The organism is Mesorhizobium sp. LNJC394B00, from assembly GCF_000502555.1.
Classification (GTDB): Bacteria; Pseudomonadota; Alphaproteobacteria; order Rhizobiales; family Rhizobiaceae; genus Mesorhizobium.
Genome location: NZ_AYWH01000001.1, coordinates 565,890 through 619,334, shown reverse-complemented (window position 1 = coordinate 619,334; position 53,445 = coordinate 565,890). Strand labels below are relative to the sequence as shown.

Here is a 53,445-nt window from a genome sequence, read left to right as displayed (position 1 = left end):
TGGCGGCCCAGAGATCGGCAAGTTGCCAAAGCGAGAGGGCCAAATACCCGAAACTTTACCGGTAGATGGCTAACAAGTACGACCTTCAGGCGCCGCGACGCCTCACCTAAGGTATTGAAATTGTTGGGAGGATTCGAACCTGTGACCATCGGCTTAGAAGGCCGGTGCTCTATCCGGCGGAGCTACGGGACCGCTGCCGTCAGCGAACGCGCCCTACCTTCAGGCAGCATGCAGGGTCGGGATGGCGCTAACGTCAACTTCGCGCTCCGCATGCCAGGCATCATACGCGGCCTGCATCCTGAGCCAGATCGCGGCACGATCGCCGAACATCTTGCCAAGGCGGGCGGCCACGGCAGGCGATACCGGCTTCTTCTCACGGATGATATCGTAGAGCTGCTGGGCGCGAGATTCCGAGCAGATTGGCGATTTCCACCTTGGTCTTGCCGGTGGCGGGAACGATGTCGTCGAGCAACGCGCCAGGATGGGAAGGGCAGCGCTCGGTCGTTCTGTTTCGTTCGTACACCTTCAGAGTGCTACCCATATGCCAGGTACAAACCGTAACCTATGTGTCCGGAATGGACCCGGCAAAATTGGCGATCCCGACAGGATTCGAACCTGTGACCATCGGCTTAGAAGGCCGGTGCTCTATCCAGCTGAGCTACGGGACCGCTGGCCGGCATTTGATATCTTGGCCGGCTGATGTCTATGTGCCAGGCGCTGACCGCCGGTCAATGCGTCCAGGGTATCCTGCGGTCATAGCGGAAATTTTCCGCATAGGAAATCTGCCGGCGCTTGGTCTCTTTCGGCTCCTCGACACGGAAGGCCAGCCCCTGCTTTTCGGCATAGGCCACCGCTTCTTCCCTGGTGTCGAAGGTCAGCCTGATCTGGCTCAGCATGTCGCCCGATGTGGTGTAGCCCATCAGCGGGTCGATCTTCTTGCGTTGCGCGGGATCGAATTCCAGCACCCAATGGCCGGTCTTGGCCTTTCCGGACTGCATCGCGGTTTTGGCTGGGCTGAAAATACGCGCGGACATAGGCACCTCGTAGCTGCGTTGGCGGTAGCGCCGCCTTATTTCAGTCAATACTGTGCAACACTGCCGACGGCAAGGCCGAAGCGGCCTGCAACCAGGTCGCTTCGGCAGCGGCATAGGCTGGATACACTGGCGTAGCATCAAAAGTCATGGTCATGATGGCGACACAAAGAGGCATGGACGCAGGGATTTTGCACGCCGAGGCCGGCAGCCAAGCGATTTTCGACGGCGCGATCGTGATCGGCGCCGGGGCAGCCGGCTTGACCGCAGCCCATGCGCTGCTCAAGACCGGCGTGCCTGTGATGGTGTTGGAAAAGGAAGCCCGGCTGGCCGAGCCATGGCACGGGCGGCACGAGCGACTGCATCTCAACACGCACCGCGACCTTTCGGCGCTGCCGGGCGTTTCCTTTCCCGCCGGCACCCCTGCCTTTCCGCACCGAAACACCATCATCGGCCATCTGAACGAATTCCGCGCCATGCACCGGCTGCCGGTCGAGTTCGGCATCGCGGTCGAGGAGATAGGCTTCGAGGGCGACCACTGGCTTGTGCGGACCAGTGCCGGGCCGCGGCTGGCGCGCCATGTCGTCATCGCCACCGGGCGCGACCGGCAGCCCTTCGTTCCGGCCTGGAAAGGCATGAAGGCCTTTGCCGGACGCATCATCCATTCGGCCGCATTCGGCGACGCCAAGGCCTATGCGGGCAAGAAAGTGCTGGTCGTCGGCGCCGGCAATTCCGGCTTCGACGTTCTCAATCACTTGGCGGCAGCCGGCACGGGACAGATCTGGCTGTCGGCGCGCAACGGTCCGGCACTGCTACCCAAGCGCCTCGGCCAGATCGCCGTCCACCGATTTTCGCCGATCCTGGCGCGGCTGCCGTTCAAGCTCGCCGATGCGGTGATGGCGGCGACGCAGCGATGGGCCTTCGGCGACCTCACGGCCTACGGCCTGCCGCCGACGCCTTCGGGCGGCGCAAGCCGGCTGGCGTCGGATTATACCGCCATCGCCACCGATGACGGCGCCGTCGATGCCATCAAGGACGGCAGGATCATCGTGCTGCCAACCGTGCGGGAATTTACCGGCGACACGGTCGTTTTCGACGATGGCGCGACGATCCAGCCCGATATCGTCATCGCCGCGACCGGCTACCGCACCGGGCTCGAGGCCATGCTGGGCAAGCTCGGCGTGCTCGACCAAAAGGGCGTGCCGCTGTTCAACGGCGCCGACAGCGACCCGAAACTGCCGGGCCTGTGGTTCACCGGCATGCGGCCAAGCATCCGCGGCTGCTTCGCCAATGCTCGCATCCAGGCCAAGGCGATCGCAGCCAGGATTGCGCGGGAGCGCAGACCGCCAAGCCCCGTTTGATGTTTTAGGGGTTGCGCGACAGGGTCCGGAACCGTATACGCCGCAGGGCCTCGGAGTGTAGCGCAGCCTGGTAGCGCATCTGGTTTGGGACCAGAGGGTCGGGAGTTCGAATCTCTCCACTCCGACCATTTTTTCCCACAAAGCCAGTCCTTGCCCAAGGTCACTCCCAAGGTCGCCAATGGCTGCCTCGCCGGTAGCGCATGGCGGCACGCATTGCCCAAGCAGCAGCCGCTCGCCGATCGGACCCTACATTGGAACACCAGTTCGCTCCGAGAGTTGTGTATGTTCAACCCAAGGAGCAAACAATGAAAACCCTTCTCATCGCCTCGATGATCGCGTTCGCCGGAACGGCGGCTTTGATCGCACCGGCGAAAGCCGCCAGTCTGACTATCCAGTCCGATGACGACGATCAATATTCGTCCGACGATGGCGATATACAGATTCTTCGCCATCACCAGCGCCACAAAGACTATAGCGACGACTATGGCGACGACTACAGCGACAACCAGGATGGCCAATGGAGGCGCCACCACCGCCATCACCGCTGCCATATCGAACTGGTCAGGCACTGGCGCCATCACCACAGGGTCGTCGAAGAGGTCAGGGTCTGCGGCTGATCCGATCGCTTTAGACCTGCTACGGCCGAGTTGGCGACCGGAGCACCAATCTGACCTAAAGCGCGTCTCATTTGAACGGACTCACGCGACGCGCTTGAGGTCTTGTTTGATGCATGCGGTTCTCTCAAAACCGGGGCCACTTGAGCTACATGCATCAGGCGCCCGTGTCATCGAACAGCATCCCTTCGGCGGGTTTGGCTGAAAATCGACGCAGGGATAATCCCCTCGCTTCCACCTCTATCGCCGGTCTAAAAGCGCGTCGCGCTGAAACGTATCCAGGCGACGCGCTTTGATTTTTGTTTTGATGCATGTCGTTCCCTCAAAACCGGGACCACTTTTGAGCGACATGCATTAGACTCCGGGCAAGGGGAGATTCTGGATGCTTGGTCTCGAGGCATGGCTTTCGCTGATTGGCCCTGCCTACTTCGCTTACATCGGCATCACGGTTCCGTTCGTCGTCGTCTGGGCCATTATCTGTGCGGCCCTGTGGATCTGGAACAACCGGCCGAGCAAGAGGCAAGGCCCTCCCCGCTCGTGGCCCGCCAGCGTGCTGTTCTTTGTCGTCGTTGCCGCGTGCTACGTGGCAGCGCATACGGTGGTCTATCTGCTGGTCCGGTATCTGGCGGCGTTGTGGGCATAAACGTAGCTCTATAGAGCGCTCTCGATATCGGTCTTCGAAAAATCGTCGCCAACATAGAGCAAGCGGCAGGCTCGATCCTTTGCCACTTCATAGGCAAAGCAATCGCCGAAATTGAGCCCGGCCGGATGAATACCCTTGCCCCATTTCCCATACGCCTCGGCTATGCGCCGGCCAGAGGCTGGTGTCACCGCCGTGACCTCGAAGCCGAGCCCGTCGATCAGGCCGGCCATTTCCTCACCGACATTGCGCCTATCCGCCACGATCAGCGCCTCGGCCACTGTGCCAGCCGAGATCAGAATATCGTCTTCGGCTTCCAGCGCCGCAATGCAGGCACTGGATTGAGGTTCGGCAAGAACGATCGCCATCAGGGCCGAGGTATCGACCACGATCATTCGGGCAGGCCATCAGCGCCATAGAGGAAATCCTGACTGCGCGCTGCATCCGGCCCGGCCTTCGCCTTGGCAGAGCCGGATGCTCGCATTGCCTCCAGCAATGCCCGGCGGCCTTTCCTGTCAGGGGCAGCCTTCACGGGAACAAGGCGCACGGCTGCATGACCATGGCGGGTCAGGATAATTTCATCCCCAGCCTCGGCACGACGCACCAGTTCGGTGAGCTGCCCCTTGGCGTCTGTAACGGATACCTGCATTGACCACTCCTTTATGGACCATGCTCTGGTCCATATTCAAAAAGTAGACCATCTAATGGTCCATTTCAATGCAGGACGATGAGATCTTGCGGCTTGGTGAAGTCTGAATGACAGCTGGCGCGCAATCGTAGGCCTTGCGGCGATTCTATCTGAAGGTAAGCTCGCCGGGCGAGAACCCCAATCATCACTCCCGGCGAGCCTACAACCCGATCAGGAACGCGATCAGGACCGGGGTCAGCCGGCAAACGCAGTGTTGCAAGATGGATGCCAGAGGTTTCTTCTCGAAATGGGACAGGAGCGGAGTCTTCTCCTTCCACTGCCTACACGTCGAACTCGCCCTGCCCTTCGTCCATTGCGCTGACGGTTTCGGCGGCGAGCGCCCTGGTGATCGGCGTCTTGCGCTCGAGCGCGGTGCGGTCGAGGCGCTCGACCACGCGCATGGCGGTGGCCAGCGAGCGCTCGATGCGGCGCACCAGATATTGCACGACATGCGGCTCGACCTCGACCTGGCGGTCGGCGAAGAGTTTGGTGATGACACCGGCCAGAAGCAAATCGTCCGGCTCATGGATCTCGACGGTTGCCGCCGCCTTCAGCCGCGAGGCAAGATCGGGCAACCTCACCCTCCAGGCGGCGGGGAAGCGCCGCGCCGTCAACAGCAAGGTGGCCCCGGCGCCGCGCACTTCATTGATGAGATGGAACAGGCCCGCCTCCTCGATGGCTGTCTTGTCGACATCGTCGATCAGCGCGGGCCTGCCGCCAAGCCCGGTGATGGCATTGCCGATGCGCTGGGCATCGACCGCCACAGCGTTGGCCCGCGCCTGCCAGATCGAGCCCAGATGTGTCTTGCCGGAACCAGCCGGGCCGGCGAGCACGATCACCGGCGATGGCCAGTCCGGCCAGCGATCGACAAGGGCTGCCGCCTCGCGGTTGGTGGCCGACACCACCAGTTCGTCGCGCGAGTAGCCGGTGCCGTGGCCAAGGTCGAGCGGCAGCTGGCGCGGCGGTTCGGTCTTATGATCCGTCACGTTCAGCCGCGCGGCGACCGGTGGCCCCCGCCGCGAGCGGCGGGCAGCGGCGGGACGGGCTCGGTGGAGTGTCCCTTGTAGAGAGGCGATTCGAGATAGCGGGCAATGGCAAACCGCACCAGCACGGCAACCGCCGCCGAAGCAGGAACGGCGATCAAAAGGCCGACGAAGCCGAACAGGGCGCCGAAAGCGAACAGCGCAAACATCAGCCAGACCGGGTGTAGGCCGACGCTTTTTCCGACCAGCCTCGGCTGGAGGATGTTGCCCTCGATGAACTGGCCGATGAAGAAGACCACCGCGACAGCAACGATCATGGTCCAGTCCGGCCAGAACTGGACGAAGGCGACGCCGACGGCCAGGACCAGTCCGGTCAGCGAGCCGACATAAGGGATGAACGAGATCAGCCCGGCGAAGAGGCCGATGAGGATGGCGAAATTCAGCCCGGTCAGCGTCAGGCCGGTGGCATACATGCCGCCGAGCACCAGGCACAGCGTGCCCTGGCCGCGCACGAAGCCGGCGGTCGCGGTGTTGATGTCCCTGGAGATCGCCCTGACCGTCCCGACATAATCGCGCGGCACCCAGCTGTCGACGACCGCCACCATGCGATCCCAGTCGAGCAGCATGTAGAAAGCGACAACCGGAGTGACCACGAACAGGCTGACCACCGACACCAGAGCAACGCCGGAACTCCAGATCGAGGTGAAGACGGTGCTCAGCAAGCCGAAACCGGAAGTGAGCAGCGAATTCAGCCCGTCGCGCAGGCCATTGGCATTGACGCCGAATTTCTGCTCCAGCCATTTCGGATCGAAGCTGGTGATCAGCGACTGCAGCCGGGTCAGATATTCCGGCAGCTTGCTGGCGAAATCGGCCATCTGCGTGGCCAGTACCGGAACCAGGATGACGAAGGCCAGCACCAAAAGAACGATGAAGGCAATCAGGATGACCACCGTCGCCATCAGCCGGGAGAGGCCGAGGCGTTGCAGCCGGTCGGCGACCGGGTCGAGAAAATAGGCCAGCACCATGCCGGCAACGAACGGCAACAGGATGCTGGAAAAAATGTAGAGGAACAGCGCCAGGAAGATTGCCGTGCCCAGCCAGAAGAAAATCTGGCGGCGAAACGCCAGGGACGCAGCCGCGTCTGCTAACGCGGCAGTCGCGGCATTCTTGTCAACTACCCGGGGTGGAGCCTTCGCCATAGCCGCTCATATGCCTCAGCCAAGCCACGAGATAGGCCGCGGCCGAAGCCACGGTCAAGACCCCGGACAGCAATATGAGCGCAGGCCTGAGCGGGTCGAGGTGGAGGCCAAGGGCAAGTTCGCCCAGCACCACGGCGCCAGCACGATCTGGGCGGCGGTGTTGGCCTTCGACACATAGAGCGGCTTCATCTCGACCGGATGCGCCATGACCGTGGACAAAAGCACGGCGCAGATGATCAGCGCATCGCGTGACACCATGGTCACCACCAGCCACAGCGGCAATTGCCCGATGAAGCCCATGACCACGAACACCGAGACCAGAAGCACCTTGTCGGCCATCGGATCGAGATAGGCGCCGAGTTTCGAATGCTGGTTGAAGCGGCGGGCGATGAAGCCGTCGACGCCATCGGAAATTCCGGCAACGAGAAATCCGGCAAAGGCCCAGTCCCAGCGCATGTTCAGCATCGCCAGCACCAGCACGAAGCGCAGGATGGTGACGAGGTTGGGAATGGTCAAAGGCATGTCCCGCCATGCTTGTTCTGCAGATAGATGATGGAGATGGATTGTGGCTGCAAGGACCAGCGGTGAAGGGGCGACTGTCCACGTATTTATCTTGGGCAAAAGCCCGGTATCCTGTCGTCATCCTTGCCCCCCGAAACCATTCATGCGAAGAGCCGCCGAGGGAAACAGGGATGCGCCGACGATGAGCAAGGGCGACCGGGCCAAGCGCAAGAACGGGCTCACCTATGCCGAGGCGGGCGTCGACATCGATGCCGGCAACCTCATGGTCGAGAAGATCAAGCCGCTGGTGCGCGCGACGCGCCGGCCGGGCGCCGATGGCGAGATCGGCGGTTTTGGCGGCCTGTTCGACCTCAAGGCGGCGGGTTTCACGGATCCGGTGCTGGTTGCCGCCAATGACGGCGTCGGCACCAAGCTGAAGATCGCCATCGATGCCGGCAAGCACGACACGATCGGCATCGACCTCGTCGCCATGTGCGTCAACGACATCGTCGTGCAGGGCGCCGAGCCACTGTTCTTCCTCGACTATTTCGCCACCGGCAAGCTCGACCCCGACCAGGGGACGGCAATCGTCGGCGGCATAGCAATCGGCTGCCGACAGGCCGGCTGCGCGCTGATCGGCGGCGAGACCGCTGAAATGCCCGGCATGTATAACGACAAGGATTACGACCTTGCCGGCTTCGCCGTCGGTGCGGCCGAACGCGGCCAGTTGCTGCCGACCGACGATATTGTCGAAGGCGACGTGCTGCTTGGGCTGGCTTCCTCGGGCCTGCATTCGAATGGCTTTTCGCTGGTGCGCCGCATCGTTGGCGTCAGCGGGCTTGCCTGGAGCGATCCGGCGCCGTTCAACGATGAGGCGACGCTGGCCGAAGCGCTGCTCGAGCCGACCCGCATCTATGTGAAGTCGATCTTGAAGGCGATCCGCAACACGCATGGCATCAAGGCGCTGGCCCATATCACCGGCGGCGGCTTTCCCGAAAACATTCCGCGCGTCCTGCCGAAGGACTTTTCCGCAGAACTCGATCTCAATGCCATCGATGTGCCGCCGGTGTTTTCCTGGCTGGCGAAGACTGGCGGCGTGGCGCCGGAGGAGATGATGCGCACCTTCAACTGCGGCATCGGCATGATCCTCGTCGTCGCCTCCGGCCAGGCGGCACAGGTCGCAGCCGTGCTGCAGGAGGCCGGCGAGACTGTGACGCCGATCGGCCGCATCGTTCCGCGCCGCGACGCCGGCGTCATCTATCGGGGCTCGATCGGCCTATGAGCAGGAAACGCACGGTTGTTCTGATCTCGGGACGCGGCTCGAACATGACGGCGCTGATCGCGGCGGCGAGCGACCCGGCCTATCCCGCCGAGATCGTTGGCGTCATTTCCGACCGGGCCAACGCCGCCGGCCTCGGCATCGCGGCCGCGCGCGGTATCCCGACCAAGGTCATCGTGCGCGCCGACCATGCCAGCAAGGAAGCCCATGATGCGGCGATCGACGCCGCGCTGATTGCGTTCAATGCCGAGATCGTGGCGCTGGCCGGCTATCTGCGCATTCTCTCCCGCGGCCTGGTCGAGAAGTGGCAAGGGCGCATGCTCAACATCCACCCTGCCCTGCTGCCGGCCTTCAAAGGGCTCGATACGCATGCGCGCGCCCTGCGCGCCGGCATTCGCATTCATGGCTGCACGGTGCATTTCGTCACATCAGAGATGGATGACGGCCCGATCATCGCGCAGGCAGCGGTGCCGGTGATGGTCGGCGACAATGAAGACACACTGGCCGCCAGAGTGCTGAAGGCCGAGCACCGGCTTTATGCGCTGGCGCTCGGGCTGGTCGCTGACGGCAAGGCGCACATGGAAGGCGGTCGCACTGTGCTGGCACATTTCGCCGACGATGCCGAAAACGGAACTTCCGTGGTGATGGCGCCCGACCCGCTGCGCGAAGAACGCGATCTCGAACATCTGGCGCGGATCACGCCGTAGGCCGACATTGGCGACACCGAGACAATTGCTCCTGCTGCGCCACGCCAAGTCGAGCTGGGACGACCCGGCGCTTGCTGATTTCGACCGGCCGCTCGGGCCGCGCGGGCTGAAGACGGCGCCGCTGATGGGGCGCGAACTGGCCCGGCGCAGTTGGCTGCCTGACCTGGCGCTGGTGTCGCCGGCGCTGCGCACGCGCGAGACATGGCGGCTGGTCTCGGCGGAACTTTCGGCGAGCGTAACGGTGGAGTTCGCCGAGGCGCTTTTCGAAGCCACGGCTGGCGACATTCTGGCCGAGGTGCAGCAGGCAGTCGCATCGGCTAGCTGTCTCCTGGTGCTCGGCCATAATCCCGGCCTGGAGGACTTTGCCCGCCGGCTCGCCGGTCCGCGATCGGGTGTGGCTGCTCTAAGGAAACTTGAAGAGAAACTCCCGACCGGCGCCCTTGCCCGCTTTGTCATCGACGGCGATTGGGCGGATCTCGGCTTCGGCGCGGCCCGGTTGACGCATTGCATCAAGCCGAAGGATATAAGCTAGACCAAGCTGCCTAACGGGCTAGCCGCAGGTGACAGCCGCAAACCGTGTTTTGAAAAGACCACGCAATCAAGGACATAAGACCAACTGCTGGCGGATTGATTCAAGATCTTTGCGGCCCAGAGTCAATTTGCATAAAACTAAGAGCGGTGGGCCAAGCCCCCCGCTCTTTGTGGTCGTCGATTTCTCAGAAAATCAACGACCCCAGATGCCCTGGCCGGATTGCGGCTGGTTCGAGTCGCCCTTGATCGTGAAATCGCCGAGGCTGGCCGGCTTGCGGATTGAGGCGGTATAACTGTGATCGATGTTGCCGGCGGGCGCTGTCACAGCAGGCTGGTTGACGCCGTCGGAGCCGTAGTGGTCGCTGCCTGCGAAAGCGGTGCCGGTGGCAAGGAGGATGGCAGCAGCGGTAAGTGCGATCTTGGTCATTTCAGGTAATCCAGATTTTTCAGTTCTGTCCGTCAAGTGGCGTGCCTTGGGAGGAATTCGCGTCGCTCGGACCACCCCGAAATGGGTGTGCGTTGCTGCCATTGCCAATCACAAAAATGTGCGAACCGAACCGTTCGGTTCGGTCTTGGAAGGCGCCGAATGGCGTAGTTGTTGCTATATTCTATTCTCTAGGCGGCTCCGACCTCGCAACGCCCCTCGTTGCGTTACCCTTGTATCTCAAAAGGTCGTGAAGCCCAGTACGTCGCGCATGTCGTATTCGCGGGGAGGCCGGACGGCGACCCAGCGCGCTGCCGCAATGGCGCCGCGCGCGAACATCGAGCGGTCGCCGGCTGAATGCGAGAGCGTAAGCGTTTCGCCCTCACCGAGGAAGCTCACGCTGTGCTCGCCGACAATGCTGCCGCCGCGCAGCACGGCAAAGCCGATCTCGCCGGCAGGGCGTGGACCTGTAACGCCGTCGCGGATGCGTTTCGCCACATCGTCCAGCCTGACGCCATGTCCGCGAGCGGCCGCCTCGCCCAGCATCAGCGCCGTGCCCGACGGTGCGTCGACCTTCATGCTGTGATGCGCTTCCAGGATCTCGATGTCGGCGGCGGGACCAAGTGCTCGCGCCGCCTGTTCGACCAGCCCAGCCAGCATGTTGAGCCCCAGCGAGTAGCTGCCTGAGCGAACGATGGCGACGGACTTCGAAGCAGCAGCGATGGCGGCGAGATCGGCCGGCTCGAAGCCGGTCGAGCCGATGACCAGCGCAGGGCCGCCGCGGGCCGCGCAAGTCTTCGCCAATTCGATGGAGGCCGCAGGCGTGGTGAAATCGATGACGACATCCGCAAGCGCCAGTGCTTCGTCGCGCTCGACCAGCCCCTCGCCGGCGCTGCCCGGCCTGTGAAAGCGGGCGACGAGCGCCAGCCTGGGATCGGTCTCGACGGCCAGCGCCATCTCCCTGCCCATGCGGCCGAGCGCACCGGCTATGGCTATTTTCAATGGATGCGGCATGGCGGCTTTCACTGGAAATGCGAGTCGCAACAATGATCTACCATGCCGCCCTGCCAGATTGATTCAGCCGGCGCCATGCGTCTTGAGCATCATGCCGGCGATCTCCTTGACCAGCTTGGCGGCAACCAGCGCGGTGAGATTGGAGACGTCCTGGCTTGCATTGTATTCGACGACATCGGCGCCGACGATGGGCTGGTCGATCCGCTGGATCAGGTTGATCACTTGCCGGGTTGTAAGACCACCGGGTTCGCGGTGCGACACGCCGGGCGCACAAGCCGGGTCGAGGCCGTCGAGATCGACCGAGAGATAGACCGGCGTCTTGAGATCGAGCTGCAGGTCCTCGCTGAAATGCCGCGCCTCGATCACCTCGACGCCGAAGCGCTTGAGCTGGTCACGAAGTTCATAATTGAGGGTGCGCAAGCCGATCTGGATCAGCCGGTCAGCCAGCCCCTCCTCCAGGATGCGCGCGAAGGACGAGGTGTGGGACCGCCTGTTGCCCTGATAGGCATCGTAGATGTCGGGATGGGCGTCGATCTGGACGATCGTTAGCCTGGCATGGCGGCGGCGCACGGCACGCAGCACCGGCCAGGCGATGGCATGATCGCCGCCGAGGCTGATCAACGGGTGGCCGGCATCCAGCGCGCGGCCGACCTCGGCCTCGATTCGCTCCCACGGATCGCCGGCGCCTGAAAAGTCGATGTCGCTGTGGTCGACGAAACTGTCCGCCACATCGAAGCCGGTTTCGCTCCACGAGCTGTGCGCGTCGCTTTTGAGTTCGCGCCGGATCAGGGCCGGCGCTGCAGCCGCGCCCTTGAGATAGGACGAGTTCTCGTCATGTGGTATTCCCAGAAGCGAAACCCTGGTCATCGGCGTGCGATCTCCGGCAACAGGCAATCTCCCTAAACCCGGCATCTGGCTGGCGATAGCAGTGCCGCTTGGGCCAGTTGCGAAGGCGATCAGGCGTCACTTCCCGATCGCGCCGCCCAGTCTTTGCCTGACGATCGCGATATGGAAATCCGTGCCGTGCAACAGCCCGTCATCGTTGAAGTCGTAGCTGGAATTGTGCAGCGGCGGCGAGGTCTCGCCATTGCCGAGAAAGACGAAGCAGCCCGGTACGTGATCGAGGAAGCGGGCGAAATCCTCCGAGGCGGTCATCGGCTCCGCCGCGATGCTGGCGGCGCCATAGGCCAGCACGCGCCTTGCGGCGACAAAGGCCGCGTCCACCAGGTCGGCATCGTTCTGCAGCGGCACGAATTCCCTGCTATAGGTCACGTCGGCGGTGACATTGTAGGCGGCGGCGGTACCCGCTGTGATGACCCGCATCTGGCGCTCGATCTCGGCGCTGACCTCGGGACGAAAACTGCGGGCGTCACCGAGGATGCGGGCGAGGCCGGGCAATGCGTTGCGGGTGCCGTCGGTGATCAGTTCGGTCACCGAAACCACCGAAATGTCGGCCGGGCTCAGCCGGCGCGAGACGATGGTCTGCAGATTGGTGACCAGCGCGCAGGCGGCGACCAGCGTCTCGTTCCCGGAATGTGGCCGCGCCGCATGGCCGCCGATCCCCTTGAGCACGATCTCGAAATTGTCCTCCGCCGACATGAACGGGCCGGCACGGGTCTCGAAATGTCCAATGGGCAGGCCCGGCATGTTGTGCAGGCCAAAGATCTCGTCGAAGGGGAAGCGCTGCAGCAGCCCGTCATCGAGCATTGCCAGCGCGCCCTTGCCCCACTCCTCGGCCGGCTGGAAAACGAAACGCACGGTGCCGTCGAAACCGCCCTCGGCGGCGAGCAGCTTTGCCGCGCCGAGCAGCATGGTGGTGTGGCCGTCATGGCCGCAGGCATGCATGATGCCGGGGTTCTGCGAGCCATAGGCTGTCGCGGACTGCTCGGTGATCCGCAGCGCATCCATGTCGGCCCTGAGCGCAATCGCCCGGTTGCCGCTGCCGCGCTTCAACGTGCCGACGATGCCGGTGCCGCCGACCCCCTCTGCAACGTCGTCCAGCCCGAATTCGCGCAGCTTCGCGGCGACAAAGCCAGCGGTGCGCTTTTCCTCGAAACCGAACTCGGGGTGCGCGTGCAAATCGCGCCGCCAGCCCGTCATCTCCCGCTTCAGCGCATCACGATCGAGTTCAGCCATTTTTCTCCCCGACCTCTTTTGCAAGCTCACTGGCGACATCAAGCAGGATGTTGGCGCCGGCGACAAGCTCGGCATCTTCAGTGTGTTCGCGCGAATTGTGGCTGATGCCACCGGCGCTCGGCACGAAGATCATTGCCGCCGGCGCGAGGCGGGCCATCATCTGCGCGTCATGGCCGGCGCCCGATGTCATGCGCCTGACGCCGAGACCGCGGTTCTTCGCGGCCGCCTCGATCAGTTCGACGATGCCGATGTCGAACAGCACCGGTTCGAAGCGGGCGAGCCGCTCGACCGAGATCGATACGTTCTCCGAAACCTCAAGCTCCTCGAGATAGGCAGCAAGGGCCGCCTCATGCGCCTGCAGGCGCTGTTCGTCGGGATCGCGCAGGTCGATGGTGAAGACGGCGCGCGCGGGAATGACGTTGATGGCGTTGGGTTCGAAGCGCATCGTGCCGACCGTGGCCACGGTTGGCCCATTTGAAGCCCTGGCCCGATCGTGCAGGAAGGTGATGATGCGGGCGGCGGCGTGGCCGGCGTCGCTGCGCATCGACATCGGCGTGGTGCCGGCATGGTTGGCGGCGCCGTCGATGGTGATGCGCTGCCAGGAAATGCCTTGCAAATTCTCGACCGCGCCGATCGGCACGCCTTCACGCTCCAGCACCGGCCCTTGCTCGATATGAAGTTCGAGATAGGCATGCGGCTTGAGGAAGCCGGGTTCGCGGTCGCCGGCATAGCCGATGCGGGCGAGCTCCTGGCCGAGCACGCTGCCATCCGTGCCGATGGCGGCCAGCACGGCCTCGGCGCTGACGCCACCGGCATGGCATAGCGAGCCCATCATGTCAGGCGTGTAGCGCACGCCTTCCTCATTGGTGAAAGCGGCGACCGCGACCGGGCGCGACGGCGAAAAGCCCGAAGCCTGCAGCGTCTCGATCACCTCCAGCCCGGCCAGCACGCCGTAGCAGCCATCATAGATGCCGGCATCGATAACGGTGTCGATATGCGAACCGATGAGCAGCGGCGCCTGCCCGGCATTGTCGGGGCTTTGCCAGATGCCGAAGATATTACCGACCCGGTCGATGGCGACTTCCAGCCCGGCCTGCCTGAGCCAGCCGACAAAGAGGTCACGGCCCTGTCTGTCTGTGTCGGAGGCGGCGAGCCGGATCAGCCTATCCTCACTGTCGCGGCCAACGGCGCCGAGTTCCCGGATGCGGCCAAGCAGACGCTGTGCATCGATCCCGATCATGGCTATGCCTCGGCCTTCAGCTTGCCGGCCAGCACATCGGCGGGGCTCTGCCCGACCAGCTCGGTATAGCGATGCGGGTCTGTGGCGCCTTCGGTGTTGATCAGCAGCACGCGGGATTTGTCGTCGAGCCCGAGCGCGGCCTTGTGGTCGGCCACCGCCCGGATCAGCCCGGCCAGACCGACGCCGCCGCTTTCGCCGGCGACGATCACTGGATCATTGCCAGCCGGCCGTGCCAGCCGCCGCATCACCGCGACCGCCTCCTCCTCATCCACTGTCATGAAGGCATCGGCAACCCGCGCCAGAACGCGCCAGGCAACTTGCGAGGCCTCGTAGCATTCGAGCATCGCCATCACCGTCGGCTGATCGTGTGCGACCTTGACCACGTGGCCCGCCCGGGCGGCTGCGACAACGCAGGCGGCGCGGGCCGGCTCGACGACGATGAAGGTCGGCCTGGCGTCACCGAGCACGATGGCGAGATGGCCGGCCAGGGCGGCGGCAATACCGCCGACACCGGCCTGCACGAAGACATGGGTCGGCGGCTGCGGCAACTGGCCCAACGCTTCGCGCACGATCGCCGTATAGCCCTGCATGACCAGACCGGGGATGCGCTCGTAGCCCGGCCAGGAGGTGTCGGACACCACGGTCCAGCCTTGCTCCGCTGAAACCTCGGCGGCCTGCCTGACCGCGTCGTCATAATTGCCGTCGACGCGGATCATCTCGGCGCCATAGCGGGCTATTGCTGCAATGCGCGCCTCGCTGACGCCGGCGTGAACGAAGATTGCCGCTTTCGCGCCAACCAACTGTGCACCTTGCGCGACCGAGCGGCCATGATTGCCGTCGGTGGCGCAGGCAACCGTCATGCCGGCAGCGACCGCCCGGACGTCGAACCGGTTGAGATCGGCCACGTCAACGGGCCGATGAAGCGATCGGCTCGCCTCCTCCAGCACCAGTCGAAAAACGGCATAGGCGCCGCCGAGCGCCTTGAAACTGCCGAGACCGAGGCGAAAGCCTTCATCCTTGATGTGGACGGCGCCGAGGCCGAGTTCGCCGGCCAGCGTCGGCAATGCATGCAACGGAGTTGCCAGGTGATTGTCGCGATGGGCCAGAAAGCGCTCGACCGTATCGGCGCCGGCATTCCCCAGCGTTTCGGCCTCGACCGGATCGAGCGGCCGACGGTGCAAGGCATTGCTGTTGAGCAGGAACACGGGTGGCCTCCTTTGGGTGTGACGAAATCATATTGCAGCCGAGGCGCAAATAGCGCTGTTATTGGCGCTTCGAAATGCAAGTTTGTTTCGCCAGGATAGCGCTTTGCCTCGATCGCCTTCGCTCGACAGTTTCGACCTCGCCATCCTTGCCATCCTGCAGCGGGACAACACGACGCCGCAGCGGCTGATCGGCGAAGCCGTCAACCTGTCGGCGCCGGCGGTGCAGCGGCGCATCAAGCGCATGGAACAGTCCGGCGTCATTGCGGGCAATGTCGCCGTGGTCGACCCGGCGGCGGTCGGCCATCCCATCACCATATTCGTCGAAGTGGAACTGGAGAGCGAACGCTCGGACCTGATCGACGCGGCCAAGCGGCAATTCTCGGCAGAGCCCGAAGTGCAGCAATGCTACTACGTCACCGGCGAGGCCGACTTCATCCTAGTCATCACCGCGGCCGACATGGGGGCCTATGAGGCGCTGACGCGCAGACTGTTCTTCGACAGCAAGAATGTCCGAAAATTCCGCACCTTCGTTGCCATGGACCGTGTCAAGGTGGGGCTGACGGTGCCTCTGCCGGGATAGCCAGTCACTTTTACGCAATTCCGGACGGAAAACCGCTCACACTTTTCCTGGAATTGCTTCAGCCAGCCGGCCGCAGCCAGACCTTGTTGTCGTGGAAGGCCGCACCGCCATAGGGCGCTGGTGCGTCGGCGCCGGTGAGCACATTGATGCCTTCGCCACGCTCATGGGCGCTGTTTGGCCAGATGCCCTCGGCGATCACCACGCCGCGCTTGAGGCCTTCGAACAGCTTTGCGTGCAGCACCACCTCGCCGCGCCGGTTGCCGACCTCGATACGGTCGCCGTCGCCCAAGCCAAGCGCGGCAGCGTCGTCCGGATGCAACAACAATTCCGGCCGGCCTTCCTTGGCCTTCGACACCGGTGTCTCGGCGAATGTCGAATTGAGAAAATTGCGCGCCGGCGATGTGGCGAGCCGGAACGGATGCTCGGCGTCCGCCACCTCGATCAGGTCGACATGGTCGGGGAATTCGGGGAGTTCCGCCACCGGCCCGAACAGGCCCATGCTTTTCGGCGGCCGGTTGGGCGCCGCCTGCCCGCTCCAGTTGGCGCGGAAGTGAAATTTCTTGTCGGCATGGCCGAAACCATCGATAAAATGCGCCGCCTCGAAATCCGGCTGCAGGTCGACCCATTTGTCTTCCTTGAGGCTGGCGAAGGAGCCCAGCCCGCGCTTGCCGAGGATGATGTCGATATGCTGCTGCTCGGTCAGGCCAAAGCCCGGCCGGTCGGCGACGCCGAGACGCTGCGCCAATTGCTCGATGACGAAATGGTTGGTGCGCGGCCCTTCCGGCGGTTCGATCAGCTTGGGACCGAGCGTGATGTGCTGGTTGCCACCGCCCTTGTAGACGTCGTCATGCTCGAGAAACATCGTTGCCGGCAAAACGACATCGGCGAGCTTTGCCGTGTCGGTCATGAACTGCTCGTGCACGCAGGTGAACAAGTCGTCACGCAGGAAACCCTGCTTCACCAGCCGCTGCTCGGGCGCGACATTCACCGGGTTGGTGTTCTGGATCAGCATCGCCGTCACCGGCGGGCCGCCATAGAGCGCGTCCGCTGCACCGGTCAGCACCGGGCCGATGCGCGACTGGTCGAGATGGCGAATATTGGGATCGCGCATCGCGGCGCCTTCCAGCACATCCTGGTTGAGCTTGAAGATGCCGGAATTGGAATGGAAGGCACCGCCACCCTCATATTGCCAGGCGCCCGTGACGGCGGCGATGCAGGATGCCGCGTGCATGTTGACCGCGCCGTTGCGCTGGCGGGCAAAGCCATAGCCGAGGCGGAAATAGGTTTTCCTCGTCGTGCCGACGAGGCGTGCGAAAGCCTCGATCTCGGTGACGGCAAGACCGGTGATGGCGGAAGCCCATTCCGGCGTGCGCGTCTCCAGATGCGCTTCCAGCCCCTTCGGATCGTCGGTGTATCTTTCGAGATAGGCGCGGTCGGCCATGCCTTCCCTGAACAGCACATGCATGACCGCGCAGGCCAGCGCGCCATCGGTGCCGGGCTTCAGCACAAGGCCTATATCGGCCTGCTTCATCGTCGCGTTCTCGTAGACATCGATGACGACGATCCTGGCGCCACGCTCCTTCCGCGCCTTGATGGCGTGGGTCATGACATTGACCTGCGTGACCACGGCATTGGTGCCCCAGATCACCACGCAGTCGGACTTCGCCATCTCGCGCGGATCGGGACCGCGCAAGGCGCCCGCTCCCATCATCCAGCCGGTCCAGGCCAGATTGGTGCAGATCGAGCCGAAGAAGCCGGAGTATTTTTTCGCATGGCGCAGCCGGTCGATGCCGTCGCGCTGCACCAGCCCCATCGTGCCGGCATAGAAATAAGGCCAGACGGTCTCGGAGCCGTATTTTTCCTCGGCCGCGATGAAGTTCTCGGCGACGACGTCGAGTGCCGCTTCCCAGCTGGATTCCTTCCAGACGCCGTCGCCCTTGGCGCCGGCGCGCATCAGCGGCTTCAGCAGTCGGTCCGGATGATGGACACGATCGGCATAGCGCGCGACCTTGGCGCAGACCACACCAGCCGTATACGTATTGGACTTGGCGCCATGGACACGGCCGATGCGGTTGCCATCGAGCAGTTCGACCTCGAGCGCGCAGGTCGAAGGGCAATCATGCGGACAGGCGGAGTGGCCGATTCTGAGCTTGGCGTGCTGGTTCATGCGGCGTTTTTAGCGGGTTTCGCGGGCGGCGTGTAGGGCCAGATCTTACCCTCCCCTTGATGGGGAGGGTCGGCGCGCAGCGACGGGGTGGGGTGCGGCGCGGACCCCCCCCCCCCCCCNCCCCCACCCCGCTCCGCTTCGCGGATCGACCCTCCCCACAACGGGGGAGGGTAATCACTCCACCGTGCCTTCCTCATACTCGGCCGACATGGTTAGCCATTTCTCCTCGTGACCGGCAAGCTGCTGTGCCAGCTGCGAGCGCTCCTTGGCGAGCCGGGTCGCGGTCGACGGATCCTTTTCGTACACCGCCGGATTGGCGAGTTCGTCCTCGATCAGGTCGATGCGCTTGCGGATGCGGTCCATCAGCGCTTCGGTGGCGCGTATTTCCTTGGCCAGCGGCTCAAAGGCGGCGCGGCGCGCGGCTGCATCGCGGCGGCGATCGGCCTTTGATGCCTTCTCGGCCTCGCGCTTGCCGCGTCGGTCGCCGGACACGCCGGTGACCAGCGTCTTGTAGTCCTCAAGGTCGCCGTCATACGGGTTGACCGCCCCGTCCTTGACCAGCCACAGCCGGTCGGCGGTCGCTTCCAGCAGATGGCGGTCATGCGAGATCAGGATGACGGCGCCGGGAAACTCGTTCAATGCACGGATCAGCGATTCGCGACTGTCGATGTCGAGATGGTTGGTCGGCTCGTCGAGGATGAACAGGTTCGGGCCTTCGAAGGCCGACAGGCCCATCAGCAGGCGCGCCTTCTCGCCGCCGGACAGGTCCTTGGCGGCGGTGTTCATCTTCTCGGTGGTGAGACCGAACTGGGCGACGCGGCCACGTACCTTGGATTCCGGCGCCTCCGGCATCAGCCGGCGGACATGCTCATAGGCGTTTTCATCAGGCCTGAGATCGTCGAGCTGATGCTGCGCGAAGATAGCCACTTTCAGGCCCGGCGCCACCGTCATGGTGCCGCTCTCCTGCTTCAACCGGCCCGACAGAAGCTTGGCGAAGGTCGACTTGCCGTTGCCGTTGGCGCCGAGCAGCGCGATGCGGTCGTCGGCATCGATGCGCAGCGTCATCTTCTTCAGGATCGGCTGGCCCTCGGTGTAGCCGACATTGACGTTGTTCAAGGCAATGATCGGCGACGCCACCGTTTTCACCGGCTCCGGGAAAGAGAACGGCCTCACCGTGTCGTTCACGATCGCCGCGATCGGCTTCATCTTCTCCAGCGCCTTGATGCGCGACTGCGCCTGTCTCGCCTTCGAAGCCTTGGCGCGGAAGCGTTCGACGAAGGACTCCATGTGTTTGCGCGCGGCTTCCTGCTTGACACGGCCCTTCTCCTGCAACTCCTTCTGCTCGGTGTACTGGCGCTCGAACTGGTCGTAGCCGCCGCGCCAGAAGGTCAGCTTCTTCTGGTCGAGATGAACGATGGAATTGACGGCGCGGTTGAGCAGGTCGCGATCGTGCGAAATCAGAAGCACCGTGTGCGGGTATTTCGAAACATAGTTTTCCAGCCACAGCGTGCCTTCGAGATCGAGATAGTTGGTCGGCTCGTCAAGCAGCAGAAGGTCGGGCTCGGCAAACAGCACGGCGGCAAGCGCGACGCGCATGCGCCAGCCGCCGGAGAAGGACGAGGCCGGGCGGCGCTGCGCGGCGTCGTCGAAGCCAAGGCCGGCGAGGATGGTGGCCGCGCGGGATTCCGCCGAATGCGCATCGATATCCGCCAGCCGCATATGGATGTCGGCAATGCGGTGCGCGTCGGTGGCGGTCTTTTCCTCCTCGAGCAATGCGGTGCGCTCGAGGTCGGCCTTGAGCACGATTTCGATCAGCGGCTCCTCGGTGCCGGGCGCTTCCTGCGCCACCTGGCCGATGCGGGTGTTCTTGGGCAGGCTTATCGAGCCGGTCTCGGAGGGAAAGTCGCCGGTGATGGCCTTGAACAGCGTCGTCTTGCCGGTGCCGTTGCGGCCGACGAGGCCGGCCTTGGTGCCGGCCGGCAAGGTCAGCGAGGCATGATCGAGAAGCAAGCGTCCGGCCATGCGGAGCGAAAGATCGTTGATGATAAGCATGCCGGGGCTTTTGCACGGGAGGGCGGCGCTTCGCAAGGGCCTGGGCGCTGGCGGGGGCATAAGGCATGAAGACGGCGCGCCTTAAGCGCGCCGTCCATTGCAAACAGCAGACTGACTTTTCAGAGGCTGCCTGGTTCAGGCTTTGGGTTTGCGCTTCGTCACCTTGGCCGCGGCGGCCGGAACGGCCGGCTTGCGGCCGAGGCCCGAGGACTTGGCCAGTGCCGAACGGGTCGCGGAGTAGTTCGGCGCCACCATCGGATAGTCCGACGGCAAGCCCCATTTGCCACGATATTCCTCCGGGCTCAGACCATGGTCGGTCATCAGGTGGCGCTTCAGCGACTTGAATTTCTTGCCGTCCTCAAGACAGACGATGTGATCGGGAAACACCGACCGCTTCGGATTGACAGCGGGGTTCAGCGCGGGGCTTTCCACGGCGGCAATGCTGCCCAGCTTGCGCACCGATGCGCTGACGCTGGCGATCAGATCCGGCAGGCCAGACGCAGGGAGAGGATTGTTGCCGACATAGGCCGAGACGATGTCAGCAGTCAGTTCAATAGCGGTCTTGCTGTCGATGGTGTGCAATTCTGTTTCTCCCGCCGGTCATGAAGTTGCCGGCTTTTTTTAAGACTTCTCTTGATGTATCGACCTAGCTGCACCCCCCAACGGGTCGCTAAAGTCTCAATAAATGATCAAGAATCGGAACAGGAGGATGTTTCCACAACAGGTTGCAACGTTGCAAATTAGAAAATCTAATACTTGGAAACGGCCGACTTCGCGCCAGCAGATTTCAACTGCACGGACGCCGCAGGTTTAGAGTCGGCCAGTATGTCCAGAATGCGCTTCCAGCGGGCGCACCGGCCGAAATCTTTTTGCTCTATCGCCTTTTCGGCCTTCATGGCGGCGTAGAGCGGCGCCTCGGCGCCGAACTCCTTGAGCAGCCAGAATGCTTCCTGTCTGGCGAGGCGTTCATCGTCGTCAAGCATGTTCAGCCTCCGAGCGTTCTATGCCCACCGCAATACAGCTGCCGATGACGAGGACCGCACCGGCTATCGCGGTCAGCGTCAGCCTTTCGCCCGAAAGTGTCAGCAGCAGCGTCGATGCGATCGGCGTCAGATAGGCGATGACCGCAACCTTGCCGCCGCCTTCAAGCTTCAAGGCGCGCGACCAGAAATAATATCCCAGCCCCATCGGGCCGGCACCGAGATAGAGGCCAAGCAGGAGGTGCTCGCTGGATGGCCAGGCAGCGCCGTCGTGAATACACCACAGCAAGGTCAGGCCGACGCCGACCAACGCCGAAGGCAAAAGCAAACGCTCCGACGGTGTGGCCAGGCGGGCGACCGCAATCGAATAGAAGGCCATGCACAGCGCCGAGCCGAAGGCAGCGAGATAGCCGACGATGCTGCCTTGGAGAAAAGGCTGGCCGCGACCACCCGAGATCACCAGCGCCACGCCGACAAAGCCGAGCACGGCAGTCAACCCCAGCAGCACGGGGCGTTGCCGCTTGCCCAGCACGATGACCGCCGCCGCGACCATCAGCGGCCAGGTGTAGGCGACGAGATTGGCCTCGATCACCGGCATGGAGGCAAAGGCGATGTATTGCAGCACCATGGTGCCGACCAGGCCAATAAAGCCGACCGCGACCGGCGCCAGGGTGCCGTCAGCACCCTTGGAAAAGGCTGCGTCTTGCAGGCCCCTCTTCCGGCTCGCCAGATGGATGACGGCGAACACCAGAGCCGCTCCACAAAATTGCAGCAACTGCACGAGCGACACTGGATGGCTGGCCAGCAGGGATTTGCCGACCAGCGCGTTGGTCGACCACAGGGCGACCGCGCCGGCGGCGAAGACCAGGGCCGATGGCGAGCCGGATTCATCCCGGAATCGGCGCGACGGTGCCTTGTCCTTATCGCCGACCATGATGTTACCGACGACCAAACCGGCGTCCACTTCTATGCTCTGGCTACCATGAATCCCTTGACCCGCCCGGGACCGGTGCATCGGCCGCCGCCGCAACCGGACGTTCTTCCTCGAAGCGGCGATAGGCCGGCAGCTGGTTCGTCCAGACGTCTTCGGCCAGTTCGTTGACCCATTCGCGATCGTGATCATTGTCGGCTGCGAGATAGAACATGCGATTGTCGTCGACGTAGGGCTTGGCCACAGAGCGCTGGTTGAGGACCAGCGTGACGCGCGAGCCGAGCTGGATCGGCGCGGTGCGGTGCAGCACACCGAGAAACTGGCCGAGCGTGGCGTAGTTCATCTTGTGGTCGATGCGCATGACCTGGTTGCGCGGAATCTCGCGGCCGGATTCAAGGATGGCGCGGCCGGTCTCGGAATCGTCGCAGTAGATTTCGAGATGGCCGCCGACCAGCGGATTGCTGATCGACAGCGGAATGAGTTCGGTGACCGGGACACCGTCGCAATGCCAATCGACGGCGCCGTCCTTGGGATTCATGAAAGTGACGGTCGAGCCGACGATCGACAGCGGATAGGGCTCGAGCTTGGTGCCCATCATGTCGGACAGACGTTCCAGGCGCAGCTTGTCATGCAGCAGTTCCTTGATCTCCGGGATAAAACGGTCGGCGCCGGTGATGAAGGTAAGGTCGAGGTGCTTGTGCACGGCGTGGCTGGCCTTGAGCTTCAACGCCGCCTCTTCGATCGCCGCCAGCAGCGCCGGGTCGTAGCCATGCAGATACTGCGCAACGCCGAAACCCGACACTTTCCAGGCCGTCTCATGGCCGATAATGGCTTCTCGGCTCATCGCGTAGCGCAGTTCAGGTATGGTATGGGCGTTCATTCTACTTCTCCAGGATGGGGGCATCACTTGGTAAACTGTCGATTAATTTCCCCACCCCTGTAAAATTAGGAATGCTGGTGCTAGTGTAAGCCCAGCTTAAGGTCGAAACGCGTGCGTCTGCTCAGTCAGGTCAACCTCAATTCGCTGAAGATTGTCGAAAGTGCCGCCCGGCACCGTAACTTCACGCGCGCGGGCGAAGAGCAGTTTATTACTGCTTCCGCCGTCAGCCAGCGCGTCAAAAGCCTCGAGGACCAGCTGCGCTTCAAGATCTTCCAGCGCGGCGGCAATGCGGTGTCGCTGACACCCGAAGGCGAGACCTATGTGTCGCGCGTTCGCGAGGCGCTGGAGCGCATCGTGGCGGCCAGCATGGAGGCGACCGGACAGTCGCAGGCGCATGTGCTGAAGATTTCGGTACTGCCGACGTTCGCAGCGCGCTGGCTGTTTGCCCGCCTGCCGCTGTTCCAGCGGCAATATCCCGAAATCGAAATGCGGGTCTCGACCTCCTACGCCACCAATGAGTTCGCCACCTCCGAGTTCGACCTCGAGATCCGCTATGGCGACGGCAGCTTTCCCGACCTCAAAGCGGACCTGCTGTTCAAGGAGGATTTGACGCCGGTGTGCAGCAGGAAGCTGTTCCACGAGGTTCTCGGCGACACGCCGCCGTCACAGGTGACGCCCGACGACCTCAGGCATTTCACGCTGCTGCATTCCGACACCTGCACGCAGAACTGGCAGTCGTGGCTGGGTTTTGCCGGCGCGAGTTCCGTGCTCGGCGAGACCAAGAGCATCTATTTCGATTCCTGCATGATGTCCTATGAGGCGGCCAATGCCGGCATGGGCTTTGCAGTCGCCAACCGCGCCTATATGGCGAGCGAGATCCGCGCAGAGAGACTGGTGGCGCCGTTTGCCGTGCATCACCCCAACACCGCCGGCTGGTATTTCGTCTGCCCGGTCACCGCGCCCTACACGCGCAAGGTGGAACTGTTCAAGCAGTGGATCATGGCCGAGGCGGCGCTGACGCAGTGCCAGCTGGACGCCGGGATTGCCGGCGGCCCGGTGCTGCGCAAGGCCATTGCCTGAGGTCCTCCCGTCGAGTTTCGTTCCGCACGCCATCTGACATCGAAGTTGTTTTGTGCAGAAGCGCCGTCATGAAGCAGGTCGATGCGGCCCACCTCATGACGCAGGCGAGAGACTCAGCTATCTTCGGTTGTTGCGGCGGACCTGATATCCGCCTGGCCGGCGCTATCAGCTCACCTCCCAAGCGGCGCCGGCCTTCTTCTCCCGAAGGCTACCTTCAGCCTTGTCGTCCCGCTAAAACGATCATTGCGCGGGCTGATCGCCGCCGGCCGCCGGCTTTGGCGCCGAATCCGACTGCGGGGCATGGTCGAGCAAGGGTGCTTTGGTCGGCTGGATATTGTTGTCGCAGGCGGCGAGCGCCAAGCCGACGGCCAACAGAACAGGGAGCTTCTTCATGGCAACCTCCTTCGTTTGCCCTCCCCTCGTGAAGGCAACGAGAGGATTCAGCTTTGGTTGCACGCTCGCAAACGACACCGCGTCGGCTGGAACCAAACGGCGGCTCTGAGGTTGGTTGCCTAAAGGAGATCGCGCCATGATCCGTCTGCTCATAACCGGCCTTTTCGCTTACGCGACCTATCGCATCGCCAAGGAGATCATCAAGGACGTGCCCGACAATTTCGATCCGTTGCCGGTGCCTGGCGACGAACGCGCCGCCTTGCGGCGCCAGTCGGCGGCAACGGGTGTCGCGCCACGGCGGTAAGGGCGACTTCCGCCCGTTGCGAACAAAGCGGAAACGATGCTTGATAGGCGATGACCATCGCCATCAATGATTCGTCCTTGCGGCCCGCCTATCTGGCGAAGCTCAACGCCGAGCAGCGGCTCGCTGTCGAACATGGCGACGGCCAGATCGCCGGGCCGCTGCTGGTGATCGCCGGCGCCGGCTCCGGCAAGACCAACACGCTCGCCCACCGGGTTGCGCATCTGATCGTCAAGGGCGCTGATCCCAGACGCATTCTGCTTATGACATTCTCGCGCCGCGCCGCCACCGAAATGGCCAGGCGGGTCGAACGCATCGCCGGCGAGGTGCTGGGCCGAGACGCGTCCGTCATCGCCGACGCGCTGAGCTGGGCCGGTACGTTTCACGGCATCGGCGCCAGGCTGCTGCGTGACTATGCGCTGACGATCGGCCTCGACCCCGCCTTTACCATCCATGACCGCGAGGATTCCGCCGACCTGATGAATCTTGCCCGGCATGAGCTTGGATTCTCGAAGACCGAAAGCCGGTTTCCGACCAAGGGCACCTGCCTGGCGATCTATTCGCGCGCCGTCAACGCGCAGGCGCCGCTTGGCGAGGTGCTGGGTTCGGCCTTTCCCTGGTGCTCGGGGTGGGCAGAACAGCTGAAAGAGCTGTTCGCCGGATATGTCGAGGCCAAGCAGGCGCAGAACGTGCTCGATTACGACGACCTCCTGCTCTACTGGGCGCAGATGGCCGCCGAGCCGGAGATCGCGGCGCATCTGGGCTCGCGCTTCGACCATGTGCTGGTCGACGAATACCAGGACACCAACCGGCTGCAGGCCTCGATCCTTTCGGCGCTGAAGCCGAACGGCGCCGGACTGACAGTGGTGGGCGACGACGCGCAGTCGATCTATTCGTTTCGCGCCGCGGAAGTGCGCAACATCCTCGATTTCCCGCAACAATTCGCGCGAGCCGCCAATGTCATCATGCTGGAGCGCAACTACCGCTCGACCGTGACTATTTTGGCGGCAGCCAACGCGGTCATCTCGGAGGCGTCGGAGCGCTTCACCAAGAACCTCTGGTCGGAGCGCAAATCCTCGCAAAGGCCGAAACTGGTCAGCGTGCGCGACGAGGCCGAGCAGGCGAACTATGTCTGCCAGGCCATCCTGGCCGAGCGCGAGGCCGGCACGGTGCTGAAATCGCAGGCGGTGCTGTTTCGCGCCTCGCACCACAGCGGCCCGCTGGAGATCGAACTGACGCGCCGCAACATCCCCTTCGTCAAGTTCGGCGGGCTCAAATTCCTCGACGCCGCCCATGTCAAGGACGTGCTTTCGGTGCTGCGTTTTGCCGAGAACCCGCGCGACCGCATCGCCGGCTTCCGCGTGCTGCAGCTGCTGCCCGGCATCGGCCCTTCGGCGGCGAGCACCATCGTCGAGACCATGGCGACATCGCTCGACGAGGAAATGGGGCTGGCCCGCTACCGGCCGCCGCAACGCGCGGCTGAGGACTGGCCAGCCTTCGTTGCGCTTTATTCCGGCCTGCGCGCCCGGTCGGGGAAATGGCCGGCCGATCTCGAACAGGTCAGGCTGTGGTACGAGCCGCATCTCGAGCGCATGCACGAGGATGCGACGACGCGGCGAGCCGACCTCATGCAGCTCGAGCAGATCGGTTCCGGCTATGCTTCGCGCGAGCGCTTCCTGACCGAGCTGACGCTGGATCCACCGGATGCGACCAGCGACCAGGCCGGGCCGCCGCACCGCGACGAGGACTATCTGATCCTGTCGACCATTCATTCGGCCAAGGGCCAGGAATGGAAGAACGTCTTCGTGCTCAACACCGTCGATGGCTGCATCCCGGCCGATCTCGGCGTCGGCACCAAGGAAGACATCGAGGAGGAGCGCCGGCTGCTTTACGTCGCCATGACGCGGGCCAAGGACGGCCTGCATCTGGTGACGCCGCAGCGCTTCTTCACTCACGGCCAGGCAGCGCGCGGCGACCGCCACGTCTATGCCTCGCGAACCCGTTTCATCCCGGCCTCGATCCTCGGCGCCTTCGAGCAGACCTCTTGGGCGAGCGTCCACGCAAAGGACGATCCGCGCCACAGACCTGAAGTCCGCGTCGACCTCGGCGCCCGCATGCGCGGCATGTGGAAATAGAAGCCGCCAACCGCGGATGCCGCCGGGGAGCGACCTCAAGAAGCAAATCGGCCTGTCATGGCATCTCTCAGGGAACCTCGGGCCGCCGGCCGCGTTTTCTGGCGTCCAACCCGCGATCGGAGAGCGGCGACCGCCGCCTTCCGCCCATCCAGAGAGGCCAGAATGCACGACGCGATGTTCTTCACCCCGGTTGCCGTTAGCGTTGGCGCCGGCCACAAACGCATGCTCGCCTCGCTGTTCGAGATGCATGATTTCCTGACCGAATTTCCGCCGTCACGCCGGCGCCTGAGCTATGGCGCGGCCGTGAGGGCTTGCGAGGCGGCGCGCGCCGGAGAAATCTCGACCGAGGCCGCACGCGATGCCCTGATCACCTTTGCGGTCACGGCAGGCATCCTCTGGCCCGCGGTCCAGCCGGCCGTCTCGGTCAAGCCGGTCGCACACGGTTATGGCGGCTACGCCGTCTGAGACGGCCGGGACCAGGCCTGCCCAGCAAAAAGATCACTCGGACTTGCCGGCAGACGTCGAACGACAAACACGTCTTGGTGATCCCACCAAGCGTCCACTTCATCTTGGAGTAACTCGGCATTGGAAGCGTCTTGAGATAGTTTGATCACGAACCCAAGATCCATGGCCATCATGCCGTATTCCTCAACCGCGATGTCGGCCTGTTCACTGTTCAATGCAAACAGGCCGCACAAAGCTGAACAGACGAACCAGCCATCGCGACCAGTTGTTATCGGCATGTGGAAAAGAATGAAAGCGCAAAGACTGCATCATAGAGCCGGCCAAAAACTGCCTCCTCCGGTATCGATCGCGACTGAATGGCTTTAACCTTGAATTCGTTCGCCAGGAAAGAAATCGCTTGTGGATGATCGGAACTGACGAGATCGATGTCTTCATCCTTTACATGGTGCCACGTCACGCATCCATACCCTGAGGCGAACTCGAGGAGTAAAAGGCCCCGGCCTAGATGCCGAGTTAAAATTCCTTTGAGTTTTATTGCAGATGCTTGCCCCATCTCTGAAATATTAACTGCCCCTTGAGACGTCAGAATCCATTATGGTCAATCAGGAAGTTGAATATATCGTCATCTTGATGAATGGATGGAACAATGGAAAATCCGGCGCCACTCTACGGATTATTTCTTCTCTAAGTAATAACAAGTTTAGGCCGACTTCTGGATCCACTGACTCATCCGATCTATGAGCATTGGATAACGGTACAAGCCGCCGAGGCGGGTACCACGCGCGATAGCGAGCGACGCTGCAGCCACCGTTTCGCCATCGCGTTGATCCACACCTCGAAGCAGAAATGGACGGCCAACCCGCAAGCAGCGGCAGACGCACCAAGCGAGGACTAGGTACATCTGAAGGCATCATATCGATGCGGCAGGCCAACGGATCGCAGCGCCAACCAGCAGACCGAGACACTTGCGTTAAGGAACGAGGCCTGCTGCAGTCGACACCATGGAAGCTGACGGCGCCGCTGCGTGTTCCAGGTCGCATTGCCGCGATCCGTTTGAAAAGCGCCTGTGCCCGACCGGAGCCTCGCCTGGCGCCCGCATTTCAATGCAACGTCGGATCACCGGCCAGCAGGGCGCGCGGCCCGGTCGTCTCAAAACTGACCTGGTCGCGGCCGTTGGACTTGGCCTTGTAGAGGTGCCGGTCGGCCGTCAGGAACATGTCGGCATAGGTGGTCGGTCCGCTGAAGGCGACGCCACCGATGCTCACCGAGAGCGGACAGGGCCGTCCACCCGGAGCAAACTCGACCTCGCGGATGCGCCGCCGGATCCCCTCAGCAACCAGCCAGGACTGCGACGGGTCGGCGCCAGGCAGGAAGATGGCGAACTCCTCGCCGCCGATGCGTCCAACGATGTCGGCGCCGCGCAGCTGAGCCTTGATCGTCTGCGCGATCAGCTTGAGCGCTTGATCGCCGCAATCGTGGCCCAATCGATCGTTGATAGTCTTGAAATGATCGGCGTCGACGATCAGCAGGGCGCCGGCATCGACGACGGCCTGGCTGCGCGCCTGTTCGAGATAGGCCTCGACCAGCATTGAAAACGCGCCGCGGTTGAACACCGCGGTCAGGCTGTCGGTCGCCGCGACGATGCTCAGATTCTTCTGGGCGATCGCCAGCTGGCGCATCTTGTACATAAGGAAAGAGAAGAACGACCCACCCAGCACGAGCGGCAGCAACAGGTCGGTGAGCTGCGCCCAGCGCAATGCTTCGGGCGACAGCGACGGAAAATTGTAGGAATCGACAAGGAAGGCCGCCGCGATGCAGATCGCTGTGCCGACAACCGTGACTGCTATGACCCTGCCCCAGCTCGTGGGCGACAGATCGACCCGCATGCCAATTTCTCCCACTGTGTTCGCTATTTTGCAGCGGGAACACAAATGAAACCCTAAACCCTTGCCTTCAATTCTAATGTGGTTAACGGTTAATCGAAAGTGTGACCGATTGCCGTGAAGATGGCGGCGGTCACAAAAAGCCCGCCACTTGCGCGGCGGGCTTTCCGACTGGCCGGAGGCTTCTCGTCAGCGCATGTCCCTCGGGAAGTCTGGGCCATGCGGTAGGAGAGTGCCGTAAAGCCTCACGGCTGGTTCGACACTCCCGGCGAAACCTGTCTCAGCGACGCGAGATCATAAGGCATAGCTGCCGCAGATCGCTGTCGTAGGTGCCCTCACTGGCGAGCACATCGACGCAGCGCTTCTTCATACGTGTCAGCTGGCTGTTCGACATGCTGGCGACGACACCGGGTGTCCCAGGTGTGCCTGGTGTTCCAGGAGTTCCTGGAGTGCCGGGCGTACCCGGCGTGCCCGGCGTTCCGCCAATGCCGACGCCGACGCCGACGTTGATGCCGCTGCCGACGTTGACGCCGACACCGGCCTTGATACCTCCGCTGCCGCCGACCGTGGCCCCAACACCGGCCTTGATGCCACCGGCTCCGCCGACCGTCGCGCCAGCGCCGGCCTTGATGCCGCTGCTACCGCCGACTGAGGCGCCGAGGCCCGCAGTAACGCCGCTATTGCCGCCGACCGTTGCGCCAGCACCCGCCTTGATACCGCCGCTGCCGCCGACCGAGGCGCCGGCACCGGCCTTGACCCCGCCGCTTCCGCCGATCGAAGCGCCAACACCTGCATTGATGCCGCCAGCACCGCCGATAGATGCGCCGACACCGACGCCAATTCCGCCTCCTGCATTCGCGGGAGCGGCAAAAATAACGATAATTGCACCCGCCGCCAGTGCTCTAGCGATTTTCTGAGTGATATTAACCATGACACTCTCCTTGTTGCCGTTCTGCTTTGTGCATTGCAACATGCCAGCAAACCAAAGCAGACATATGCTTATGCACTCACAGCTACGCACGAGTCTTCCTTATAGTTTCTTTATTTTTTTCGACATGGGCCGTTGTAGTTCTCAATCAGTGTACTCGGTTTCTAAAAAAAAATATGTTTTTGCTTCAATATTTAAACTTTGTTGAATTTATTAAATAGAAACTCTACTGAAAAATGGAGCAGGTTGTAGCGGCCGGCCGAGCAAGGGGCGCGCCAAAGGGCGGCACAAGCCACCGGGCAGCGTCGTGCAACCACGGGCTTCAAAAAACCCGGCTTGGGATTCAGGCTGAAGGTTGAGGCTTTGGCGCTGTCCGTCGCGTCCAGAGGCGTTTCACTGGTATCGACAGCCGGTCGCGGACGGATGGCACAAAGGCGCCGAAGTAATGCCGCTCCGGCGTCTTCAAACGCAAAGCGCGGTCAAGAAATCAGGCGTAGGCGCGGCCTTCGTCGGTGCGTTGGAAAAACGCCAGATCGAGCTGCACCGAAGGCCGGCCGAGAATGGTCAGGATGGCGTGCGCCTGGCCGCGGTGATGGGTCTGGTGGTTGAAGACGTGGCTCAGCGCCGGCGCCAGTCTTTGCGAGACTGTGCGCATGTCGGAAACGGTCATGTAGGAAAAGCGGCCGGACAAGGCCTTGTCGCTCAAGCCGCCCACCCAGTCGGCGATCCGCCTGTCCTCGGCCTCGCGCGCCAGCCTGAGGCCAGGCAGCGCCCGGTGCAGGATGGCGTCGAGCTTCGTCGGCGCGTCACCCTCGCCGGTGAAGCGTTTCATCCAGATGCGGTCGGTGGCCAGGAGATGGTTGAGCGTGCCCATCATCGAGCCGAAAAATGCGCCGACATCACGGTTGAACTCTTCTTCGTCAAGCGCGGCGACGGCATCGTAGATGCGGCCATTGGCCCATTGATTGTAGGCCGCGAACATCATGAAATGCTGTTTCATCTTTTTCCCGCCGACGAGTTCCGCTTCAGCCGCAGGCGCCTAATTAGACCGCGATGGCGCAGCCGCCAATGACCATTCTGTTCAATGAACTCGTCGGACACGACGCGACCCGTCCGTTCAGCCCGCATTGCTGGAAGGAGGCGGCGGCAGCAGCTTAGGGAGTAGGCAGTAGGCAATAGGGTCCGAGCGCTGTACTGCCTACTGCCTACTGCCTACTGCCTACTGCCTACTGCCTACTGCCTATTCCCCACACAAGTCTCCTGATCGCCATGCCACCACCCCCCGATTTCACCGACGATTTTCGCTCCGGGCTGGTCGCGCTGCTGCGCTGGCGCCGGGATGTGCGGCGCTTCGAGCGGACGGCTTTGCCCGAGGGTACGCTGGAGCGGCTGCTGGAGCTTGCCAGCATCGCGCCGTCCGTCGGTCTCAGCCAGCCGTGGCGCTTCGTGGTGGTCGAGAGCGCCGAGCGGCGGGGCGCGGTGAGAGACTGTTTCGAGCGGTGCAATGCCGAAGCTCTTGAATGCTTTTCAGGCGAGCGCGCCGCTCTCTATGCCCGGCTGAAGCTCGCCGGTCTCAATGAAGCGCCCTGCCAGTTCGCGGTTTTCGCCGACCGCACGACGCAACAGGGCCATGGGCTCGGCCGCATGACGATGCCGGCAACCATCGACTATTCGGCCGTCATGGCGGTGCACACGCTGTGGCTGGCGGCGCGGGCGGAAGGCATCGGCATGGGCTGGGTGTCGATCCTCGACGCCGCCGAGATGGCCGTAATCCTGGACACCCCGCCTGAGTGGACGCTGATCGGCTATTTCTGCCTCGGCTATCCCAGCGAGGAGCATGAGATGCCGACGCTGGAGCGCGAGGGCTGGGAGCGCCGGCGGCCGCCCGTTGTTATCAGGCGGTAGTGATACTGACAGTCACTTCGCGCCGTCTTTGCGGACCAGCTTCACGCAGATCGGGTCGCCCTTCGGCATCGGCGTGCATTGCCATTCGGGGCCGAAGCCGAAGTTCGTATCTGTGCGGCGACCCAGAAAGAGCAGCAGAACAAGGCCCACGGCAGCAAAAATGCCGATAATCAATAGGCTCCCTTTTATGTCGCCCGGCCTGGGGTGGTGGTAGGCCAGCGCGTCCCGTCAAACATGGTCCGATGTCTTTCCGTTCCGCTGATTTCCCTTCGAAACCGTGCGTGCCTGCGCAATCGCCATTTTCCCGCAAAGCCTTGCCTTTGACCAGGGCGTTGCGAACAGCCATGCGGGCGGTCGCGGCCGAATAACGCTGCCGGGGCGCGTCCCCTTGGCAATGGGCCGGGCGGCTTGTATAGAGCCCGCCACTCCACATTCCGATCTCAAGACTTTCATCTCAAGACAAGGACGACCCCATGGCGCTCGAACGCACCTTTTCCATGATCAAGCCGGACGCGACCCGGCGCAATCTTACCGGCGCCATCACCAGGATGCTGGAAGAGGCCGGCCTGCGCGTCGTCGCCTCACGTCGCGTGTGGATGAGCCGCCGCGAGGCCGAAGGCTTCTATGCCGTGCACAAGGATCGTCCGTTCTTTGGCGAACTGGTGGAATTCATGTCGTCGGCGCCGACCATCGTGCAGGTGCTGGAAGGCGAAAACGCCATTGCCAGGAACCGCGAAGTGATGGGCGCGACCAATCCAGCCAACGCCGCCGAAGGAACCATCCGCAAAGTCCACGCGCTGTCGATCGGCGAGAATTCCGTGCACGGCTCCGACGCGCCGGAAACCGCTGCTGAAGAGATCAAGTACTGGTTCTCGGACACCGAGATCGTCGGCTGAGCCGATAGACAGGTTTGACTATGAAAGCCGGGGCAAAACCCCGGCTTTTTGTTTTTGGCCCGCTCCCTTAGCGGATCAGCGGCGTGTCCCAGAGGTCGCCGAGCAGCGTTTTCAGCTCGGTGAAGCGCTTCTGCCCAAGCTCCTGCGCCCATTCCCGCTCGACGTCGAGCAGGATGTCGGCCATCTTCTGGTATGCGGCGCGCCCGCGGTCGGTGAAGTGGACGACGGTCCCGCCGCTCTCATCGGGCGCCGCCGAGCGAGTGATATAACCCATCGCTTCCAGCGTCTTCAGCAGTTGATTCATGGCCTGCTTGCTCATCGCGGCGCGCTCGGCGAGCGCGCTCGGCCGAAGGCCATCCGGGCCGGGATATTGGATCACCGCCATATGCGGCGGGCTGAGGTCCTCGAAACCCGACGCCCTGAGATCCCTGATCAGCTTGCGGTGAATGGCCATGGCCGGAACGCGCAGCAGTGCACCGATCAGCGGTGGCTTCTTTGGCGGTTCTTCCGCGGATAATGGCATTGACACTCTGGTAAATCGAGTTTACTCATTTCGGTAAATTCAATTTACCACGTGGGAGGATGAAATGCTAGACAGAGCTAGCCAGATCAGCGTCAATCCGGCCGACGAGACAATCAGCCATGGCGGCCTTGCCGTGCGCTTCCTGCTTACCGGCGACCAGTCGAACGGCAGCATCGCCGCCTTCGAACTGACGGTCGCCGGCTCGCAGCGCCTGCCCGCCCCGGCGCACAGCCACGATCACTATGAAGAGACGATGTACGGGATCGAAGGCGTGCTGACGCTGACCGTCGACGGACACCGGCACGATATCGGGCCTAGGCAGGCGCTGTGCATTCCGCGCGGCGCGGTCCATCGCTTCGACAACGACACCGCCGCGACCGCCAAGGTGCTGTGCGTGGTGACACCGGCGGCGATCGGCCCGGAATATTTTCGCGAGGCCTTCGCCATCTTCAGCACTGGCGGCCCGCCAGACCGCACCAGGCTGATGGACCTGATGCGCCGGTTCGGCCTGACGCCGGCGCCCCCGCCGCCGCAGTCTTGATTCTTAGCTCGCTGCGTTGAAGCGCAAGATATCGTGGCCGTCCTTGTCGGCGATGATCAGCTTGCCGCCATCGACACGGTATGACGCCGCCTTGGCGAGCGCCTCGAACAGCGCCTTTTCCTCGGCCATGATCTCCGGCGCGCAGGCCTTGTAGGTCGAGCCGATGTCGCTGATGACGATGGTCTCGCCATCGACCTTGGCGGTGGCGAAATAGGCGTTGCACGGGCCGCTGCCGCCCGCCTTGCCGGCTTCGCTGACCCGGAACGTCGCCTGCGGCTCCGAAATCACGCCGATACCGTCGATATATTCGACTAGCCAGCTCTGGCCGAACAGCGAGGCCGAGGTCGGCTTGTCGCTCGGCGCCACCATTTTCAGCACAATGGCCTGCGGCGCCTCGTTGAGCGGATCGACCTGATAGCGCGAGTCCGTGACGAACAGCAGCTTGTCGTCGGCGATGATGCGCGCCTGCAGCGCATAGGTCATGTTGGGCCGGATCACCGTTGGATCGAAGCTGATCTCGAACTTGATCGGCACCTGGCCGGCCGGCGCTACCTTGCGCTCGCCGACAATGGCGGCCGGCGCATCGGCCAGCGATACATCGGCAAGTTGAACCGACAGCACGGCGTTGGGCGGCAGCGCGATGCGCTCGCGATACATCACCTCGCCCTTCAGGGTTTTCTCGGCGGCGACGGAAGGCTCGGGAACGGCCAGAACGCCGATAACCAGCGGCACAAAACCGAAGACGAAGAATTCGGCGATCCTGTCCAGCATGCCCTTGCTCCCTTTTTGCCGATGCGATTTGGCCAAGGGAATGCGGTCAATACATGGCTGCGCCGAGATTTATTCGGGCCGCGCCTTCCAGCGCGCCGCAGCCTGGTCGTCGGCGTCCTTGGCCTCGACCCAGCCGCCATCGGTGCCGTCCACGCGGTGCTCCTTCTTCCAGAAGGGTGCACGCGATTTCAGGAAATCCATCAGGAAATTGGCCGCTTCAAACGCCGCCTGCCGGTGCGAGGACGCCGCCACCACCAGCACGATGTTTTCGCCCGGTGCGATCTTGCCGTGGCGATGGATGACGGTCAGGCCTTGCAACGGCCAGCGCTGAAGCGCCTCGCCGGCGATCCGGCTGATTTCGGCCTCGGCCATGCCTGGATAGTGCTCGAGTTCCAGCGCCGACAGCTGGCCCTGCTCGTCGCGGCAAAGTCCTGAGAAGGACACCACGGCGCCGATGTCGGCGCGACCCCCGGTCAGTTTCGCGATCTCGGCGGCAACGTCGAAATCGTCGCGCTGGATGCGCACCGTCGGCGCGCCGGACATGGTGTCAGCCCCCGGTCATCGGCGGAAACAGCGCGATCTCGCGCGCGCCGGCTATCTTCTCGCGATGCTCGACATGTTCCTGGTTGATGGCGACGCGGATCACATCAGGATATTGCAGCGCGTGCTCATATTCCTCGCCACGCGATTTCAGCCAGCGCAGGAGGTCGGCCACCGTCTCGATACCGGCGGGCAGTTCGACATCCTCTTCCGGCTTGCCGATCCGTTCGCGCACCCAGGCGAAATAAATGAGCCGGGTGATCATCTCACTCGTCCATGATGTGCTTGAGGCCGGCGCGGAAATAGTCGTAGCCGGTGTAGAGCGTGACGAGGGCTGCGATCCACAGCAGCACCAGTCCGGTCTGCGTGGTCAGAGGGAAGATCTTGTCGCCGGCAGGCCCGGCCAGCAGGAAGGCGATGGCGACCATCTGGATGGCGGTCTTCCATTTGGCCAACTGCGTCACCGGCACCGAGACTTTCAATGCCGCCAGATATTCGCGCAGGCCCGAGACCAGGATTTCGCGGCACAGGATGATGATTGCCGCCCACAGCGACCAGCCTGCGATGCCGGCATGGCGGTCGGTATCGGCGGCGAGCAGCAGCAGGCAGGTGGCGACCAGCAGTTTATCGGCGATCGGGTCCAGCATCTTGCCGATGTTGGACGTCTGCTGCCAGGCGCGCGCCAGATAGCCGTCGAGATAGTCGGTGATCGAAGCCAGCAGGAAGATGATCAACGCCGACCAGCGGGCGAAGTCGCTCGATTTCAGATGCCCCTCGAGAAAAAAGCACAGCACCACCAGCGGCACCGCGACGATGCGGGCATAGGTAAGCATGTTGGGCAGGTTGAACGCGCGCTTGGCCATATCTCAGGGACTCTTTCTGCCTGCGTACTCAAATCAGAACCGGATGTAGGGGGTCAACAGGCGAGATTCGATTGGCCAGACGAAAATAGCGCGCGATTGCCGGGATTCGAGTGGCCTGCGAGAAAAGAACGGCTGCTGCCATTCATCGGGACAGCGGCGTCACCGGCGCTCAGCTCTCATGGAAATGATTGTAGACGAGCTTGGCGACCTGCTCTGAAATACCGTCGACCTTGACCAGATCCTCGACTGCCGCGCGGCTGACCGCCTTGGCAGTGCCGAAGGCCAGCAGCAGCGCGCGCTTGCGACCGGGACCGATGCCGGCGATCTCGTCGAGCGGGCTCTTGACCAATTCCTTCTTACGCCGCGCGCGGTGCGAACCGATAGCGAAGCGATGGACCTCGTCGCGCAGCCGCTGGACGAAATAGAGCACGGGATCCCGCACAGGGAGCGAAAACGAGTCCCTGCCTCTGACGAAAAAACGCTCGCGGCCGGCATCGCGGTCCTGGCCCTTGGCGATGCCGATGGCCGCCACGCGATCCTCGATGCCGAGGTCGGCGAGGATCTTGCGCACCGCGCTCATCTGGCCCTGGCCGCCATCGATCAGGATGACGTCCGGCCAGGCCGGGAAGCTGCCGGAGATGTCTTCCTCGATGTCGTCGCCTGCTCCACCGGCTGCCGCGTCGTCGGGAACGACATCGCCATGTTCCTTCAGCAGCCGCGAAAAGCGCCGTTCCATCACCTCGCGCATCATGCCGAAATCGTCACCGGGCGTGATCTCGGTCGAGCGGATGTTGAATTTGCGGTACTGGTTCTTCACAAACCCTTCCGGCCCGGCGACGACCATGGCGCCAACGGCGTTGGTGCCCATAATATGCGAATTGTCATAGACCTCGATGCGCACCGGCGGCTTCGGCAGGCCGAAGGTCTCGGCAAAGCCGGCGAGCAGCCGGCCTTGCGTGGAGGTTTCGGCCAGCCGGCGGCCGAGCGCCTCGCGGGCATTCTGCAGCGCGTTGTCGGTCAAATCCTTCTTCTCGCCGCGCTGCGGCACCGAGATCGACACTCTACGGCCGGCGCGGGTGGACAGCGCTTCGGCCAGCAGTTCCTGATCCTGGACGCCTCGCGACAGCAGAATGTTCCGTGGCGTCGGCTTGTCGTCATAGAACTGCGCCAGGAACGAGCCCAGCACTTCCGCCCCCTCCAGTGCCGGATCGGCCTTGGGGAAATAGGCGCGGTTGCCCCAGTTCTGGCCGGTGCGGAAGAAAAACACCTGGATACAGACCTGGCCGCCCTCCTGATGGATGGCAAAGACATCGGCCTCGTCGACCGTGGCCGGGTTGATGCCCTGATGGCTCTGCACATGGGACAGTGCAGCCAACCGGTCGCGATAAATGGCGGCGCGCTCGAAATCGAGCTCCTGCGAGGCCTGCTGCATGGCGGCAGAGATTTCGGTCTTCACCTTCTGGCTGCGGCCCGACAGAAAATCCTTCGCCTCGCTGACCAGCTCGGCATAGTCGCTATGCGAGATCTCCCCGGTACATGGACCGGCACAGCGCTTGATCTGGTAGAGCAGGCACGGCCGGGTGCGGTTTTCGTAAAAGGAGTTGGTGCAGCTCCTGAGCAGGAAGGCGCGCTGCAGCGAATTGATGGTGCGCCCGACCGCGCCGGCCGACGCAAAAGGTCCGAAATAGTCGCCCTTGCGCGAGCGCGCACCGCGATGCTTGTAGATGCCGGGCGAGACGTGATCGCCGGTCAACAGGATGTAAGGGAACGACTTGTCGTCCCGCATCAGCACATTGAAACGCGGCCGCAAGCGCTTGATGAGATTGGCCTCGAGCAGCAGCGCTTCGATTTCGGTGCGGGTGACGACGAACTCCATCGTCGATGTCTCGCGCACCATGCGGCCGATGCGGGCGGTGTGGAACCGGCCTTGGGCGTAGTTGGTCACCCGCTTCTTCAGGCTGCGCGCCTTGCCGACATAAAGCACGTCGCCGGCAGCGTTCATCATGCGGTAGACGCCGGGCGCATTGGGCAGCCGCTTGACCAATGTCTGGATGACCTCGGCGCCGACCATGCCGTCGGCGTCGCCGGCATGCGGCGCCCAGTCTATCGCTGTGAAGGCGACATCGGGCCCGGTGGCCTCGGGCTCGACGATCTCCTCGACCGCTTCATCCTCAAGCTCGATGTCGGGCGGCATATCGTCGGCGGCGCCGGCGCGCGTCTTGTGTTTCTGGTCTGCGGGACTCATTCCACCATGCCTGTCACATCCGGCGTCTGCCATGCAAGATGCTGGCCGCCGTCAAGCGCGATCATCTGGCCGGTCACCGAGCGCGCATCCCAGAGATAGCGGATGGTGGCGCCGAATTCGGCCAATTGCGGGCCGCGCTCCAGAATCAGGCCATCGACCTGCTTCTGGAAATCATCATCGTCCTGGCGCGTATTCTTCAGCGTCGGACCGGGACCGATGGCGTTGACGCGGATGCGCGGACCGAGCGCCTGTGCCAGCATTTCGGTCTGCGTCCACAAGGCCGACTTCGACAGCGCATAAGAGAAATAGCGCGGCGTCGGCCGCCAGACGCGCTGGTCGATGATGTTAACGATCAGCCCCTCCTGCCCTTGCGGCAAGGCGCGGGCGAAGTTTTGCGCCAACAGCGCCGGCGTCTTCACATGGATGGCGAAGTGAAGGTCCCATGCCGCCCAGTCGAAGTCCTCGACGCTATCGTCGACGAACAGCGACGCATTGTTGACAAGAAGCGTGACCGGGCCGAGCGCTGCCGCGGCGCGGCCGACGAGATCGCCAACCGCATCCATGTCGGTCAGATCGGCGGCTACCACGCCGGCGCGGCCGCCTCCGTCCCTGATGCTCGCAGCCAGCGCGTCGGCCTCGGCGGTCGAGCGGTTGGCGTGGATGGCGACGGCAAAACCGTGCGCGGCCAGATCCTCGACCATCGCCTTGCCGATCCGCTTCGCCCCGCCCGTCACGAGCGCCGTTCCGGCGGCTTCGATCATCTGTCAATCCTCAATCTGCGCCTCAATTCCGCCAGCCGGCACATTGTGACGCGCCCAGGGGTTAAATACCGTTTCCACCTGGGGCAGGAATGTGGCGAAACGGCTTTTTCACCGCCTGGACCGCCCCGGATTCGGGTCGGCAGGACCGCAATATAGGACGCTGAACCCGTTGCACCAAGCCGAGTGCAGTGCAGCATCGCCTGCGTACTGACATTTCGCTGTTGCGAAGATGCAACGTCAAGCTTCGGCCTCATTCGTGCCGGGGAATGACCCATTTTCAGGTTCGCTGCCGCCGCATTTTGACACGACATTCGGAACCGTTGAGTGCCAGATCCGTTTCACCCCCCGGACGGGTTGATGGCGCTCAGGACAAACAAGCCTACGTGTCTTGTGGCTTAAGGAGTAAACAACAATGCAAACCAATCTCAAATTCGCGCCGCTCGCGGTTGCGCTGGGGCTCTTCGCCCTGAGCGGTACCGCTTTTGCTGCCGACGTCGTCTCGGAAGAGCCCCCGGCACCGGCACCGATCGCCGAGCTCCCCGTCGCTTCCTGGGCCGGCCCGTATGCCGGTCTCAGCGCCGGCTACGGCTTCAGCGGTCATGCCAAAGTCCACGACGGCGGCCCCGATATCAAGACCAAGGGCTTTGTCGGCGGCGTTTTCGGCGGCTACCAGTGGCAGCAGGAAAACTTCGTGTACGGTGCTGAAGCCGATCTCGGCTACAACGGCGTCAAGGGTGACAGCGGCGGCGTCAATTCCAAGGGCGGCTTCGAAGGCTCGCTGCGCGCCCGTCTGGGTTACGCCGTGACCCCGGAAATCCTGCTCTACGGCACCGGCGGCGGCGCCCTGAAGAACCAGAAGGTCTCGACCCCCTTGGGCAGCGACGACAACACCATGCTCGGCTGGACCGCAGGCGTCGGCACCGACATCAAGCTCACCGACAATGTGTTCGGCCGTGTCGAGTACCGATACACCGACTTCGGTTCCAAGAGCTTCGACAGTGTCGGCACCAAGGTCAAAGAGAGCGACAACCGCGTCACCTTCGGCGTCGGTATGAAGTTCTAACTGTCGTTCAAGCCACGACACAAGAAAGCCGGGCCTCGCGCCCGGCTTTTTTTGTTTCGCCCGTCAGGCCGGCACAGCCACCTTCAGCCCCGGAAACTTCTCATCGAAACGCGCTGCCCAGCGGGTCAGGCGGCCCCGGCCCTTTTCCCATTTGCCGGCGAAGCGCAGAGAGAGGTAGCCGAGGCAGGCACGCAACGCCAACTGGCCAAGCGTGATCTTCTTCGGCAGCTTCGGCGGATTGGCGTTGAGGAAATCGAGTGCGGCGGTGATCTTGGTCCACTGGCGATCGAGCCAGGGTTGATAGACCATCTCCTCCGGACGCGTGCGCCGCTCATAGACCATCGACAGCGCGCAGTCGCATATGCCGTCGGCCAGCGCCTCCAGCACTTCGGCCTCGAGGCGCTTGTCGGCATTGCGCGGCAACAACAGGCTCTTGGAAGCGCGGTTGAGATGCTGGGTGATGGCGCGGCTGTCGTGGATCGAGCGGCCGTCGTCGAGCACCAGCACCGGAATCTTGCCGAGAGGATTGGCTGACATCAGTTCAGCAGGCTTGTCCTCGGTCTTGACCGGCACCAGCTCGACGGCAATGCCGGCATGGAGTGCTGCCATGCGCACCTTGGAACTGTAGGGGGATGAGGACGCGTAGAGCAGCTTCGGCATGATCGGTTCCCTGTTTTCGGACGGCCAGTGCATGTCGCTCAAAAATGCGATTCCGGTCTTGAGAACGACGCGCGTAAAGCAAAGGTCTAGAGCGTGTCGCCTGAACCCCATCGAATGCGACCGCCTTAGTGTTGGCCGATCTTCCCTGAGGGAGCAACTGCCAGAAGGGCAAAACCAGGCGGCCAATCCGCCGACAATGAAATCGCCAATGCATGTCTCACAGAAGTGGCGTCAATTTCGAGAGAACGACATGCATCAAAACAAGACCTAAATCACCACAAAAAAGCTCCCGGGAATCTGCCAGTCGGCAAAGTTCCCGGGAGCTTTGAGATGGTCCGCTGTTACTTCTTCTTGGCGGCTGGCTTTTTGGCCGGTGCAGCCTTCTTCACAGCTGCCGTCGACTTGGCGGCGGCGGCCTTCATCGGAGCCTTGGCGGCGGGTTTTGCCGCTGCCTTGGCTGCCGGCTTCTTGGCGGCGGGCTTGGCTGCTGCCTTCGCAGCAGGCTTCGCCACAGCCTTGGCGGCCGGCTTCTTGGCGGCGGGTTTCGCTGCTGCCTTGGCGGCGGGTTTTGCTACTGCCTTAGCTGCCGGCTTTGCCGCTGCCTTGGCGGCCGGCTTTGCCGCTGCCTTCGGTGCTGCCTTCTTTACTGCTGCAGGTTTCGCGGCAGCTTTCGGTGCCGCTTTCTTTGCCGGCGCTTTCGCCGCCGGCGCCTTCGTCGTGGTCTTTGCCATGCGATGCCCTTGCGTTTGTGCCGATGGCCGTGAGTGACCCGGCGAGCTAATGCATATCTGACTCGTGCGTATCTAGCCAGCGAAGCATTACATAGAATTTCGCAGATTAAGTTTCGGTTACGCTGAGAGCATGATCGCAATGATCGGCACAGAAATCGGCAAGAAATCTTCCCGCTTCGCAGCGAACTGTTGCGAGAGAAATCTCTGATATCGCGACTCACACGTTCTTCTCGTCAAGCTCACATTCTCTTGCAACGCCGTCGATCTCACGCGGTCATCGGCGGCCTATTGGATGGCAACAATCATCGCACCGCAGAGGCTGATCTTGCTTCATCCCCACGGTTGCAGGAACAGCACTAAACTAAACGCGAGCTTTTTACTCGTATATCGAAAGTGGTTGGATGGAAGCCAGGAAAGACAGTACTTGAAGGGACAGTCTGTTGTGTTGGACGTTTCCCAGACGAGAAGGGAGATCGCCAGCTTCGGCGCAAGAGATGCCCAACGGAAATGGGAAACGAAAGATCGGGGAATCCTCCTCCCGGGAAGCCGCGGTCCCTTGGAAGCCAACGGGTGCGGGCCCCTAAGCGCCAACCCGTTCGCGCACCTGCAGCCGGCGCGAAGGCTCGGCGTGGTGGAGGTGGACGGCAAACGTATCCCACGGCGGCGCAATGCCGATCTGCATCAGGATCCGCCCGATCTCGCCGCGGTGATAGCCGCCATGCGTGACGACATGTGTCAGCATTTCCTGGCGTGACATCATCGCCCTGTCGCCGTCGGTGAAGGTGAAAGGCACAGGCTCTGACATGAGCTTTGGCGAGACGGCTTCGATATAGTCGAGATACCAACGATCCACCGCAGCGACATCAGCGCTCAATTCATCGAGTGCCGGTGTGTCCTCGGTGTTGTCGGACGCATAGCCATGACGCGTGCCGGAAAGATGCGCGGCGAATATCTTCGATACGACAAGGTTGTGGTTGATGAGACGGGTCGCCGTGTGGCGCTGATCGACATGCTCCTGCTGGTCGAGGCCCGCAAGCTTCTGCAGCAATTCACCATTCGCCCAGGCTTGATAAACGAAGAGGCTGCGGAGCAAATCCAGCGCGTCCATGGTCTGTATCCTTTGCAAAAAATGTGAGTATATTATCTATATTCTTGGCTGCTGGAGCAGACATGTCTACTCGCATTGCAAAGCCGCGCTCACGCATGCGCAAGCAGCCGCGCCAGGCGCGTTCGAGAGCGACGGTCGAGGCGATCATCGAAGCCGGTGCTCATGTTCTAAGCGCGCTCGGCTGGGCCGGCTTCACCACCAACAAGGTGGCCGATGCGGCCGGCGTCAGCATCGGCTCGCTCTATCAATATTTTCCCGACAAGCTGTCGCTGGTCGAAGCAATTCGCCGGCGACATTTCGATCAGGTGCTGTCGGTGATCGCCGAATCAACAGAAGGCGACAAGCCGCTCAAACGATTCGCGCAGGAGCTGGTGCGCGGCATGATCGATGCGCACAGCATCCATCCGACGCTGCATCAGGTGCTGCTCGACGAGGCGCCGGGCGATCGCGGCTCACGCGCCGCCCATGCCTCGTTCCAGTCGCGCTATCTTGATCACTACACGGCGGCGGTGGCGCAATATCGCAGGCGCAGAAAGGACAATGAGACCGTGGCCCGGGTGCTGTCCTCAGCGGTCGAGGGCGTCATCCACAATGCCGCGCGGCGAGACATGCTCGACTTGCCGGAACTGCAGAAGCAGTTGGTCGAGCTGATCTGCGCTTACGTATCTGGTGGGAAGGCGATGTGAGGCAGCGGCAGCAGTTCGGAGATTGGCGAAACCGGAGCGACATCAGATCTCCCCCTTGCGGGGAGATAGCAGGTTCAACGGCGGTTCTTATCCGACCTTAGCGCAGGACGCGGCAGCGGCCGTTGTAGACCATCCAGCGGTCGAAGCCCGAGACGCAGAATTCGACATTGTCGCCGATCGAGGCAAAACCCTGGCCTTCCTCGATCAAGTACCAGATGGTGCGGGCGCGGCCATCGGAAAGGCTGACGGTGGCGCCGCAATAGCGGCGGCCGATCGGCCATTCTTCGCTGGCCGGGAGATAGCGATGCTGGTGGATGCGTTGGAAATCGGTGATCGAAACATCCGGCAGATGCGGCACGTGATGCACCTGGTAGGAGAAGCGGCTGGAGATCTTGCTTAGCACCCAGGCCTCGCCGCAAACGCCGCTGTCCTCGTCGGAATAGACGGAAAGATCGGCGGCCTGCGCTGGCTGGCCGAGGGGTGCGGCCAGCGGCGTGCAAAGCGAAATCAGGGCAGCAAGAGCGGATTTGGCAAAGCGAGTCATGGCAGCCTCTCAAAGGTCGACTGCGCCCACTTTGCGGATTCGGCGGCGCGCGGTCAAGCGGTCGCGCTGCCGATGGTTTCCCGCTCCGCAACCGGTTTTTCCGGTGCGAAGCTGCGAAACCACGTCCTGACGTTTGAAAAAGCTCGCCTTGCCCATTAGGAAAAGCGGCCTGCCCATGGCCGGCGGGCCGCCGAAACCCGGTTCAGCCTTGCTTGGCGTCGCCCTGCGGTATGGCGGCCGGGTCCATCCACATCGCTTCCCAGACGTGGCCGTCAGGATCGGCCAGGCTGCGATTGTACATGAAGCCATAATCCTGCTGGGCGTTGATGTCGGCGGCGCCGCCATTTTTAGCCGCCGCCTCATTCATCGCATCGACCGCCGCGCGGCTGTCGCAGGACACGGCAAGCATGACCTCGCTCGAGGTGGCCGGTGGGATGGGGCGATCGGTGAACTGACGCCATTTGGCATGGGTGAGCAGCATGACGTTGATCGTTTCGCTCAGCACCATGCAGGCTGCGGTGTCGTCGGTGAAGTGCGGGTTGTTGTCGAAACCGAGAGCTTTGTAGAAGGCCATCGACGCAGCGAGGTCGGCGACGGGCAAGTTGACGAAGATCATACGGGGCATAGCGTCTCCTTGACAGTACACAGTTGAAACCGGACCGGCGTTGCGCCGGACCATCCTCCGATGCCTTCTCTCAACGCACCGGTTTTGCTTTGCCGCGCACCCTCTCGGTCTGCGCCTTCTGCATCGCTTCGACCTCTTGATAAGCCGAGCAAAAACTGCATCTCGGCCGCCGAATATTTCTCCAGCAATGCGTCGCCCGCCTCGAGGATCGGATGGTAGCAGCGCCGGACGAGTTCCTCGGTGCCCGCCGCGACCATGACCTTGCGCCTGTCATCGGGATCCGGCTGGCGGCTGACGAAGCCGCGCTTTTCCAGCCGGTCAATCAACGTCGTAACCGCCGCCGGCGTGAGATTTGTCTCCCTCGCTACGACGTTTGCCGGCCGCGGGCCGTGACTGATCGCGCCGAGACAGCGGCGCTCGGCAGCGCTCAGCACATAGATTTCGGCAACGGTCCCATCGAACGTTTCAACGGCATCCTGCCAGCGCGACATCGCGAAGCCTATCGCGTTGACCCGTTCCTTTTTTGTCGATCTTGGCTTCGATTCGAAATCTAATAATTAGACATCTATCTATCTGATTCTGGGATTAGCGTCAACGCCAAGCCGATTAGATGTGCATCTCCATGGTTTCGGTTCGTTGAACACAGCTGAGCATTCGCGGATGGCGCCACCGTCAAAACTTCTAGCGACTTTGTGTCTTTGCCGCGGGCGTCGCCCGCTGCGAAGCGTCGCTACTCCCCGGCCAGCCATTCCAGCGACCAGTGCGCCGGCTTTTCGACCGCCAGCAATCTGTGCAGGACCGGCAGCACGATGCGCAGTTCGCGCTCCAGCGTGAAGGGCGGGTTGACCACCACCATGCCGCTGCCGTCGAGGCTTGGTTCACGCGATGCCGGCCGGATCTCGAACTCGATGTCGAGCAGTTTTGGAACGCCGGATTGCTTGAGCGCCTTGCGGAAGGCGATGATCGCTTTGCGGTCCTTGATCGGATACCACAGCGCGTAGATGCCACCCGGCCAGCGCCTGTGCGCTTTCTGCATTCCGTCGACCAGGCGGTCGAATTCGCCGGCTTCTTCGAACGGCGGATCGATCAGCACCAGGCCGCGCTTTTCCTTTGGCGGCAGATGCGCGCCAAGCGCCAGCCAGCCGTCGAGTTCGATCACCCTTGTCTGGAAATCGCCGGCAAACAGCGTCTTCAGCCTGGCAGCATCTGCGTCGTGCAATTCGATCGCCGACAACCGGTCCTGCTTTCGCATGAGGTACCTGGCGATCAATGGCGAGCCCGGATATTTCTTCACCCCGCCATCGGGATTGAGCGAACGCACCGCTTCAAGATAGGGGGCAAGCAGCGCAGCCGCCGATTTTTCGATCGGGGCGTGGATGAGGCGGCCGATGCCGCCTTGCCATTCGCCGGTCTTTTGCGCTTCCGCCGACGAAAGATCGTAGCGGCCAATGCCGGCATGAGTGTCGACGACACGGAACGCCTTGTCCTTTTGCTTCAGATAGTCGAGCAGAAGGCTGAGCACGACATGCTTGACGACGTCGGCGAAATTGCCGGCGTGATAGGCGTGACGGTAGTTCATGCTGCGCTCATGTCGAGGAGCCTCTGCCCCAACGCGGCGGTGGCGGCTTCGAGTTCGGGTTCTCCGGCCGGCGACCGCCGAAAGCCAGAGTAAGCAGGAAGCCGATCAGGCCGACGGCCATCAGCCCATAGCCAACCGGCCGTGCGCGTTGATCGATCTCACCGGCGCCGGAGCGCAGTATCAGATCCACTGCGCGTATCGGGATATCGTCGGCGTCGCCCGGGCCGGCGGTGAAGAGATAGGCGCCTGGACTGACGGTTTCGATCACGCCGGCCTCGTCGCGAAAGATCTTGTCGGGCAGTTGCGGGCTGACCTGGCGCGGATTGTCGGCGTGGTTGAATTGCAGCGTCGAGGCAAGCACCGTGCGCCCGGCTGTGGCGGCAGTCAGCGTCAGCACGGTGCGGTGCTGCGAGACAATGCGCTCGGCCTTTGCCGTCAGGTCGACCAGCACTCTGACCGGCGCGTCGCCAGCTTTCAGCGTCACCGTCACAGGCCTAAACCGTCCCTGGTCGTAGACGCGCCAGGTGCCGATCTCGTGGCCGGAGAAATTGCTCATGGCCCAGGGATAGACGAAGCCAATGGCGGCGCCGGCAAGCAGTATCAGGACAAACAGAAAGCGCATTGAGGAGATCCGGGTGTTCGACAGATTGCCAATAACGCCCCGAAGGCCAAAAAGCGATGGCTGACGCAGCGGAGCCACCTTTGTGGAGTGCGTTGGCGGCACGCAAGCCATGTGGCACTTATGGCGAATGAAGCCTTCCGCAGAAGCATCGACTCGTCTTTTCCAACCGATGCCGGTGGCTCATGCCCAATAGCACCGTGCTGATCACCGGTGCCCGCGCGCCGGTGGCGCTGCACCTGGCGCGGCTGCTGCATGGCGCCGGTCGCCGGGTGATCCTGGCCGACAGCCCGGCCCGGCCGATGGCCGCAGCGAGCACGGCCTGCGCCGCCTACCATCGCCTGCCGCCGCCGCGCTTTGCCGCCGACGCCTATGCCAAGGCGGTGGAAGCGCTTGTCCGCGTGGAAGGCATCGAACTCGTTATCCCGACCTGCGAGGAAGTCTTTTATCTCGGTCGTCTCTGGCAGCACCGCGCCATGCCGGCCCGCCTCTTCGCACCCGAGATGGCGATGCTCGCCCGCGTTCACGACAAGCATGCCTTCATCCGGCTGGCGCAGAGCCTTGGGCTCGACGTGCCGGAAACGATACTGCTGCAAAGCGAGGCCGATCTCGACGGCGTTCGTGGCCAATCGCGCGAATTGGTGTTCAAACCTGTGTGGTCACGTTTTGCCCGTGACGTACTGCTGCGGCCATCGCCGGACGAACTCGACGCCGTCCGCCCCTCGCCCGCCGCTCCTTGGGTGGCGCAGCGCTACGTCGCCGGTGAAGAGATCAGCGCCTATGCGGTGGCGATCGAGGGTGAACTCAAAGCGCTGGCGCTCTACCGTTCGCTCTATCGCGCCGGCAAGGGCGCCGGCATCTGTTTCGAGCCGGTCGAGGATATCGCGGCGCGGCGCTTCGTCGAAACCTTCGTCGCCGGCGCCGGCTGGACCGGCCAGATATCCTTCGACCTGATGCGCGAGAACAACGGCAGGGTGCTGCCACTGGAGTGCAATCCGCGCGCCGTGAGCGGCCTGCACTTCTTTCGCGATCCGCGGCGCTTCGCCGACGCGGTCCTGGAGGATGGCGCCGAGGTGAAGCCCGACGTGACGGCGCCGCAGACGGTGAGGCTTGCGATGTGGATCTACGGGATGCCGGCGGCACTGCGCTCCGGTGGTCTCGGCAGCTTTCGCCAGGCGATGCACGATGCCGATGAGCTGCTCGACTGGCCGGGCGACCCCGCGCCGAAGCGGGCGCAGTGGCGCACGCTGGCCGAGATCGCCGGCACAGCACTGCGCCAGCGCATCAGCCTTCAGGCCGCGTCGACGCGCGATATCGAGTGGAATGGGCCGGAGCAGGACTAGTCGAGTTGAAGCGGAACTTCCCGTTTTCAGCTGAGTGCGTAAGTCCTGCTAAGGTTGCCTAAACGGGATTAACTGGCTTTGCGGACAATTGCAGGCCAAGCGCCTTGGTTACGCCCAGCAATGTACTGAGGCGCGGATCGCCCTTTTCGCTCAGCGCCTTGTAGAGTGCCTCTCGGGTCACGCCGGCGTCCTTCGCTATGCTTGTCATGCCGCGGGCGCGCGCGACAATGCCGAGGGCGTGCGCAATATAAGTCGCGTCCCCGGTCTCGAACGCATCAGCGAGCAGTTCGGCTTGAGACTCAGCATCATCAAGATATTCGGCGGCGTCGAATGGTGTGGTTCTGAGGGTCATATCAAACTTCCTTTGCCATTTTCCTGGCTTTTCCGATGTCCCTGTCCTGCGAGCCTTTGTCACCGCCGCAGAGCAGGATAATGACCGTGTTGCCGCGCCGGACGAAGTACACGCGGTATCCCGGACCGTAATCTACGCGCAATTCTCCTATGCCATCGAAGAACTTGGCATCTCCCAACAGCCCAGCCTGAACGCGGACAATCCGTTGGGTGATCTTCTTTACGGCGCGAATGTCCGTGAGCCCTCTGAGCCATTTTCGGAATTCGTCAGTGGATCGAACTTCGATCATCCGTGAACTATAATTTACAGCAGAACTGGAATCAAGTGCCGTGAACTTTAGATTACAACTCGATTTGGTGCACCCGCGGCTCTGCCGCCGCCGGTGGCATCTTGCCGTCGATGATCGCCGCTATGTCGCGGCGCAGGAAATCCAGCGGGCCGATCGCCGGCTGAACCTGCGGCGATATACGGGCGTTGTCGCTGGCCGATTTCAGCACATGGCGATCCTGCTGCAGGGCAAAGGCAAAGAGCGGCCGGAAAGCAAGCGCCTTGAGTTCGCCGAACAGGCCCTGTCGCGGGCCGATCAGCCAGCCGACGCCTTCGACGGTCCGTTCGTCCGCCTGACGCAAATGGAAAGTGGTCGCCAGCGCCAAGCCGCCCTTGCCCCAATATTCGAGTTCGACGATGCCGGGATGGCGGTAGCGGCCGATGGTCTTGGCGCGCTCGCCTTCCAGCAGCCGGCTGACCAGCCCCTGTTGGCGGTCCTCGCCGGTGTAGCAGCTTTCGACCCAGCCCTTGCCGCCGGTCACCTCGACGCGCACGAGATGGCGCTTTGCGGTCAGGCCGCGCAGCACACCCTTGTGGGTGAAGTGGGTGTGAGTGGCGTCGAGAATGTTCTCGGCGGCGTCGAGCACCGTCGATCGCGCCGAGCTTCGCACCCGCTTCACGACGACATCCTTGCCTTGCATGCAATGGAGATAGGGCTCGCCCTCAGGCGTGCCTGCCGAGACGAAGACGACGCCGTCGCGCTCGATCGCGCTGTAGCGGCGGATACGGTAATGCGGGACGTCGCCGACATGGCCGGGAATGGCGGTGCAGCGCCCTTCCCCATTGTAGCGCCAGCCATGATAGGGACATTCGATCTCGCCACCGACGACCTTGCCGGTCGAGAGTTCGACCAGGCGGTGAGCGCAGCGGTCGAAGAGGGCGGCAATGCCTTTCGCCGAGCGGAACAGCACCAGTGGCGCGCCGTCGAACAGGATGCGCTTCGGCTTGGCTTTGATGTCGGCAGACCGCATCACCGCCTGCCAATAGTCTTTGTCTTTCTGCTGCCGGGTGTCGCTCAAAGTTCAAATCTCCTGAGCAGGGGAATGCCGATCTTCGCGAGCACAAATTCCATGATCCGCACCGCCATGCGTTGGCGGCGCGGCNTCCTGAGCAGGGGAATGCCGATCTTCGCGAGCACAAATTCCATGATCCGCACCGCCATGCGTTGGCGGCGCGGCAGATGGGCAGCATAGACGGCGTTGTATTCCACCGTCGCCACGGCGCCGCGCAAGCGTTTGAAGGCGGCGGCACCGGCGCTCATGTTGAAGAACAGGCTGTGCGCCATCGCATGATCCTGCGCCAGCGCCATCATCATGCGGTAAAGGCCTTCGCTCACCGGGAGGCCGGTGTCGTAGCCGACGATGGGCTGCGTCAGTGTCCTGCCGTTCTGAGACAAAGCGGCGACGGCGACCAGTTCACCGCCGGGACGACGCAGGCCTGCCAGTTGCAGGATGCCGCGACGGTGCGTCTCGCCGATATAGCGGGCCGTGTAGTGCGGGTTGAGCGGCGTGTATTTGTCGAGATAGAGCATCCGGTAGAGCGCTTCGGCGCGCGCATAGTCGGCCTCGGTGAAGTCGCCATTGCCGACCTGCTCGAAAGGCGTCGTGGGCAGCCGCTTGCGGTCGCGCTTCATGTCGTTGGTCATGGCCGAACCGTCGCCTGCGAAGATGTAGATCTGCCGCGCCGCCAGCATTCGAAAACCCTCCGCCTTCAGCGCTGCGATTGTCGACGGATCGGCGATCTCGTTCAGGGAGCGGATGAGAACAGCGCGATCGGGAAAACGCGCGGTGAGATCGTCGCGCATCGCCGCGACCGCGTTGCGATCGAGCAGCGGCACCGGATTGGTCGAATAGAGCCAGTTGTTGACCTGAACCTGATGGTCAAGGCCGCTCATCCTGACCAGCGGCGCGCACAGGCCGATCAGCATCCGCATCGTTTTTTGCAGCAAGGGCGAGGAGACGAAATTGCGGGTCTCGTCGATGGCATAGTCGACATAGGCGCTGGACGGGCAGCAGATGTAGCAGTTCGGCGCTTCGCTTCTGTCGTTCAGCGTCAGCGGAAAGGAGCGGCCGGCGATCTCGAAGGTTTCGACAGCCACTGTCAGATTGCGCACGAGGTCGCGCACCGGCACCTCGTTGAAAAGCTGAACGAAGGCTTCGACCTCACGCGGGTTGTTTTCTACCCGGTTCGTCTGATCGAGTGGCAACATAGCGAGCCGGTTCATGATGCCGCTCCCAGGTGGCATTCGACCCGACGCAGTTTGCGGCCGGTCTCCAACGGCAGGTCCCTGCGAACAAGGCTGACCGAAGCTGTCGCCTGGCGCGCCGCCAGCAAATTGCGCACGGACTGATGGGCGGCGGTGGCGGCTTCGTCGGCAAGCCCGGGGGCCAGGCTGAGTTCGATTGCATCTTCAGCGGTCTGGACCAGGCGGAAATCGTCGATGCGCCGGTCGGCCTTGAGCACCGCATTGCGTAGTATGTCGGGCGTGACGAGGAGCTGCCCGTGCGGCGAGGCTAGCCGGAAAGCGTCGTCCATGCGGCCGACGATCTCGTCCAGCGTGCGCAGCGGCGAGCCGCAGCGGCATGGCTTTTCGGACAGCCGCAGCAAGTCGTTCATCCGGTAGCGCGCCATGATCTGGGTCCGGCGGCGAAAGGCGGTGATCAGCGGCATGACCAGGCCGTCGCCGGCCGGTTCGAACTCGAAGAACACCGAATCCTCGGCCAGATGCAGCCCGCCCTGGCGGCAGGTGACGGCGAACAGCCCTTCGGTCGCCATGTAGATCTGGTCGACCTGACCACCAAAGAATGCCTCTATGACCGGCCGGTCAACCGGGTCGAGCGTTTCGGCGGCGCTGAAGACACGCTGCGGCTTGAGCCGAAAGCCCTCGGCCGCGAAGTGCCGCAGTATCTTCGGTGGCGCGATGATCACCGTCGGCGCGAAATCTTCGAGAGCGCCGCGCCAGCTCTCCGGACCGCGCGTCAGATCGAAGAAGCGCAGGTCGATACGCCGCGATTTGCGCGCGCTATCGTAGAGCCCGGTGTTTTGCGGCAGGATCACCGCAACGCGCTGCCGGCGCCAGAGCAGATCGGGCACGGCTTTGGCCAGGATGGTGCCCAGCCAGCGGTATTTTTCCGCCTCGGAAATGACGAACAGGCCACGATTGCCCGACGTGCCGGTGCTGGAGCCGACAGTCAGCTCGCCAATGCGGCTATCGCCGGCCTGCGCCTTCCAGGCCTCGGCGGCCGAGACGCCATGAATGTTGAAGCGCTCGAAATTGCCCATCAGCGTCGCCTTGTCGGTCACCGGCAGATCGCCGAGATGACGCGGCGTCTTGCCGTAGAACGGCGCGCGCGGCAGGTCGCGGTCGAGAAAGCGGCGCAAGGCATGACCTTGCCAGCGTTCGAAATTCTCACGGCTCTTGCGCGAGAGCCATTGCGTCAACACAAACGAACGGGCCGCTTCCGTCGGCCCGTTCATGCGCTCTCTCCGGCCAGATCGTAGGCCGTCACCGCCGGATCATGACAAAGAACAACCTCGCCGCCGGTCGCCAGAAACCGGCGCAACATTACGCTGGTCGGCTCGATCGCGGCGGCATCCTCGGCCAGCAGGGTTGCCGGCAGACCGGGAGTTCGGTTTTCGACAAGGGCCGCGAACAACCATTGCGCGTCGACGGCGTAGAGCAGCGGCCGCTCCAGATTTGGGAACGAAAGGCCGAACTGGCCATCGGCATGGCCGGGCAGACCGACTGCGATGACGCTGCCGTCGCCGAACAGATCGGCGCCGCCCGGTACGCCGCCACGCGGCTCGACCTGCCGCTTCGACGACAGCCCGTCGAGTCGGGCCTCGAAGTCAGACGGGAACAGTTCCTTGAAGACGCCATGGCGCAGATTCTGCAGGGAAGTCTTGGCCTTCGCCCGCGCCCAGGCGGTGTCATTGGCGATAAGCCGAGCGTTGGGAAACAGCGACAGGCCCGACATGTGGTCGGCATGGAAATGCGTGACGATGACGGTGCGCACATCCTGCAAAGACAGGCCGAAGCGCGCCAGTACCGCGAGCGGCTGCTCGGCTTCGTTGAGCTGGGGCCGGAGGATCGCACTGTAAAGACGCAACGCCGTGCTGCGCTCGCTGCCTTGTGTCACATGCGGCGTGTAGCCGGTATCGACCAGTACGGGGCCGGCCTGCGGATGCATGATCAGGCCGTAGCGGACACGTAGCCTGACCTTCGCCCAGCTGCCGCCGCGCAGGATCAGGCGCTCGACTGCGCCGACAGAGGCGCTGTTGGCGAAGACGATCTTCACGCAGCCTCCCNCGCCGCGCAGGATCAGGCGCTCGACTGCGCCGACAGAGGCGCTGTTGGCGAAGACGATCTTCACGCAGCCTCCCTGCTTTCCGTCGCCTTGCCGAATGTGCGATCGAGCCCTTCCTCGAACGACAC

The 53,445-nt window shown here is 63.0% G+C and carries 63 protein-coding genes, 2 tRNA genes and 2 pseudogenes (2 of these 67 running past the window's edge); 19 read left to right on the top strand and 48 right to left on the bottom strand.

All coding sequences use genetic code 11. From position 1 onward, the window contains the following. Nucleotides 1-65 carry the 3' portion of a hypothetical protein gene (locus tag X751_RS1000000167420; protein WP_023743836.1) on the top strand. Its footprint begins 316 nt before the window's first position, so the window shows 65 of its 381 coding nt (coding positions 317-381); its start codon lies beyond the left edge, outside the window; it ends in the stop codon at nucleotides 63-65. Nucleotides 66-219: 154 nt separating this feature from the next. On the opposite strand, the pseudogene X751_RS1000000167760 reads toward X751_RS1000000167420, so the two are convergent. From X751_RS1000000167760 to X751_RS160470, 3 genes and pseudogenes are all read right to left on the bottom strand, one after another. Then, nucleotides 220-541 (bottom strand): annotated as a pseudogene (locus X751_RS1000000167760) (HigA family addiction module antitoxin). A 50-nt stretch (nucleotides 542-591) separates the two neighbouring features. Continuing rightward, nucleotides 592-668: transfer RNA gene (locus X751_RS160465), tRNA-Arg, on the bottom strand. A gap of 60 nt (nucleotides 669-728) precedes the next feature. Further along, the gene (locus tag X751_RS160470) at nucleotides 729-1,034 is read right to left on the bottom strand and encodes an ETC complex I subunit (protein WP_023670294.1); all 306 of its coding nucleotides are present in this window, start codon (nucleotides 1,032-1,034) and stop codon (nucleotides 729-731) included. Nucleotides 1,035-1,207: 173 nt separating this feature from the next. Between X751_RS160470 and X751_RS160475 the strand changes: the two genes are divergently transcribed. From X751_RS160475 to X751_RS160490, 4 genes are all read left to right on the top strand, one after another. Next, a complete protein-coding gene (locus tag X751_RS160475; protein ID WP_050592341.1) occupies nucleotides 1,208-2,392 on the top strand; it encodes an NAD(P)/FAD-dependent oxidoreductase in 1,185 nt (394 codons plus the stop codon). Between the two features lie 51 nt (nucleotides 2,393-2,443). After that, nucleotides 2,444-2,520: transfer RNA gene (locus tag X751_RS160480), tRNA-Pro, on the top strand. Nucleotides 2,521-2,697: 177 nt separating this feature from the next. Further along, a complete protein-coding gene (locus X751_RS160485; RefSeq protein WP_023743834.1) occupies nucleotides 2,698-3,009 on the top strand; it encodes a hypothetical protein in 312 nt (103 codons plus the stop codon). Between the two features lie 379 nt (nucleotides 3,010-3,388). Next, nucleotides 3,389-3,649 (top strand): hypothetical protein, encoded by a 261-nt coding sequence (locus X751_RS160490; protein ID WP_023701878.1) that lies wholly within the window; start codon nucleotides 3,389-3,391, stop codon nucleotides 3,647-3,649. Nucleotides 3,650-3,657: 8 nt separating this feature from the next. Here the strand turns inward: X751_RS160490 and X751_RS160495 are convergent, their stop codons facing one another. The 5 genes and pseudogenes from X751_RS160495 to X751_RS01000000163450 form a co-directional block, all read right to left on the bottom strand. Further along, nucleotides 3,658-4,041, bottom strand: a complete 384-nt coding sequence (locus tag X751_RS160495; protein ID WP_023743833.1) for a type II toxin-antitoxin system VapC family toxin — start codon at nucleotides 4,039-4,041, stop codon at nucleotides 3,658-3,660. Beyond that, nucleotides 4,038-4,295 (bottom strand): type II toxin-antitoxin system prevent-host-death family antitoxin, encoded by a 258-nt coding sequence (locus X751_RS160500; protein ID WP_023743832.1) that lies wholly within the window; start codon nucleotides 4,293-4,295, stop codon nucleotides 4,038-4,040. The genes X751_RS160495 and X751_RS160500 overlap by 4 nt, the downstream gene beginning before the upstream one ends. 320 nt (nucleotides 4,296-4,615) lie before the next feature. Next, nucleotides 4,616-5,320, bottom strand: a complete 705-nt coding sequence (gene hdaA / locus X751_RS160505) for a DnaA regulatory inactivator HdaA (RefSeq protein ID WP_023743831.1) — start codon at nucleotides 5,318-5,320, stop codon at nucleotides 4,616-4,618. 2 nt (nucleotides 5,321-5,322) lie between these two features. Then, the gene (locus X751_RS160510; RefSeq protein ID WP_023711891.1) at nucleotides 5,323-6,516 is read right to left on the bottom strand and encodes an AI-2E family transporter; all 1,194 of its coding nucleotides are present in this window, start codon (nucleotides 6,514-6,516) and stop codon (nucleotides 5,323-5,325) included. Then, a pseudogene (locus X751_RS01000000163450) lies at nucleotides 6,488-7,032 on the bottom strand (CDP-alcohol phosphatidyltransferase family protein). The gene X751_RS160510 and the pseudogene X751_RS01000000163450 overlap by 29 nt, the downstream one beginning before the upstream one ends. A 187-nt stretch (nucleotides 7,033-7,219) precedes the next feature. On the opposite strand from X751_RS01000000163450, the gene purM reads away from it, so the two are divergent. Genes purM through X751_RS160525 form a run of 3 tightly spaced genes read left to right on the top strand, consistent with a single transcriptional unit; the run spans nucleotide 7,220 to nucleotide 9,535 of the window. After that, nucleotides 7,220-8,299, top strand: a complete 1,080-nt coding sequence (purM, locus tag X751_RS160515) for a phosphoribosylformylglycinamidine cyclo-ligase (protein WP_023743830.1) — start codon at nucleotides 7,220-7,222, stop codon at nucleotides 8,297-8,299. Then, nucleotides 8,296-9,003 carry a phosphoribosylglycinamide formyltransferase gene (purN, locus tag X751_RS160520; protein ID WP_023689060.1) on the top strand — a complete coding sequence of 236 codons (708 nt, stop codon included), beginning with the start codon at nucleotides 8,296-8,298 and terminating at the stop codon, nucleotides 9,001-9,003. The genes purM and purN overlap by 4 nt, the downstream gene beginning before the upstream one ends. Nucleotides 9,004-9,028: 25 nt before the next feature. After that, nucleotides 9,029-9,535: a histidine phosphatase family protein gene (locus X751_RS160525; RefSeq protein ID WP_245265728.1), complete on the top strand. Its 507-nt coding sequence runs from the start codon at nucleotides 9,029-9,031 to the stop codon at nucleotides 9,533-9,535. Between the two features lie 192 nt (nucleotides 9,536-9,727). Here the strand turns inward: X751_RS160525 and X751_RS160530 are convergent, their stop codons facing one another. The 6 genes from X751_RS160530 to X751_RS160555 all read right to left on the bottom strand — a co-directional run bounded on the left by X751_RS160530 (nucleotide 9,728) and on the right by X751_RS160555 (nucleotide 15,553). Continuing rightward, on the bottom strand, nucleotides 9,728-9,961 hold the full coding sequence (locus X751_RS160530) for a DUF680 domain-containing protein (protein WP_023701885.1): 234 nt from the start codon (nucleotides 9,959-9,961) through the stop codon (nucleotides 9,728-9,730). Nucleotides 9,962-10,198: 237 nt separating this feature from the next. Further along, nucleotides 10,199-10,972: a 4-hydroxy-tetrahydrodipicolinate reductase gene (gene dapB, locus X751_RS160535; RefSeq protein WP_023743829.1), complete on the bottom strand. Its 774-nt coding sequence runs from the start codon at nucleotides 10,970-10,972 to the stop codon at nucleotides 10,199-10,201. A gap of 63 nt (nucleotides 10,973-11,035) precedes the next feature. Beyond that, nucleotides 11,036-11,839: an agmatinase gene (gene speB, locus X751_RS160540; RefSeq protein ID WP_023743828.1), complete on the bottom strand. Its 804-nt coding sequence runs from the start codon at nucleotides 11,837-11,839 to the stop codon at nucleotides 11,036-11,038. 96 nt (nucleotides 11,840-11,935) lie between these two features. Continuing rightward, a complete protein-coding gene (locus X751_RS160545) occupies nucleotides 11,936-13,108 on the bottom strand; it encodes an amidohydrolase (protein WP_023743827.1) in 1,173 nt (390 codons plus the stop codon). After that, nucleotides 13,101-14,348: a Zn-dependent hydrolase gene (locus X751_RS160550; RefSeq protein ID WP_031196559.1), complete on the bottom strand. Its 1,248-nt coding sequence runs from the start codon at nucleotides 14,346-14,348 to the stop codon at nucleotides 13,101-13,103. Before X751_RS160550 ends, X751_RS160545 begins: the two co-directional genes overlap by 8 nt. Nucleotides 14,349-14,350: 2 nt before the next feature. Further along, nucleotides 14,351-15,553, bottom strand: a complete 1,203-nt coding sequence (locus tag X751_RS160555) for a diaminopropionate ammonia-lyase (protein WP_023743826.1) — start codon at nucleotides 15,551-15,553, stop codon at nucleotides 14,351-14,353. Between the two features lie 103 nt (nucleotides 15,554-15,656). Here X751_RS160555 and X751_RS160560 point away from each other — a divergent pair, with 103 nt between their 5' ends. Beyond that, nucleotides 15,657-16,133 (top strand): Lrp/AsnC family transcriptional regulator, encoded by a 477-nt coding sequence (locus X751_RS160560; protein ID WP_023689068.1) that lies wholly within the window; start codon nucleotides 15,657-15,659, stop codon nucleotides 16,131-16,133. 58 nt (nucleotides 16,134-16,191) lie between these two features. On the opposite strand, the gene X751_RS160565 is transcribed toward X751_RS160560, so the two are convergent. From X751_RS160565 to X751_RS1000000167415, 6 genes are all read right to left on the bottom strand, one after another. Continuing rightward, nucleotides 16,192-18,300 (bottom strand): molybdopterin oxidoreductase family protein, encoded by a 2,109-nt coding sequence (locus tag X751_RS160565; RefSeq protein WP_023743825.1) that lies wholly within the window; start codon nucleotides 18,298-18,300, stop codon nucleotides 16,192-16,194. A gap of 174 nt (nucleotides 18,301-18,474) precedes the next feature. Continuing rightward, nucleotides 18,475-20,352 (bottom strand): ABC-F family ATP-binding cassette domain-containing protein, encoded by a 1,878-nt coding sequence (locus tag X751_RS160570; RefSeq protein WP_023743824.1) that lies wholly within the window; start codon nucleotides 20,350-20,352, stop codon nucleotides 18,475-18,477. A gap of 135 nt (nucleotides 20,353-20,487) precedes the next feature. After that, nucleotides 20,488-20,934 (bottom strand): MucR family transcriptional regulator, encoded by a 447-nt coding sequence (locus tag X751_RS160575; protein WP_023670270.1) that lies wholly within the window; start codon nucleotides 20,932-20,934, stop codon nucleotides 20,488-20,490. 167 nt (nucleotides 20,935-21,101) lie between these two features. Further along, entirely contained in the window at nucleotides 21,102-21,335 is a 234-nt protein-coding gene (locus X751_RS160580) for a hypothetical protein (RefSeq protein WP_023684750.1), read from the bottom strand. Then, a complete protein-coding gene (locus X751_RS160585) occupies nucleotides 21,328-22,296 on the bottom strand; it encodes a DMT family transporter (protein WP_245265727.1) in 969 nt (322 codons plus the stop codon). Before X751_RS160585 ends, X751_RS160580 begins: the two co-directional genes overlap by 8 nt. Before the next feature lie 13 nt (nucleotides 22,297-22,309). Further along, nucleotides 22,310-23,143 carry a hypothetical protein gene (locus tag X751_RS1000000167415; protein WP_023743822.1) on the bottom strand — a complete coding sequence of 278 codons (834 nt, stop codon included), beginning with the start codon at nucleotides 23,141-23,143 and terminating at the stop codon, nucleotides 22,310-22,312. A gap of 111 nt (nucleotides 23,144-23,254) precedes the next feature. Between X751_RS1000000167415 and X751_RS160595 the strand changes: the two genes are divergently transcribed. Beyond that, nucleotides 23,255-24,223 (top strand): LysR substrate-binding domain-containing protein, encoded by a 969-nt coding sequence (locus tag X751_RS160595; protein WP_023743821.1) that lies wholly within the window; start codon nucleotides 23,255-23,257, stop codon nucleotides 24,221-24,223. A 240-nt stretch (nucleotides 24,224-24,463) separates the two neighbouring features. Here the strand turns inward: X751_RS160595 and X751_RS1000000167410 are convergent, their stop codons facing one another. After that, the gene (locus X751_RS1000000167410) at nucleotides 24,464-24,616 is read right to left on the bottom strand and encodes a hypothetical protein (protein WP_023684746.1); all 153 of its coding nucleotides are present in this window, start codon (nucleotides 24,614-24,616) and stop codon (nucleotides 24,464-24,466) included. A 136-nt stretch (nucleotides 24,617-24,752) separates the two neighbouring features. Between X751_RS1000000167410 and X751_RS1000000167405 the strand changes: the two genes are divergently transcribed. The 3 genes from X751_RS1000000167405 (at nucleotide 24,753) to X751_RS160605 (ending at nucleotide 27,517) form a co-directional block, all read left to right on the top strand. After that, entirely contained in the window at nucleotides 24,753-24,920 is a 168-nt protein-coding gene (locus tag X751_RS1000000167405) for a hypothetical protein (protein ID WP_023684745.1), read from the top strand. 50 nt (nucleotides 24,921-24,970) lie between these two features. Then, nucleotides 24,971-27,052 carry an ATP-dependent helicase gene (locus tag X751_RS160600; RefSeq protein WP_023743820.1) on the top strand — a complete coding sequence of 694 codons (2,082 nt, stop codon included), beginning with the start codon at nucleotides 24,971-24,973 and terminating at the stop codon, nucleotides 27,050-27,052. 162 nt (nucleotides 27,053-27,214) lie between these two features. After that, on the top strand, nucleotides 27,215-27,517 hold the full coding sequence (locus X751_RS160605; RefSeq protein WP_023670262.1) for a DUF982 domain-containing protein: 303 nt from the start codon (nucleotides 27,215-27,217) through the stop codon (nucleotides 27,515-27,517). On the opposite strand, the gene X751_RS160610 is transcribed toward X751_RS160605, so the two are convergent. The 4 genes from X751_RS160610 to X751_RS160625 all read right to left on the bottom strand — a co-directional run bounded on the left by X751_RS160610 (nucleotide 27,505) and on the right by X751_RS160625 (nucleotide 31,328). Then, nucleotides 27,505-27,795 carry a hypothetical protein gene (locus tag X751_RS160610; RefSeq protein ID WP_023743819.1) on the bottom strand — a complete coding sequence of 97 codons (291 nt, stop codon included), beginning with the start codon at nucleotides 27,793-27,795 and terminating at the stop codon, nucleotides 27,505-27,507. The genes X751_RS160605 and X751_RS160610 overlap by 13 nt on opposite strands. An 822-nt stretch (nucleotides 27,796-28,617) precedes the next feature. Continuing rightward, a complete protein-coding gene (locus X751_RS160615) occupies nucleotides 28,618-29,403 on the bottom strand; it encodes a GGDEF domain-containing protein (RefSeq protein ID WP_023738635.1) in 786 nt (261 codons plus the stop codon). A gap of 277 nt (nucleotides 29,404-29,680) precedes the next feature. Then, nucleotides 29,681-30,331, bottom strand: a complete 651-nt coding sequence (locus tag X751_RS160620; protein WP_023743818.1) for a hypothetical protein — start codon at nucleotides 30,329-30,331, stop codon at nucleotides 29,681-29,683. 484 nt (nucleotides 30,332-30,815) lie between these two features. Next, nucleotides 30,816-31,328 carry a DinB family protein gene (locus tag X751_RS160625; RefSeq protein ID WP_023743817.1) on the bottom strand — a complete coding sequence of 171 codons (513 nt, stop codon included), beginning with the start codon at nucleotides 31,326-31,328 and terminating at the stop codon, nucleotides 30,816-30,818. A gap of 269 nt (nucleotides 31,329-31,597) precedes the next feature. On the opposite strand from X751_RS160625, the gene bluB reads away from it, so the two are divergent. Further along, nucleotides 31,598-32,233, top strand: a complete 636-nt coding sequence (bluB, locus tag X751_RS160630) for a 5,6-dimethylbenzimidazole synthase (protein ID WP_023743816.1) — start codon at nucleotides 31,598-31,600, stop codon at nucleotides 32,231-32,233. Between the two features lie 12 nt (nucleotides 32,234-32,245). Here bluB and X751_RS1000000166735 read toward each other — a convergent pair whose 3' ends face one another. Further along, nucleotides 32,246-32,407 (bottom strand): hypothetical protein, encoded by a 162-nt coding sequence (locus X751_RS1000000166735; protein ID WP_023834756.1) that lies wholly within the window; start codon nucleotides 32,405-32,407, stop codon nucleotides 32,246-32,248. 299 nt (nucleotides 32,408-32,706) lie between these two features. Between X751_RS1000000166735 and ndk the strand changes: the two genes are divergently transcribed. Next, the gene (gene ndk, locus X751_RS160635; protein ID WP_023684731.1) at nucleotides 32,707-33,129 is read left to right on the top strand and encodes a nucleoside-diphosphate kinase; all 423 of its coding nucleotides are present in this window, start codon (nucleotides 32,707-32,709) and stop codon (nucleotides 33,127-33,129) included. 67 nt (nucleotides 33,130-33,196) lie between these two features. Here ndk and X751_RS160640 read toward each other — a convergent pair whose 3' ends face one another. Continuing rightward, nucleotides 33,197-33,652: a MarR family winged helix-turn-helix transcriptional regulator gene (locus X751_RS160640; RefSeq protein ID WP_023727329.1), complete on the bottom strand. Its 456-nt coding sequence runs from the start codon at nucleotides 33,650-33,652 to the stop codon at nucleotides 33,197-33,199. A gap of 64 nt (nucleotides 33,653-33,716) precedes the next feature. On the opposite strand from X751_RS160640, the gene X751_RS160645 reads away from it, so the two are divergent. After that, nucleotides 33,717-34,193, top strand: coding sequence for a cupin domain-containing protein (locus X751_RS160645; protein ID WP_023701902.1), 477 nt, complete (start codon nucleotides 33,717-33,719; stop codon nucleotides 34,191-34,193). A 3-nt stretch (nucleotides 34,194-34,196) separates the two neighbouring features. Here X751_RS160645 and X751_RS160650 read toward each other — a convergent pair whose 3' ends face one another. From X751_RS160650 to X751_RS160675, 6 genes are all read right to left on the bottom strand, one after another. Next, a complete protein-coding gene (locus X751_RS160650) occupies nucleotides 34,197-34,964 on the bottom strand; it encodes a YbaY family lipoprotein (protein ID WP_023743814.1) in 768 nt (255 codons plus the stop codon). Between the two features lie 69 nt (nucleotides 34,965-35,033). Further along, complete coding sequence (locus tag X751_RS160655) at nucleotides 35,034-35,507, bottom strand: molybdenum cofactor biosynthesis protein MoaE (RefSeq protein ID WP_023673447.1); 474 nt, start codon at nucleotides 35,505-35,507, stop codon at nucleotides 35,034-35,036. 4 nt (nucleotides 35,508-35,511) lie between these two features. Beyond that, entirely contained in the window at nucleotides 35,512-35,769 is a 258-nt protein-coding gene (moaD, locus tag X751_RS160660; RefSeq protein ID WP_023673448.1) for a molybdopterin converting factor subunit 1, read from the bottom strand. A gap of 1 nt (nucleotide 35,770) precedes the next feature. Further along, nucleotides 35,771-36,367: a CDP-diacylglycerol--glycerol-3-phosphate 3-phosphatidyltransferase gene (gene pgsA, locus X751_RS160665; protein ID WP_023673449.1), complete on the bottom strand. Its 597-nt coding sequence runs from the start codon at nucleotides 36,365-36,367 to the stop codon at nucleotides 35,771-35,773. A gap of 169 nt (nucleotides 36,368-36,536) precedes the next feature. Next, nucleotides 36,537-38,612 carry an excinuclease ABC subunit UvrC gene (gene uvrC, locus X751_RS160670; protein ID WP_023743813.1) on the bottom strand — a complete coding sequence of 692 codons (2,076 nt, stop codon included), beginning with the start codon at nucleotides 38,610-38,612 and terminating at the stop codon, nucleotides 36,537-36,539. Next, nucleotides 38,609-39,373 carry an SDR family oxidoreductase gene (locus X751_RS160675; protein ID WP_023743812.1) on the bottom strand — a complete coding sequence of 255 codons (765 nt, stop codon included), beginning with the start codon at nucleotides 39,371-39,373 and terminating at the stop codon, nucleotides 38,609-38,611. Before X751_RS160675 ends, uvrC begins: the two co-directional genes overlap by 4 nt. A 412-nt stretch (nucleotides 39,374-39,785) precedes the next feature. On the opposite strand from X751_RS160675, the gene X751_RS160680 reads away from it, so the two are divergent. Further along, complete coding sequence (locus X751_RS160680; protein WP_023743811.1) at nucleotides 39,786-40,436, top strand: outer membrane protein; 651 nt, start codon at nucleotides 39,786-39,788, stop codon at nucleotides 40,434-40,436. Between the two features lie 63 nt (nucleotides 40,437-40,499). Here the strand turns inward: X751_RS160680 and X751_RS160685 are convergent, their stop codons facing one another. The 3 genes from X751_RS160685 to X751_RS160695 all read right to left on the bottom strand — a co-directional run bounded on the left by X751_RS160685 (nucleotide 40,500) and on the right by X751_RS160695 (nucleotide 42,935). Continuing rightward, a complete protein-coding gene (locus tag X751_RS160685) occupies nucleotides 40,500-41,096 on the bottom strand; it encodes a glutathione S-transferase family protein (RefSeq protein WP_023689091.1) in 597 nt (198 codons plus the stop codon). A gap of 341 nt (nucleotides 41,097-41,437) precedes the next feature. Further along, on the bottom strand, nucleotides 41,438-41,827 hold the full coding sequence (locus X751_RS1000000166730; RefSeq protein WP_023673454.1) for a hypothetical protein: 390 nt from the start codon (nucleotides 41,825-41,827) through the stop codon (nucleotides 41,438-41,440). A gap of 580 nt (nucleotides 41,828-42,407) precedes the next feature. Next, nucleotides 42,408-42,935 carry a DinB family protein gene (locus X751_RS160695; protein WP_023705340.1) on the bottom strand — a complete coding sequence of 176 codons (528 nt, stop codon included), beginning with the start codon at nucleotides 42,933-42,935 and terminating at the stop codon, nucleotides 42,408-42,410. A gap of 95 nt (nucleotides 42,936-43,030) precedes the next feature. Here X751_RS160695 and X751_RS160700 point away from each other — a divergent pair, with 95 nt between their 5' ends. Continuing rightward, a complete protein-coding gene (locus X751_RS160700; RefSeq protein ID WP_023705341.1) occupies nucleotides 43,031-43,621 on the top strand; it encodes a TetR/AcrR family transcriptional regulator in 591 nt (196 codons plus the stop codon). 97 nt (nucleotides 43,622-43,718) lie between these two features. Here the strand turns inward: X751_RS160700 and X751_RS160705 are convergent, their stop codons facing one another. The 5 genes from X751_RS160705 to X751_RS160720 all read right to left on the bottom strand — a co-directional run bounded on the left by X751_RS160705 (nucleotide 43,719) and on the right by X751_RS160720 (nucleotide 46,991). Continuing rightward, nucleotides 43,719-44,165, bottom strand: coding sequence for a hypothetical protein (locus X751_RS160705; RefSeq protein WP_023673457.1), 447 nt, complete (start codon nucleotides 44,163-44,165; stop codon nucleotides 43,719-43,721). A gap of 202 nt (nucleotides 44,166-44,367) precedes the next feature. Beyond that, nucleotides 44,368-44,790 (bottom strand): VOC family protein, encoded by a 423-nt coding sequence (locus X751_RS160710; RefSeq protein WP_023684718.1) that lies wholly within the window; start codon nucleotides 44,788-44,790, stop codon nucleotides 44,368-44,370. Continuing rightward, complete coding sequence (locus X751_RS01000000163445; RefSeq protein WP_023705343.1) at nucleotides 44,778-45,281, bottom strand: MarR family transcriptional regulator; 504 nt, start codon at nucleotides 45,279-45,281, stop codon at nucleotides 44,778-44,780. Before X751_RS01000000163445 ends, X751_RS160710 begins: the two co-directional genes overlap by 13 nt. Nucleotides 45,282-45,520: 239 nt before the next feature. After that, nucleotides 45,521-46,369: a 23S rRNA (adenine(2030)-N(6))-methyltransferase RlmJ gene (locus X751_RS160715; protein ID WP_023705344.1), complete on the bottom strand. Its 849-nt coding sequence runs from the start codon at nucleotides 46,367-46,369 to the stop codon at nucleotides 45,521-45,523. Between the two features lie 7 nt (nucleotides 46,370-46,376). Continuing rightward, nucleotides 46,377-46,991 (bottom strand): hypothetical protein, encoded by a 615-nt coding sequence (locus X751_RS160720; protein ID WP_023743810.1) that lies wholly within the window; start codon nucleotides 46,989-46,991, stop codon nucleotides 46,377-46,379. A gap of 182 nt (nucleotides 46,992-47,173) precedes the next feature. On the opposite strand from X751_RS160720, the gene X751_RS160725 reads away from it, so the two are divergent. Further along, entirely contained in the window at nucleotides 47,174-48,331 is a 1,158-nt protein-coding gene (locus X751_RS160725; protein WP_031246871.1) for a hypothetical protein, read from the top strand. A 58-nt stretch (nucleotides 48,332-48,389) separates the two neighbouring features. On the opposite strand, the gene X751_RS160730 is transcribed toward X751_RS160725, so the two are convergent. From X751_RS160730 to X751_RS160760, 7 genes are all read right to left on the bottom strand, one after another. Then, complete coding sequence (locus tag X751_RS160730; RefSeq protein WP_023672747.1) at nucleotides 48,390-48,683, bottom strand: addiction module antidote protein; 294 nt, start codon at nucleotides 48,681-48,683, stop codon at nucleotides 48,390-48,392. Between the two features lies 1 nt (nucleotide 48,684). Next, entirely contained in the window at nucleotides 48,685-48,972 is a 288-nt protein-coding gene (locus X751_RS160735; RefSeq protein ID WP_023672746.1) for a type II toxin-antitoxin system RelE/ParE family toxin, read from the bottom strand. 52 nt (nucleotides 48,973-49,024) lie between these two features. Further along, entirely contained in the window at nucleotides 49,025-50,029 is a 1,005-nt protein-coding gene (locus X751_RS160740) for a Rieske (2Fe-2S) protein (protein WP_023743808.1), read from the bottom strand. Beyond that, nucleotides 50,026-51,234, bottom strand: coding sequence for a GNAT family N-acetyltransferase (locus X751_RS160745; RefSeq protein ID WP_023743807.1), 1,209 nt, complete (start codon nucleotides 51,232-51,234; stop codon nucleotides 50,026-50,028). Before X751_RS160745 ends, X751_RS160740 begins: the two co-directional genes overlap by 4 nt. After that, nucleotides 51,231-52,487 carry a F390 synthetase-related protein gene (locus X751_RS160750; protein ID WP_023715075.1) on the bottom strand — a complete coding sequence of 419 codons (1,257 nt, stop codon included), beginning with the start codon at nucleotides 52,485-52,487 and terminating at the stop codon, nucleotides 51,231-51,233. The genes X751_RS160745 and X751_RS160750 overlap by 4 nt, the downstream gene beginning before the upstream one ends. After that, complete coding sequence (locus X751_RS160755; protein ID WP_245265726.1) at nucleotides 52,484-53,383, bottom strand: MBL fold metallo-hydrolase; 900 nt, start codon at nucleotides 53,381-53,383, stop codon at nucleotides 52,484-52,486. Before X751_RS160755 ends, X751_RS160750 begins: the two co-directional genes overlap by 4 nt. Beyond that, nucleotides 53,380-53,445, bottom strand: the end of a protein-coding gene (locus X751_RS160760; protein ID WP_031204524.1) for an NAD(P)-dependent oxidoreductase. Its footprint extends 939 nt past the window's final position; the window shows 66 of its 1,005 coding nt (coding positions 940-1,005); its start codon lies beyond the right edge, outside the window; it ends in the stop codon at nucleotides 53,380-53,382. The genes X751_RS160755 and X751_RS160760 overlap by 4 nt, the downstream gene beginning before the upstream one ends.

Bases quoted from the DNA above. Each gene is read 5' to 3' on its own strand.
- X751_RS160470 (WP_023670294.1), bottom strand. From the start codon at position 1,034: ATGTCCGCGCGTATTTTCAGCCCAGCCAAAACCGCGATGCAGTCCGGA.
- X751_RS160475 (WP_050592341.1), top strand. From the start codon at position 1,208: ATGGACGCAGGGATTTTGCACGCCGAGGCCGGCAGCCAAGCGATTTTC.
- X751_RS160485 (WP_023743834.1), top strand. From the start codon at position 2,698: ATGAAAACCCTTCTCATCGCCTCGATGATCGCGTTCGCCGGAACGGCG.
- X751_RS160490 (WP_023701878.1), top strand. From the start codon at position 3,389: ATGCTTGGTCTCGAGGCATGGCTTTCGCTGATTGGCCCTGCCTACTTC.
- X751_RS160495 (WP_023743833.1), bottom strand. From the start codon at position 4,041: ATGATCGTGGTCGATACCTCGGCCCTGATGGCGATCGTTCTTGCCGAA.
- X751_RS160500 (WP_023743832.1), bottom strand. From the start codon at position 4,295: ATGCAGGTATCCGTTACAGACGCCAAGGGGCAGCTCACCGAACTGGTG.
- X751_RS160510 (WP_023711891.1), bottom strand. From the start codon at position 6,516: ATGGCGAAGGCTCCACCCCGGGTAGTTGACAAGAATGCCGCGACTGCC.
- purM (WP_023743830.1), top strand. From the start codon at position 7,220: ATGAGCAAGGGCGACCGGGCCAAGCGCAAGAACGGGCTCACCTATGCC.
- purN (WP_023689060.1), top strand. From the start codon at position 8,296: ATGAGCAGGAAACGCACGGTTGTTCTGATCTCGGGACGCGGCTCGAAC.
- X751_RS160530 (WP_023701885.1), bottom strand. From the start codon at position 9,961: ATGACCAAGATCGCACTTACCGCTGCTGCCATCCTCCTTGCCACCGGC.
- dapB (WP_023743829.1), bottom strand. From the start codon at position 10,972: ATGCCGCATCCATTGAAAATAGCCATAGCCGGTGCGCTCGGCCGCATG.
- speB (WP_023743828.1), bottom strand. From the start codon at position 11,839: ATGACCAGGGTTTCGCTTCTGGGAATACCACATGACGAGAACTCGTCC.
- X751_RS160545 (WP_023743827.1), bottom strand. From the start codon at position 13,108: ATGGCTGAACTCGATCGTGATGCGCTGAAGCGGGAGATGACGGGCTGG.
- X751_RS160550 (WP_031196559.1), bottom strand. From the start codon at position 14,348: ATGATCGGGATCGATGCACAGCGTCTGCTTGGCCGCATCCGGGAACTC.
- X751_RS160565 (WP_023743825.1), bottom strand. From the start codon at position 18,300: ATGAACCAGCACGCCAAGCTCAGAATCGGCCACTCCGCCTGTCCGCAT.
- X751_RS160570 (WP_023743824.1), bottom strand. From the start codon at position 20,352: ATGCTTATCATCAACGATCTTTCGCTCCGCATGGCCGGACGCTTGCTT.
- X751_RS160580 (WP_023684750.1), bottom strand. From the start codon at position 21,335: ATGCTTGACGACGATGAACGCCTCGCCAGACAGGAAGCATTCTGGCTG.
- X751_RS1000000167415 (WP_023743822.1), bottom strand. From the start codon at position 23,143: ATGAACGCCCATACCATACCTGAACTGCGCTACGCGATGAGCCGAGAA.
- X751_RS1000000167410 (WP_023684746.1), bottom strand. From the start codon at position 24,616: ATGAAGAAGCTCCCTGTTCTGTTGGCCGTCGGCTTGGCGCTCGCCGCC.
- X751_RS1000000167405 (WP_023684745.1), top strand. From the start codon at position 24,753: ATGATCCGTCTGCTCATAACCGGCCTTTTCGCTTACGCGACCTATCGC.
- X751_RS160600 (WP_023743820.1), top strand. From the start codon at position 24,971: ATGACCATCGCCATCAATGATTCGTCCTTGCGGCCCGCCTATCTGGCG.
- X751_RS160605 (WP_023670262.1), top strand. From the start codon at position 27,215: ATGCACGACGCGATGTTCTTCACCCCGGTTGCCGTTAGCGTTGGCGCC.
- X751_RS160610 (WP_023743819.1), bottom strand. From the start codon at position 27,795: ATGCCGATAACAACTGGTCGCGATGGCTGGTTCGTCTGTTCAGCTTTG.
- X751_RS160615 (WP_023738635.1), bottom strand. From the start codon at position 29,403: ATGCGGGTCGATCTGTCGCCCACGAGCTGGGGCAGGGTCATAGCAGTC.
- X751_RS160620 (WP_023743818.1), bottom strand. From the start codon at position 30,331: ATGGTTAATATCACTCAGAAAATCGCTAGAGCACTGGCGGCGGGTGCA.
- X751_RS160625 (WP_023743817.1), bottom strand. From the start codon at position 31,328: ATGAAACAGCATTTCATGATGTTCGCGGCCTACAATCAATGGGCCAAT.
- bluB (WP_023743816.1), top strand. From the start codon at position 31,598: ATGCCACCACCCCCCGATTTCACCGACGATTTTCGCTCCGGGCTGGTC.
- ndk (WP_023684731.1), top strand. From the start codon at position 32,707: ATGGCGCTCGAACGCACCTTTTCCATGATCAAGCCGGACGCGACCCGG.
- X751_RS160640 (WP_023727329.1), bottom strand. From the start codon at position 33,652: ATGCCATTATCCGCGGAAGAACCGCCAAAGAAGCCACCGCTGATCGGT.
- X751_RS160645 (WP_023701902.1), top strand. From the start codon at position 33,717: ATGCTAGACAGAGCTAGCCAGATCAGCGTCAATCCGGCCGACGAGACA.
- X751_RS160650 (WP_023743814.1), bottom strand. From the start codon at position 34,964: ATGCTGGACAGGATCGCCGAATTCTTCGTCTTCGGTTTTGTGCCGCTG.
- X751_RS160655 (WP_023673447.1), bottom strand. From the start codon at position 35,507: ATGTCCGGCGCGCCGACGGTGCGCATCCAGCGCGACGATTTCGACGTT.
- moaD (WP_023673448.1), bottom strand. From the start codon at position 35,769: ATGATCACCCGGCTCATTTATTTCGCCTGGGTGCGCGAACGGATCGGC.
- pgsA (WP_023673449.1), bottom strand. From the start codon at position 36,367: ATGGCCAAGCGCGCGTTCAACCTGCCCAACATGCTTACCTATGCCCGC.
- uvrC (WP_023743813.1), bottom strand. From the start codon at position 38,612: ATGAGTCCCGCAGACCAGAAACACAAGACGCGCGCCGGCGCCGCCGAC.
- X751_RS160675 (WP_023743812.1), bottom strand. From the start codon at position 39,373: ATGATCGAAGCCGCCGGAACGGCGCTCGTGACGGGCGGGGCGAAGCGG.
- X751_RS160680 (WP_023743811.1), top strand. From the start codon at position 39,786: ATGCAAACCAATCTCAAATTCGCGCCGCTCGCGGTTGCGCTGGGGCTC.
- X751_RS160685 (WP_023689091.1), bottom strand. From the start codon at position 41,096: ATGCCGAAGCTGCTCTACGCGTCCTCATCCCCCTACAGTTCCAAGGTG.
- X751_RS1000000166730 (WP_023673454.1), bottom strand. From the start codon at position 41,827: ATGGCAAAGACCACGACGAAGGCGCCGGCGGCGAAAGCGCCGGCAAAG.
- X751_RS160695 (WP_023705340.1), bottom strand. From the start codon at position 42,935: ATGGACGCGCTGGATTTGCTCCGCAGCCTCTTCGTTTATCAAGCCTGG.
- X751_RS160700 (WP_023705341.1), top strand. From the start codon at position 43,031: ATGCGCAAGCAGCCGCGCCAGGCGCGTTCGAGAGCGACGGTCGAGGCG.
- X751_RS160705 (WP_023673457.1), bottom strand. From the start codon at position 44,165: ATGACTCGCTTTGCCAAATCCGCTCTTGCTGCCCTGATTTCGCTTTGC.
- X751_RS160710 (WP_023684718.1), bottom strand. From the start codon at position 44,790: ATGCCCCGTATGATCTTCGTCAACTTGCCCGTCGCCGACCTCGCTGCG.
- X751_RS01000000163445 (WP_023705343.1), bottom strand. From the start codon at position 45,281: ATGTCGCGCTGGCAGGATGCCGTTGAAACGTTCGATGGGACCGTTGCC.
- X751_RS160715 (WP_023705344.1), bottom strand. From the start codon at position 46,369: ATGAACTACCGTCACGCCTATCACGCCGGCAATTTCGCCGACGTCGTC.
- X751_RS160720 (WP_023743810.1), bottom strand. From the start codon at position 46,991: ATGCGCTTTCTGTTTGTCCTGATACTGCTTGCCGGCGCCGCCATTGGC.
- X751_RS160725 (WP_031246871.1), top strand. From the start codon at position 47,174: ATGCCCAATAGCACCGTGCTGATCACCGGTGCCCGCGCGCCGGTGGCG.
- X751_RS160730 (WP_023672747.1), bottom strand. From the start codon at position 48,683: ATGACCCTCAGAACCACACCATTCGACGCCGCCGAATATCTTGATGAT.
- X751_RS160735 (WP_023672746.1), bottom strand. From the start codon at position 48,972: ATGATCGAAGTTCGATCCACTGACGAATTCCGAAAATGGCTCAGAGGG.
- X751_RS160750 (WP_023715075.1), bottom strand. From the start codon at position 52,487: ATGAACGGGCCGACGGAAGCGGCCCGTTCGTTTGTGTTGACGCAATGG.